A 56,064-nucleotide genomic window follows, 5' to 3' on the forward strand; every position below is an offset into this window, starting at 1 on the left:
ACGCCGGCGCCAAGTTCGACTTGGTGGTGGACTTGGACGCGGCGCAGATTCGCCCGCAAGTCACCTGGGGCACCTCGCCCGAGATGGTCTTGGGTGTGGACGAGCGCGTGCCCGACCCCGACAAGGAGAAGGATGCCGTCAAGCGCGGCGCGATCGAGCGGGCGCTGCAATACATGAGCCTGGAGCCCAACAAGGCGATAAGCGACATCCACATCGACAAGGTCTTCATCGGCTCCTGCACCAATAGCCGCATCGAAGACATGCGCGATGCGGCTGCCGTCGTGCGCCGCATCGGGGGCAGGTTGGCCGCCAATGTGCGCTTGGCGCTGGTGGTGCCGGGCTCGGGCCTGGTCAAGGCGCAGGCCGAAGCCGAAGGGCTGGATGTGATCTTCAAGGCGGCCGGTTTCGAGTGGCGCGAGCCGGGTTGCTCAATGTGCCTGGCGATGAATGCCGACCGGCTGGAGCCGGGCGAGCGCTGCGCTTCGACCAGCAATCGCAATTTCGAAGGGCGCCAGGGCGCCGGAGGCCGTACCCATCTGGTCAGCCCGGCGATGGCCGCAGCGGCGGCGATGCAAGGCCATTTTGTTGATGTGCGGCGTTTGATTTCATAAGCAGGAGTCTTGATATGAAAAAGCTCGCAGTTCTTCTCCTCGGCTTTGCATTTTTAGCCGGCTGCAACACCATTGGTGGCATCGGCCGCGACCTGCAAAAGGCCGGCGAGAAGATCGAAGACACCGCCAAGAAGAAGTAGTAGTCATTTAGACCTTAAGAGGTTCACTATGCAGAAATTCACCCTCCTCAAGGGGCTGGTCGCGCCGATGGATCGCGACAACGTCGACACCGACGCGATCATCCCCAAGCAATTCCTGAAGTCGATCAAGCGCAGCGGCTTCGGCCCTAACTTGTTTGACGAATGGCGCTATCTGGACGCCGGCGAGCCGGGTCAAGACCCGAGCGCGCGCCGGCCTAACCCGGACTTCGTGCTGAATCAGCCGCGCTATGCCGGGGCCTCGGTCTTGCTGGCGCGCAGCAATTTCGGCTGCGGCTCCAGCCGCGAGCATGCGCCTTGGGCCTTGGAGCAATATGGCTTCAGGGCCTTGATTGCGCCGAGCTTTGCCGACATTTTCTTCAACAACTGTTTCAAGAACGGCATCCTGCCGATTCAGTTGCCGGAAGCTCAGGTGGCTCAGTTGTTTGACGAGGTCCATGCCTTCCCTGGCTATCAATTGACCATTGATCTTGAGCGTCAGGTGGTGATCAAGGCCGACGGAACTGAGCTGCCTTTCGAGATTCAGTCCTTCCGCAAGTATTGCTTGTTAGGTGGTTTTGACGATATTGGCCTGACGCTGCGTCACGCCGACAAGATCAAGGCCTTTGAAGCCGAGCGCATGGCCAGCAAGCCCTGGCTGAACAACCGTTTGATTGCCTGAGGAATCACAGCAAATGAAAATCGCAATTCTTCCCGGTGATGGCATCGGCTCTGAGATCGTCGCCGAGGCGGTCAAGGTATTGAATGTCCTGGATCTGCCTTTCGAGATGGAGCACGCCCCGGTTGGCGGCGCCGCCTACGAGCTGCATGGCCACCCGCTGCCCGACTCGACGCTGCAACTGGCCAAGGACGCCGACGCGATTCTGTTCGGCGCCGTCGGAGACTGGAAGTACGACAAGCTGGATCGCCCCCTGCGCCCCGAGCAGGCCATTCTGGGTCTGCGCAAGCATCTGGGACTGTTCGCCAACTTCCGCCCGGCGATTTGCTATGAGCAGCTGACGCATGCGTCAAGCCTGAAGCCGGAGTTGGTGGCGGGCCTGGATATTCTGATCATCCGTGAGTTGACCGGCGACATCTATTTCGGCCAGCCGCGCGGGCGCCGCACCGCCGTGGACGGGCATTTCCCCGGCAGTGAAGAGGCGTTTGACACCATGCGCTATTCGCGCCCTGAGATCGAGCGGATTGCCCATGTGGCGTTCCAGGCGGCCCGCAAGCGCGGAAAACGCGTGACCTCGGTCGACAAGGCCAATGTCTTGGAGACCTTCCAGTTCTGGAAGGACGTGATGATCGAGGTGCATGCCGACTATCCGGATGTGGAACTCGACCATATGTATGTCGACAACGCCGCCATGCAGTTGGTCAAGGCGCCGAAGCGTTTCGACGTGATGGTGACCGGCAATATGTTCGGCGATATCTTGTCCGACGCAGCGGCGATGCTGACTGGTTCGATCGGCATGTTGCCCTCGGCCTCGTTGGACAAGAACAACAAGGGGCTTTACGAGCCCAGCCACGGCAGCGCGCCCGACATTGCAGGCAAGGGCATAGCCAATCCTTTGGCTACAATCCTCTCCGCTGCCATGATGCTCAAGTTCTCCCTCAACCAACCAGAAGCCGCCTCGAAAATAGAAGCGGCCGTTGGATCGGTGTTGTCTCAAGGTCTGCGTACGGCAGACATTTGGAGCGAGGGCACCCAAAAAGTGGGCACGCGGGAGATGGGTGATGCGGTTGTCAAGGCCTTGACGGACAACATCGCCATGACGAAAACCATTAAGGGCTAGTTCAGCTCCGGTTTGTCTCGCCCCTATCCCCCCGGCGACACAAGCCGGGGGAGAAGAAGCTCAAAACAGTTGAGATAGATAGAGGACGCAAGAAAATGACATCACTAGTTGGATTGGTAGGCTGGCGCGGCATGGTCGGCTCGGTGCTGATGGACCGCATGGCGGCAGAGCGTGACTTCGACCTGATCGAGCCGCTGTTCTTCAGCACCTCGAATGCCGGCGGCGCGGCCCCATCGTTTGCCAAAAACGAAACCAAGCTGCAGAACGCTTTTGATATCGAGCAGCTCAAGCGCTGCGACATCATCATCACCGCGCAAGGCGGCGACTACACCTCGGAAGTCTTCCCCAAGCTGCGCGCAGCCGGTTGGAGTGGCCACTGGATCGACGCGGCCTCGACGCTGCGCATGGAATCCGATGCCGTCATCATCTTGGACCCGGTGAACCTGCCCGTTATTGAAAGCGCGCTGGCCAAGGGCGGCAAGAACTGGATTGGCGGCAATTGCACGGTTTCATGCATGTTGATGGGCGTGGGTGCGCTGTACAAGGCCGACTTGGTCGAGTGGATGAGCACGCAGACCTATCAGGCCGCATCCGGCGGCGGCGCCCAGCATATGCGCGAGCTACTGACGCAGTACGGCACGCTGAACGCCGAGGTCCGGGATTTGCTCGATGACCCCAAGAGCGCCATTCTGGAGATCGACCGCAAGTTGATCGCCAAGCAGCGCGCCTTGACCGCTGCCGAGACCGCCAACTTTGGCGTGCCGCTGGGCGGCTCGCTGATCCCTTGGATCGACAAGGATCTGGGCAATGGCATGTCCAAGGAAGAATGGAAGGGCATGGCCGAGACCAACAAGATCATGGGTCTGGGCGAGGGCTTTGGCTCGGCCGCTATTCCTGTCGATGGTTTCTGCGTGCGTGTCGGTGCCATGCGCTGCCACAGCCAGGCGCTGACCTTCAAGCTCAAGAAGGATGTTCCGGTGGCCGACATCGAGGCGATGATTGCCGCGGACAACGAGTGGGTCAAGTTGGTGCCGAACACGCGCGAAGCGACGGTGCAAGACCTGACCCCGGTGGCGGTGTCGGGCACGATGACGATTCCGGTTGGCCGCGTGCGCAAGCTGGCCATGGGCCCCGAGTATGTGGGTGCCTTCACCATTGGCGATCAGCTGCTCTGGGGCGCGGCCGAACCTCTGCGCCGCATGTTGAGGATCTTGCTGGCACGTTGATGGCCAGCGCACCCCGTTGCCGGCACGCGACAAGCTTGTAACGGGGTGAATCAGTGCGGTGTCTACAGAGCTATTCAGCCTTTGTCTGAGCTTCTAAGCGTATATGCTTGCCTCTATTAGGATTTCCAAACGGAAGTGCGCATGTGGATGGCATCGTGAGCGCAGTGAAGTTGAAAGTTAGCATCGTCAAAAGAGGCGGACACCGGGTGGTGCCCGCCTTGTCGCTTGGGGGAACGCTTTGAAAACAAACTATTGCGCTATGGACAGCACGGACAGTGCCCCAGCCAATCGCTCTGGCATCCCCTCGGGCGGTGCCCATGTGCCGGGCTCGCGGCGCAGCGCTTTCTCCCGTTTTGCTTTGTCGCATATCGCTGCGGCTGTGCTGCTTGCTTCCAGCGGTGGTGCCTGGGCCTTGGGCTTAGGGCGCTTGTCGGTGCAGTCGGCCTTGGGCGAAACGCTGAAGGCGGAAATCGATATCACCAGCCTGAGTGCCGAAGAGGCGGGTTCCTTGAAGGTGCGTATCGCGCCGCCCGAGTCCTACCGCGCCACAGGGGTTGAGTACAACGCAGTATTGGCCAGCACGCAGGTGCAAGTCGTCAAAAAAGACGGCCGTAGTTTCCTGCGCGTCAGCAGCGACCGCGCGGTTCAAGAGCCCTTTGTTGACGTGATTCTTGAGCTGACTTGGGCGAACGGACGCCTGGTGCGTGAGTACACCTTGCTGTTTGATCCACCCGCAGCGACGCGACCCAATAGTGCCCCTGCGCCTGCCGCCGCTCCGGCGGTGACAAGCGCCCCGGTCATCTCGCCTGCGCCCCTCGCACAGACCGAAGCAGTGCCCGCGCCGGCGCCGGCCGCGCCCGTCCTCATTCCTGCTGTACCGACGTCCAGCCCTGCGCAGACTCCTTCCTTGAGTCCAGCCGCTCGGCCATCCCGAGAGACTGCTACGTCCCAGCCCACAGCAGCGCCAGCGCCGCGTCCTGCGGCCCTGGCGCCTGCGGCTTCGGCAGCTTCAGCGCCAGCTTCGGCGGCATCAGCGGCATCCGAATACAAGGTCAAGCCGGGTGACAGCCTCTCGCGCATTGCCGGCAAGACGCAGCCCGAGGGCATCTCGCTCGACCAGATGCTGGTCGGCCTGTTTCGCAACAATCCGGATGCCTTCCTCGACAGCAATATGAACCGCCTGCGCACCGGCGTGGTCTTGCAGGTGCCGTCCAGTGAAACCTTGGGTGCCACTTCGCCCACCGAAGCGCGGCAAATCATTCGCGCCCAAAGTGCAGACTTCAGCGCCTACCGCTTGCGCCTGAGCAGCGCAGCGCCGACGCTGCAAACTGACCAAAGCGAGCGCCAGGCCAAGGGCAAGGTAGAAGCGGCGGTGGAAGATCGCAAGCCCGCGCCCGCGCCGACACCGGACAAGCTCACTCTTAGCAAGGCCGCCAGCGCCGCAGCTGACGCCAAGGTGGCTAAGGCGTCCAAAGAAGCCGAAAAGAAAGACGCGGCTGCTCGCATGGCCGAGTTGACGCGCAATGTCGAAGAACTGAAGAAAATCTCGAGTGCCGCCAAGCCGGCCGTCGTGGCTTCGGCTGCCCCTTCAGCCGCACCAGCGCCCGCACCTTCGCCCGCACCTGCTGTGGTGGCCGCGCCGGCCCCTGTTGCTGCAGCCCCTTCTGCGCCTGCAGCGGTTCCCGCCGCCATTCCTGCCGTCGTGCCTGCGCTTGCCGCAGCTTCCGCCGTGCCTGCGCTGCCGAGCACGGTCGCTTCTGCGGCGGCCCCCAAGCCGCCTGTGCCTGCATCAGGGGCATCGGCTGCCAGCGCCGCCATCCCCGTGGAAGAGGCCGAACCCGGCTTGCTTGAGAACCCCTTGGCTTTGCCCTTGGGCGCCGCATTATTGGCCGCCGTGGGTGGCTTGACCTGGTACCGTTTGCGGGGCCGCAAGGCCGCTGCGAAGGCCGATACCGGCTTCCATGAAAGCCGTCTGCAGCCCGACTCCTTCTTCGGAGCTACCGGCGGCCAGCGCGTCGACACGCGTGACGCCACCGGTGCGGCCTCGTCGATGAACTATTCGCTCAGCCAGTTGGATGCGATCGGCGATGTTGATCCGGTGGCCGAGGCCGATGTCTACCTGGCCTATGGCCGCGATTTGCAGGCCGAGGAAATTCTTAAAGAAGCCTTGCGTGCGACGCCAGAGCGCATGGCGATCCGGCTCAAGCTGCTGGAGGTCTATGCCAAACGCCGCGACACCAAGGGTTTCGAGCAACTGGCTTTGCAGCTCTTTGCAGATACCAAGGGGAGCGGCGACGATTGGGCGCGTGCCCAGGAACTGGGCCGCCAGATCGATCCAGAAAATCCGCTCTATCAGCCCGGCGGTATGCCAAGCCAGCAAAGCGAGGGCCGCGAAGCGCATCCCGAGCCGACGGACGCCAGCAATATGCCGAACACGGTGGGTCTCCTGGCGACCGAGCCAGCCGGTCGCAGCGCGGCGGTCGATGCCGGGCCCATGAGCGGTTTTGACCTTGATCTGGATTTGGATCTGCCTGAGCCGGCTTCGCCGACCGCAATGGAAGCCACCCAGGCAATGACGACAACGGTGGAGCAAGCGCCGTTTTCCATGGACTTTGACTTGTCGGAGCCGCCTGCGCCAGCGCCCCCTGAGCCTGCTGCAGCAAGTGCAGCGCCCGCCGGCAATGAGCTCGAGTTTGATTTGGACGACTTCGGCAGCTTGGATGACGAAGCCTCGAATCGCCCCGCGCCGGCCGATGCGGGCAATGCGCTCGACTTCGACCTCGGCTCGATTGATCTGTCCTTGCCCGAATTGCCCCAGGCTCCCGAGGCGCCGATTCCGGTGGCCGAATCGGTCGCCATGGACGGTGATTTTGGCGCGGAGTTTGAAGAGCTGATGAAGGCCGGGGAGCCCGAACAAACCGCAGCAGACCCCTTGGCCGACGCATTTGATGTGATGGAAGACGGCGGTGACCCTTTGATGCGCCAGCTGGAATTGGCCGACGAGTTCCGCCAGATCGGCGACACCGAGGGTGCACGCGAGGTGCTGCAAGAGCTGATCTCCAAATCCAGCGGACCCTTGCGCGACAAGGCTCAGGCGATGTTGAACGATCTGCGCTAGGGCGGGATTTCACACCGTTGATGCACGACAATGCAAAGCGCCCGCCGAGCCGGGCGCTTTTTTCATAGTGGAGCCATCAATTGAGTGAGGCGAGATGCGCGTAGTTTTGGGAGTCAGTTACCGTGGTGGCGGCTATCACGGCTGGCAGGCCCAAGCCGACCGGCAAACCGTGCAAGATGTCTTGGAGGCCGCGCTGAAGAAGTTTAGCGCGAGCGATATTCGCACCGTCTGCGCCGGACGCACCGACACCGGCGTCCACGGTTTGAATCAGGTCGTGCACTTTGACACCGGCGTGATCCGCGACGCTGCTTCTTGGGTGCGCGGCACGAACTGTTTTCTGCCCACCAATGTGGCAATCCAATGGTGCGTGTTCGCGGAGGAACCCTTCCATGCGCGCTTTGCCGCTCAAGGTCGCCGTTACAGCTATGTCTTGCTGGAATCCCCGGTGCGACCGGCGATCGAGGCCGGCTCGGTTGGCTGGGTGCATTACCCGCTCAACGGGGCGGCGATGCGTCAGGCCGCTGACCTGCTCCTCGGTGAGCATGACTTCAGCGCTTTTCGCTCATCCGAATGCCAGGCCGCTTCGCCGGTCAAGACCATGCGCAGCATCACCATCACCCAGCAAGGTGACTACTGGCGTTTTGACTTTGACGGTTCGGCCTTTTTGCACCATATGGTGCGCAATTTGATGGGCAGCTTGCTGGCGGTGGGGCGCGGCACACGCGACCAGGCCTGGTTTGCTGCAGTCTTGGCTGGCAAAGACCGCAAGTTCGCCGCACCAACCTTTCCCGCCGATGGCCTTTATTTCGTCGGCCCCTATTACGCCAGCGAGTACCAAATCCCTAGCCAAACCTCAGCAATGGCTTGGCTGCCCGGCCCGCCTCAAACAGCATGAAAAGAACCCGCATCAAAATTTGTGGCTTGACCCGTGAGGCAGATGTGCTCGCCGCCGTCGACGCCGGCGCCGACGCTATTGGCTTTGTTTTTTACGCCAAGAGTAAGCGTTATGTCACGCCCGCGCGGGCGGCCGAATTGGCGCGCTTGTTGCCGCCTTTTGTCACGCCGGTGGGCCTGTTCGTCAACGCCACCGAGGCCGAGCTACAAGCCGCATTGGAAGCTTTGCCGACTATGCTTTTGCAGTTTCATGGGGACGAGTCGCCGCAAGATTGCGAACGGCCGGGCCGACCCTATATGCGTGCCGCGCGCATGGAGCCCGGCTTTGATTTGTTAGACTACGCTCAACAATATTCAGCCGCCCAGGCGATTCTGCTCGACGCTCATGTCGAGGGCTACGGCGGTGGTGGAAAGGTCTTCGATTGGTCACTCATTCCAAAAAACCTGGGCTCTCCAGTCGTTTTGTCTGGTGGGTTGCATGCCGGAAATGTGCTGGCTGGGATCACGCAGGCGCGGCCCTGGGCCGTTGACGTCAGCTCGGGCGTAGAGGCGCAGGGACGCGGCCTCAAATGCGCCGAGCTGATGCGTGAGTTCTGTGAGGCTGTGGCCCGCGCCGATGCGCAGGTGGCTGTAGATCTCGCGGTGAGCAATCCCGAAATCTGAGAGATTCCCATGAGTAACTATTCCCAACCCGATGCCCAAGGGCATTTCGGTCCGGTCAAGGGCCAGACCTATGGAGGCAGCTTTGTCGCCGAGACCCTGGTCCATGCGCTTGATGAGCTGAACAGCGCCTACGCGCATTACAGCCAAGATCCGGACTTCATTGCCGAGTACAAAAAAGAGCTGGCTCATTTTGTCGGCCGCCCAAGCCCGATCTATCACGCCGACCGGCTCAGCCGCGAGCTCGGCGGCGCGCAGATCTTTCTTAAGCGCGAAGACCTCAACCACACCGGCGCGCACAAGATCAACAACACCATTGGCCAAGCGCTATTGGCCAAGCGCATGGGCAAAAAGCGCGTGATCGCCGAAACCGGCGCCGGCCAGCACGGTGTCGCCACGGCCACGATCTGCGCACGCTACGGCATTGAGTGCGTGGTCTATATGGGCAGTGAGGACATCAAGCGCCAGTCGCCCAATGTCTATCGCATGAATTTGCTCGGCGCGCGGGTGGTGGCGGTCGAGTCGGGGTCCAAGACCTTGAAGGACGCGCTCAACGAGGCGATGCGTGACTGGGTGACCAATGTCGAGTCGACCTTTTACATCATCGGCACCGTGGCCGGCCCGCATCCCTATCCGATGATGGTGCGCGACTTCCAGCGCGTCATCGGCGACGAGTGCCTGGTTCAGATGCCCGAGATGATTGGCCGCCAACCCGATGCGGTGATTGCCTGTGTCGGCGGCGGCAGCAATGCGATGGGTATTTTCTATCCCTATATCGACCATGCCGGCACGAGGCTGATCGGCGTCGAGGCGGCGGGTGAGGGGATCGCGAGCGGCAAGCATGCCGCGACGCTGTCAGCCGGCAGCCCGGGCGTCTTGCATGGCAACCGCACTTATTTGCTGCAAGACGCCAACGGGCAGATCATCGAAACGCATTCGATCTCGGCAGGCCTGGACTATCCCGGCGTCGGCCCCGAGCATGCCTATCTGAAGGACATCGGTCGGGCCGAATATGTCGGCGTCACCGATACCGAGGCCTTGGCGGCTTTCCATCACTTGTGCCGCACCGAGGGCATCATCCCGGCGCTGGAGTCCAGCCACGCGGTGGCCTATGCGATGAAGCTGGCGCCAAGTCTGCCGGCTGATCAGCATCTCTTGGTCAATTTGTCTGGTCGCGGCGACAAGGACATCGGCACGGTCGCCGATCTGTCGCAGGCCGAGTTTTTCTGTCGGCCTTCTTGTAAGGGTCAATCGGTCAAGGGTCAATCGGCGAGCGCTGAGGTTCTTGTGGCTTTGCCTAAGAATGGAGTCCAGCCATGAGCCGCATTCAAGCGACATTTGCACGCCTTGCCGCTGAGGGCCGCAAGGCCTTGATCCCCTTCGTCACCGCCGGTGATCCATTCCCCGATGTGACGGTCGAGTTGATGCTAGCGATGGCCGACGCCGGCGCCGATGTGATCGAGTTGGGCGTGCCGTTTTCCGACCCGATGGCCGATGGCCCGGTGATTCAACGCGCGGCCGAGCGGGCGGTCAAGGCAGGCATTGGCCTGACCCAGGTCCTGGCCGATGTGCAGGCCTTTCGCCAGCGCAACCAAACCACGCCCGTGGTCTTGATGGGTTATGCCAACCCGATTGAGCGCTTTGGCTTGGATCGTTTTGTGCTGGAAGCCAAGGCAGCCGGCGTGGACGGCGTGCTGGTGGTTGATTACCCGCCCGAAGAATGCGTGCGTTTTGCCGCCTTGCTGAAGGCGCAGCAGATGGACGCGATCTTTTTGCTCGCGCCGACTTCGACCGACGCACGCATGCAGCGCGTCGGCGAGGTTGCCAGCGGCTATGTCTACTATGTGTCGCTGAAGGGCGTGACTGGCGCCGGGCACCTGAACACGGCGGCGGTGGCCGAGATGATTCCGCGCATCCGGCGGCACATTTCGGTGCCGGTCGGTGTGGGTTTTGGCATTCGGGATGCGGCCACGGCGCGCGCGGTGGCCGACGTTTCGGATGCGGTCGTCATCGGTTCGCGCCTGGTTGAACTGCTGGAGGTCCAGCCGCGCGATAATGTCGCGGTGACGGGTGCTCAGTTCATCCGCGAAATTCGGAGCGCTTTGGACGCCTAAGGCGCTCGAAACTCCACCGATCATCAAGTTAAAAGGAGTCTGCTTGTGAGTTGGCTTGAAAAACTTCTGCCGCCGAAGATGCAGCAAACCGACCCGACCGAGCGCCGCATGGTGCCGGAAGGTTTGTGGATCAAGTGCCCGTCTTGCGAAACGGTCTTGTACAAGACCGACCTGGAGCAGAACGTCAATGTTTGCCCCAAGTGCAGCCACCATCATCGTATCGGCGCGCGCGCTCGGTTGAATGCTTTCCTCGACGGCGAAGGCCGTTACGAGATCGGTCAAGAGGTTTTGCCGGTCGACGCCTTGAAGTTCAAGGACAGCAAGAAGTACCCCGACCGGCTCAAGGATGCGCTGGAGCAAACCGGCGAAACCGACGCGCTGGTGGTGGTGGGCGGTGCCTTGATGACCATCCCCGTGGTGGCGGCCTGCTTCGAGTTCAACTTCATGGGGGGCTCGATGGGCTCGGTGGTCGGCGAGCGCTTTGTGCGCGGCGTCGAGACGGCGATTGAGCAAAAGACGGCCTTTATTTGCTTCACCGCGACCGGCGGTGCGCGTATGCAAGAGGGCTTGCTGAGCCTGATGCAGATGGCAAAAACGAATGCGTCTTTGACCCGTCTGGCCAAAGCCAAGCTGCCCTTCATCAGCATCTTGACCGATCCAACCATGGGCGGCGTATCCGCCAGCTTCGCCTTCGTTGGCGATGTGGTGCTGGCCGAGCCCAAGGCCTTGATCGGCTTTGCCGGGCCGCGCGTGATCGAAAACACGGTGCGAGAGAAGCTGCCGCCTGGTTTCCAGCGTGCCGAGTTTTTGATGGAAAAGGGCGCGATCGACATGATTGTCGACCGGCGCGAGTTGCGCGAAACCGTGGCGCGCCAGTTGGCCATGCTGCAGCGCATGAGTTCGGACGCGGTCGCTTGATCGGTTCCCTGTTCTCGCTTTGATGATCCCCAGCGGCCAGGCCCACAAGGTCTGGCCGTCTTGTTTTGCGCCAAAACATATGTTGCCTACCAGCTTAGAAGAATGGCTCGCGCACTGCGAGCGTTTGCATCCCAAAACCATAGACATGACACTGGATCGGGTGATCACGCTGCGTGATCGCCTGGGTCTGAAGTTCGAACCCCCGGTGGTGATGGTGGCCGGCACCAATGGCAAGGGTTCGACCTGTGCGATGCTGGAGTCGATTGCCTTGCAAGCCGGCTACCGGGTCGGCCTCTACATCAAACCGCATCTGGTGCATTTCCAGGAGCGCTGCCGGGTGGGCGGCGAATCAGTCTCGGCCGAGTCTTTGTTGCCCTACTTTGCAGCCGTGGAAGGCGCGCGCGGCGACTTGACGCTGTCTTACTTTGAGTTCACGACGCTGGCCATCATGCTGCGCTTGGCGGCCGAGCCGCTGGATCTGGTGATTTTGGAGGTCGGTCTGGGCGGGCGCCTGGACGCCGTCAATGTGGTCGATGCCGATTGCGCCGTCATCACCAGCATCGATCTGGATCACACCGAATATTTGGGCCCTGACCGCGAGTCGGTGGGGCGAGAGAAGGCCGGCATCATGCGGGCTGGTCGCACCGTGGTCGTCAGTGACCCTGTGCCGCCGGCCTCGCTGGCCGCACGCGCTGCCGAGATCGGCGCCGATTTGCGTCAGCTCGGCCGGGACTTCACGTACAGCGGCGACCGCCAGCAATGGCAATGGTCGGGCCGCGAGCGCCGCTTCAGTGGCATGGCTTACCCGGCGCTGCGGGGTGTCAACCAGTTGCTCAATGCGGCGGGCGTGCTGGCGGTGTTTGAAGTCTTGTACGAGCGCTTGCCCATCAGTGCGCAGGCGGTGCGCAATGGCTTGGCGATGGTGGAGTTGCCGGGGCGTTTCCAAGTGCTGGCAGGTCAGCCCAATCTGGTGCTGGACGTGGCGCACAACCCGCATGCGGTGGCGGCCTTGGCGCAAAACCTGGATCAAATGGGTTTCTTTCCGCGCACGCATGCGGTTTTTGGCGCCATGGCGGACAAAGACTTGGCCGGCATTTTTCAAAAAATGGCGCCGCTGGTCGATGTATGGCACTTTTGTGACCTTGAAATTCCGCGTGCGGCCAAGGCCGAAGCCTTGTTGGCACAGTTCGAGGAGCTTCGTTCGGCCGGCAGCTTGAAAGCACCGAAAGAATTGAGCCTGCAGGTGCACGCGAGCCCCGCCGATGCGCTGGCCGCAGCGGCTGTTGGCGCCGACCCCGCTGATAGAATTCTGGTCTTCGGTTCCTTCTACACCGTAGGCGGTGTGCTCAAGAATGGTGTGCCGCGTTTGCAGGCCGGCAAGCCGCCTCAAACGAGCATTGCTTTGTCTTGATTCCAAGGCTTCCGCAAGAAGCCTATTTGTCTAGCGTCATCTCGCTTCATCTCGTCTAGCCGGCTCACGCTGCCATTCTTGCCATGGGTCTGTTGTCCTTTTTAAAACGCGGTGAAGCCAGTTCGGCCGCAACATCCGGCGCTAAATCATCTGCCAAGTCGGGTGCAAAACCCGTTGCCGACGCGGCCGATGCCGTGCAGCATTTGCGGCTGCGCGCGCGTCACCGGCTGATTGGAGCTGCCTTGTTGGTCGGCGTGGGCGTGATTGGGTTTCCGTTGTTGTTCGAGACCCAGCCGCGTCCGATTCCGGTTGATTTGCCGATCGACATTCCCGGCAAAGAGGCGGTGCCGCCGCTGCGGGTGCCAGCGCCCGCGCAGTTGCAACTGCCTGCCTTGCCGCCGCTGCCCGCCACGACCGAGCAGGCCGACCGAGCCTCAGCTGAAAACTCAGTCCCGCCAGCCAGTTCGCACAAACAAGACGCCGCCGCGCCTCCGGTCAAAGAGCTTGTAGCTACCCTGCCAGTGGCCGGCGCTGCGAGGACTGAAACAACGAAGACCGAAACAACGAAGGTCGAAGCAACTAAAGCCGAAGTCAAAACCGAAGCGAAAGCAGATGCAAAGCCGGAGCCGAAGGCTGAGCCCAAGCCCTCGGCAAAGTCCAGCGACAAAGCGCCGGACAAGAAAGTCGCTGAGCACCATCCCGACAAGGCAGCTTCGCAGCAAGAGGCCGCACGGGTGCAACTCTTGCTGGAGGGCAAGACCGCACAAACCAAGGCCACCGAAGCGGGGCAACGTGCGATCGTTCAGGTGGGGGCTTATGCCGATACGAATGCAGCGCAAGAGGTTCGTGCGAAGGTCGAAAAGCTGGGCTTGAAAACCTACACGCAGGTGCTTGAAACGCCCGCAGGCAAGCGCGTGCGGGTGCGCGTTGGACCTTTCGCCAGCAAGGAAGAAGCCGACAAGGCCGCCGCAAAACTGCGTGCCAGCGGCCTGTCACCCGCCGTGCTGACGCTTTGAAGAACGGCTTGAGTCGCGCGGTGGCCTTGATTGAGTAATGTGACGAGTTGGGTCGACTGGGCCTTGGTGGGCCTGCTGGCCGTGTCGGCCCTGCTGGGTCTGTGGCGCGGTCTGGTGTTCGAGCTCTTGTCGATCGCGGGTTGGCTGATGGCTTATTTTGGTGCGCCGATCTTGGCTCCTTTGGTGGAGTCATGGCTGCCGCAGCAACGTTTCGAGGCCAGCTTGTTGCATGTGCTGGGCTTGTGCCTGAGTTTTATATTGATTTTGCTGGTCTGGACCCTGGGTGCAAAGTTGGTGCGGGCATTGCTTCACGCCACGCCTTTGAGTCTGGTGGACCGTTTGTTGGGTTGTATTTTTGGATTTTTGCGCGGTTTGCTGGTGTGCTTGATCTTGGCAGTCTTGGTGGGCATGACGCCGGCCAAGGATTGGTCAAGCTGGCACGATTCACAGTTGGCCGCTGGCTTGCAAAAAGTGCTGAATGAAGTTCGTCCAGCCTTGCCGGATGAGCTGTTGAAATTGATCCCGGCCTGAGTTTTTACTCAGGCCCTGAATATTGTTGTGTCCCCTCAAGACAAGGAAATACCATGTGCGGCATCGTCGGCGTGATCTCTCGCTCACCGGTTAACCAGCTGATCTATGACGGCCTGCTGCTCTTGCAGCATCGCGGTCAAGATGCCGCTGGCATCGTCACCATGCAAGGCAATAAATGCTTTATGCACAAGGCCCGCGGCATGGTGCGCGACGTGTTTCGTACCCGCAATATGCGCGCCTTGCCCGGCAATATTGGCCTGGGGCAGACACGCTACCCCACCGCCGGCAACGCCTATAACGAAGAAGAGGCGCAGCCTTTCTACGTCAACGCGCCTTTTGGTCTGGTGCTGGTGCACAACGGTAACTTGACCAATGCGCAAAGCTTGAAGACCGAGCTGTACGACATTGATCGTCGCCATATCAACACCGAGAGCGACTCGGAAGTTCTGCTTAATGTGTTGGCGCATGAAATCGAGCAGGTGGTGCGTGACGCGCCGCTGACCCCCGAAGGCATGTTCAAGGCCGTTAGCGCGGTGCATAAGCGCATCAAGGGCTCTTATGCGGTGATCGCGCTGATCGCCGGTCACGGCATGTTGGCGTTTCGCGACCCCTTTGGTATCCGCCCGCTGTGTTTCGGTCAGGCCGAAGATGGCGAGCATATGGTCGCCAGTGAAAGCGTGGCACTCGAAGGCACCGGCTTCAAATTGACGCGCGATGTTGCACCCGGCGAGGCCTTGTTCATCGATATGCAAGGCAAATTGCACACCCAGCAATGCGCTGAGAATCCCACGCTGAACCCCTGCATGTTCGAGTTCGTTTACCTGGCGCGCCCGGACTCCGTGATGGACGGCATCTCGGTCTACCAAGCGCGCCTGAATATGGGTGAGACCCTGGCTCAGCGTTTGATCTCCACCATGCCGCCAAGCGATATCGACGTGGTGATCCCGATCCCGGAGTCCAGCCGGCCGTCCGCGATGCAACTGGCGCACCGCATCGGCAAGCCTTACCGGGAAGGCTTCGTCAAAAACCGCTATGTCGGCCGCACCTTCATCATGCCGGGCCAGGGCGAGCGTAAAAAATCAGTGCGCCAAAAGCTCAATGCGATCGGCTTGGAGTTCAAAAACCGCAATGTCTTGCTGGTTGACGACTCGATCGTGCGCGGCACCACCTCGAAAGAAATCGTGCAGATGGCGCGTGAGGCCGGGGCACGCAAGGTCTATTTGGCCTCGGCAGCGCCGCCGGTGCGCTTTCGCAATGTCTACGGCATCGACATGCCGACCAGCGAAGAGTTGGTGGCACACAATCGCAGCAACGAGGAAATTCGTCAGTTCATCGGCGCCGACGCCCTGATCTATCAAGATGTTGATGCGATGAAGCGTGTTGTCGCTGCCTTGCAGCCGGCCTTGCAGGGGTTTGAGGCCTCTTGCTTTGACGGTGTCTATGTCACCGGTGATGTGACTGCTGAAGACTTCGCCAAGCTCGAAGCGCAGCGGCGCAGCCAGGGTGAAGAAGAAGACGGCCCAGCGCGCACAAGGCTGGCCTTGCAAAGTGGGGGTGAGGGCCGATGAGCAACGCGGTTAGCAAAGACGCGGCCCGCCGTTTGGCCCGCGCGCAGTTGCCGGACGGTTTGCGCCCCGAGACCTTGGCCGTGCGCACGGCCTTGGCGCCCAGCCAGCATGGCGAAAACTCCGAAGCGCTGTTCTTGACCAGCGCCTATGTGCAGCCCGACGCCGAAACTTCCGCACAGCGCTTCGCCGCGTCGGAGGATTTCACCTACTCGCGCACCAGCAATCCGACCGTGCGTAGCTTGGAGATGCGTCTGGCCGCGATGGAGGGAACGGAAGCCGCCATCGCCACCTCGACCGGCATGAGCGCCATCCTATTGCTTTGCATGGGCTTGCTCAAAGCGGGCGACCATGTGATTTGCTCGCGTTCGGTGTTCGGCTCGACCATCAATTTGTTTGCCAAAGAGTTCGGCAAATTCGGCGTCGAGACCAGTTTTGTTTCGCAGACCGATTTGCAGGATTGGCAATCTGCAGTTCGTCCGAATACATGCATTTTCTTTGCCGAGACACCGACCAACCCGCTCACCGAGATTTGCGATATCCGGGCGTTGGCCGATATAGCGCATGCGTGCGGTGCCTTGCTGGTGGTGGACAACACCTATTCGACGCCAGCCTTGCAGCAACCGGCCAAGCTCGGTGCGGATCTGATCATGCATTCGGCGACCAAGTATATGGATGGTCAGGGCCGAGTCATGGCGGGGGCTTTGTGTGGGCCCAACCATCTGATCAAGGATATCTTTGCGCCGGTCTTGCGCACCGTTGGCATGACGCTCGCACCGTTCAATGCCTGGGTTGTTCTCAAAGGTCTGGAGACGCTCAGCCTGCGCATGCGTGCGCAAAGCGAGCAGGCCCTGGCCGTGGCGCGTTGGCTGGAGGCCCGGCCCGAAGTGGCTCGCGTCTATTGCCCCTCGCTGCCTTCGCATCCCCAGCATGAGCTGGCGATGCGTCAGCAATCGGGGCAGGGCGGGGCGGTGTTGTCGTTTGAGCTGCGGGCGGCGACGCCCGAGGCCGCACGAGCAGCCGCTTTCCACCTCATCGACAGCACGCGCGTGCTGAGCATCGCCACCAATCTGGGCGACACCAAGTCCATCATCACGCACCCGGCCACCACTTCGCATGGGCGCCTCAGCGAAGCTCAGCGCCAAGCCGCCGGTATCAGCCAAGGGCTGATCCGCCTGGCCGTGGGGCTTGAGCATGTGGACGACATTACCGACGATTTGCTGCGTGGACTTTCTACCTTGACCGCCCTATGAGCCTGAATCCAAACACTCCCATCCGAACGCGTATTGCGCCATCGCCCACCGGCTTCCTGCACCTGGGCACGGCCCGCACGGCCCTGTATTCCTGGGCTTTTGCGCGCCACTTTGGCGGCAAGTTTGTGCTCCGTATCGAAGACACCGACGTGGCACGCTCGACCCAGGATTCGGTCGAGCAGATCCTTGCTTCTATGCAATGGCTGGGTCTGGACTATGACGAAGGCCCGATCTATCAAATGCAGCGCCTGGAGCGCTATAGCGCCGTGGTGGAACAGTTGATTGCTGAGGGCAAGGCCTACCGCTGCTACTGCTCGCCGGCCGAGCTGGATGAAATGCGTGAGGCCCAACGCGCACGCGGTGAAAAAACGCATTACGACCGTCGCTGGCGGCCGGAGCCGGGCAAGGTCTTGCCTGCAGCACCCGAAGGCGTGCAAGCGGTTGTGCGTTTCAAGAATCCGCTTGAGGGCGATGTGACTTGGGATGATGTGGTCAAAGGTCCGATCACTATCAATAACCGCGAGATCGATGACCTGATCATCGTGCGCCCGGATGGCGTGCCGACCTATAACTTCTGCGTCGTGGTCGACGATTGGGACATGGCCATCAGCCATGTCTTCCGCGGCGATGAGCATGTCAACAATACGCCCTGGCAGATCAATATCTTCAACGCACTCGGTGCACCATTGCCGCGTTTCGGTCATGTGCCGGTGATTCTGGGTGACGACGGCCAGAAGCTGTCCAAGCGTCGTGGCGCTGTCAGCGTGACTGCTTACGAAGATGCAGGCTATTTGCCCGAGGCGATGTTGAATTACCTGTCGCGCCTGGGTTGGAGTCACGGTGATGACGAGTTGTTCTCGCGCGAGCAACTGGTGTCGTGGTTTGACGGCACGCACCTGAGCAAGAGCCCGGCGCAATGGGATCCGGCCAAGCTGGAATGGGTGAACAGCCAGTACATCAAGCAAGCCGATGACGAGCGATTGGCTGTTCTGGTAGCTGCTCAATTACTTAAGCGGGGCCTGAATGTCGACGCTGAGGCCTTGGTTCCCATGTGTGCGCTCTTCAAAGACCGCTGCGCGACCACGGTAGCATTGGCGGACTGGCTGAGCATGTACTTCGCGCCGGTTGAGCCCAGCGCTGAAGATCTGGCGGCGCATGTCACCGAAACGGTTAAACCGGCGCTGCAAGCCTTGGCTGCTAAGTTTGCGGAGATTGACTGGAACAAGGTCGGCATTGCCGCTGCGATCAAGGAAACCGTCGCCGCGCACGGTCTGAAGATGCCGCTTTTGGCGATGCCGGTGCGGGCATTGGTGTGCGGACGGGTGCAAACCCCGAGCGTTGATGCCGTGTTGGCACTGTTTCCAAAAGAAATTGTGATCGAACGCTTGCGCAACTCATAAAATTCGTACTACAATCTACGTCTTGCTTGAACAGCGCGAAACGACAAGGCCTTGAAATTCAAGGTTTTGGAAGTTTTAAGGGGGTATAGCTCAGCTGGGAGAGCGCTTGCATGGCATGCAAGAGGTCAACGGTTCGATCCCGTTTATCTCCACCAAATATTATCGGTATAATGTTGATACTATTTGGATGGCGCGCAGTTCAGGAAGTTAGAAGGTTTAGTCCCCTTCGTCTAGAGGCCTAGGACACCACCCTTTCACGGTGACTACAGGGGTTCGAATCCCCTAGGGGACGCCAAGTTTTACAAAGCTTGGTAGTTGTTTGAAAATTTCGAAACAACTACAAATTTGTTAAGTATATATGTGATACACTTATATGCATGGAGTGGTAGTTCAGTTGGTTAGAATACCGGCCTGTCACGCCGGGGGTCGCGGGTTCGAGTCCCGTCCACTCCGCCAAAATTGTGACGTTCAGCAAGATGCTGAATTGGTTTGAAGCAGCGAAGTATTTGCTGTTAGGTATCGCTAAAAGCGGCCAAGAAATTGGCCGCTTGTTTTTGAGTAGTGCAGTATTGAATAATCAAGCTTGAACAGCGCGATGCCCGGAATTTGGGGGTATAGCTCAGCTGGGAGAGCGCTTGCATGGCATGCAAGAGGTCAACGGTTCGATCCCGTTTATCTCCACCATTTGCTTTCGGGTGAATGGCAGGCGCGCAGTTCAAGGTGATTGAAATTTGAAGGTTTAGTCCCCTTCGTCTAGAGGCCTAGGACACCACCCTTTCACGGTGACTACAGGGGTTCGAATCCCCTAGGGGACGCCAAGTTTTACAAAGCTTGGTAGTTGTTTGAAAATTTCGAAACAACTACAAATTTGTTAAGTATATATGTGATACACTTATATGCATGGAGTGGTAGTTCAGTTGGTTAGAATACCGGCCTGTCACGCCGGGGGTCGCGGGTTCGAGTCCCGTCCACTCCGCCAAAATTGTGACGTTCAGCAAGATGCTGAATTGGTTTGAAGCAGCGAAGTATTTGCTGTTAGGTATCGCTAAAAGCGGCCAAGAAATTGGCCGCTTGTTTTTGAGTAGTGCAGTATTGAATAATCAAGCTTGAACAGCGCGATGCCCGGAATTTGGGGGTATAGCTCAGCTGGGAGAGCGCTTGCATGGCATGCAAGAGGTCAACGGTTCGATCCCGTTTATCTCCACCATTTGCTTTCGGGTGAATGGCAGGCGCGCAGTTCAAGGTGATTGAAATTTGAAGGTTTAGTCCCCTTCGTCTAGAGGCCTAGGACACCACCCTTTCACGGTGACTACAGGGGTTCGAATCCCCTAGGGGACGCCAAGTTTGACAATGCTTGGTATTCGTCGCAGAGATGAATACAAATTTTGTTCGATGCGCTGAAGCAATTCAATGCATTTGGAGTGGTAGTTCAGTTGGTTAGAATACCGGCCTGTCACGCCGGGGGTCGCGGGTTCGAGTCCCGTCCACTCCGCCAATATTGAAAGCCCCGGAAACAGTTGTTTCCGGGGCTTTTTCTTTTACTGGTACAGCTTAGGCATCTTCTAGCCAGTGCTGCAACATTTTGGATGTACAGCAAGATATCTCAGTCAATAAGATATCTCAGGCAATAGAAGCCGATTTTGTCTGCAAGTCAAACTCAGCTTCACAATAGTTCAGAGAAATATCTGATTTCTTATCAATCCCACCGCCAAGCCTTCAAGCGAGAAACTTTCGTCGCCGGACTTGATGAGAATGGGTGAGAACTCAGGGTTCTCTGGCAAGAGCTCAATACCGCTGCGGCTGCGTTTAAAGCGTTTCACCGTGACTTCGTCGCCAATACGGGCTACCACGATTTGGCCATTGCTGGCTTCACTGATCTTCTGGACGGCCAGCAAGTCGCCGTCCATGATGCCAATGTCTTTCATGCTCATGCCCCGCACCTTGAGCAAGAAATCCGGTTGACGGGCGAACATATTTGCTTCAACGGTATAACTTTGTTCAATATGTTCTTGTGCCAGGATGGGCTGGCCTGCCGCTACCCTTCCTACCAGCGGCAAGGTGAGCTGCGCCAAGCTCGCCAAAGGCAGGCTGAATTGAGTGCCAAACGATCGCTGTTTTGACTCTGATTCGGGGGCTTTGCGGCCGTCTCTCGCATCCCGGGCCTCGTTCAAGGCGCGCAATGTGTCAGACTTCAGCCTGATGCCTCTCGATGTGCCGCCGACCAATTCGATCACGCCTTTGCGGGCAAGGGCTTGCAGATGTTCTTCGGCGGCATTGGCGGAACGAAATCCTAACTCTCGTGCAATTTCGGCTCGGGTTGGCGGCGCACCGGTGCTTTCAATGGCGCTGCGTACCAAGTCGAGGATTTGCTGCTGGCGGGCGGTGAGTTTGGGGCTGACATCCATGGAAGTCCTCTTTTATTGCTGGCCTGAATATATATCCAGTAACTGTATTTTCATCCAGGTTGACGAAAATTGCAAAACACAAATGAACTGATCAGTGGTTTGTCCCAAACAAACCGAGCGGATTTAGTGGTGATATTGGGCACCGGCGGCACGATTGCCGGTACAGCGCAAGATGCAGCCGACAACGTCGGCTATCAGGCGGCGCAGTTGGGCGTTGCTGAATTGGTGCAGGCTATTCCGCCTTTGGGGCGACGGCAGTTAGAAACCGAGCAAGTTGCCCAACTTGACAGCAAGGACATGGATTTTGCGACATGGCAAAAGCTTGCTGTACGCGTGGCAGCGCATCTGGCCAGGCCCGAAGTTGCAGGCATCGTCATTACCCACGGTACCGACACCTTGGAGGAAACCGCTTACTTTTTGCATCGCGTATTGGCACCTAGCAAGCCCTTGGTGCTGACCGCTGCGATGCGGCCTGCGACAGCGCTGCAAACCGACGGTCCGCAGAATTTGCTGGATGCCGTCAATGTCGCACTTGACCCTCAAGCGCATGGCGTGCTGGTCGTTTTTGCGGGTGCAGTGCATTCGGCCGCTCAAGTGCGCAAGATTCACAGCTACCGGGTGGATGCTTTCGCTTCGGTTGATGGTGCGAGGTTGGCCGTTGTGGAAGAGGGTGCGGTTCGATGGCTGGGCGCGCTTGAAGGCGGGCAGCCGCCGTTTGGGCTGAGCATTGTCAGCGCCGCCGCAGCAAATTGGCCGCGCGTGGAAATCTTGCTGAACTACGCAGGCGCTGACGGTGCGGTGGTCGATGCGCTGGTTAATTCCGGCGTGAATGGGTTGGTGGTAGCAGGCACCGGCAATGGGAGCTTGTCGCTGAAATTGGACGCCTCCTTGCGCTCAGCCCAAGCACGGGGGGTGGCTGTGCTGCGCAGCACGCGCTGTGATGCCGGCCCGGTGACCGAGTCCGCAGACGCCTTGCCCAGCGCCGGTGCGCTCAGCCCGGTCAAGGCCCGGGTCGAGTTGCTGCTCAGGCTGATGGCGGCCGGCTGACTGGCCGCCATCGAGTCTTAGACCACGGTCAAGGTCACGTCGATATTGCCGCGCGTGGCGTTGGAGTAGGGGCAGACTTGGTGGGCAGCTTGGACCAACTGTTCGGCTGCTTCACGCTCCATGCCGGGCAGGCTGATATGCAAGGCCACCTGGATGCTGAAGCCGGTTGGAATTGGGCCAATGCCCACATCGGCGGTGATGGAAAGATCCGCCGGCAGAGCTGTCTTCGTCTTGCCCGCTACGGCCTTCATCGCGCCAATGAAACAGGCCGAATAGCCTGCCGCAAACAACTGCTCCGGATTGGTGCCAGGGCCACCTGCGCCGCCCAGTTCTTTGGGGGTCGACAAGGTGACGCTGAGCGCGCCGTCCGGGGTTGCCGAAGTGCCTTCGCGGCCACCGGTGGAAGTAGCGTGGGCGGTGTAGAGAACTTTTTCGAGTGCCATTTTGCTGAAGTCTTTCTTCAAGGGTTGATGGAAGGAACGGGGGAGTTATTGAGCTGCTGGCGCAGCTGATGCAGACGCTGCGTCAGTGCCTGGAGTTCTTCAAGCGTGCAGGCGGTCGCGCAGGCCATTTGTGGCGGAATCTGGCGGGCTCGCACGCGTAGCGCGTACCCCGCTTCGCTGAGGAAAATATCGACCCGGCGCTCATCGTCAAGAGCGCGCCGTCGATTGATCAAGCCATTGTTTTCGAGGCGTTTGAGCAAGGGCGTCAAGGTGCCGGAATCGAGCGACAGGCGTTGCCCAAGGTTTGAAACGCTGACGCCGTCCGTCTCCCAGAGCCGCAGCATCACCAGGTACTGCGGATAGGTCAGCCCAAGCGCCGCAAGCAAGGGTTTGTATTGCTTGGTCATGGCCAAAGAACTGGCATAAAGCGCAAAGCAGAGTTGCCGGTCCAGGTGCAGCCATTCGTCGGCACTGGACCTCGCTACTGCTGAAATGGCTTTTCGACTAGGCATGGGATGTAATGTAGGGTGCAATTCAATTGCACACAATCTAAGTGGTTATTTGCAAACGGAGAGAGTTTCGATGATGACGCTGATCGCAAACGCTTTGCTGGCCCTGGTGGCTGCCCTGCACATCTATTTCTTGGTGCTGGAGATGTTTCTGTGGACCAAGCCGCTGGGGCTGAAGACCTTCAGGCTGACACCCGAATTTGCCCAGGCCAGCAAGGCGCTGGCCGCCAATCAGGGGCTGTACAACGGCTTCCTCGCCGCAGGCCTGCTCTGGGGTTTGAGCTTGGGTGCTGCCGGCCATGCGGTGCAGTTGTTCTTCTTGGGTTGTGTGGTGGTGGCGGGCCTGTTTGGCGCCGCCACCGTTAGCCGCAAGATTGCTTTCATCCAGGCGCTGCCGGCCGCTTTGGGAGTGGCGGCCGTGCTGCTGAGCACCTGACTCAGTTCGCGGCGTGCAGAGCGTCGACCTCGGCGCTGAGCTCTAGCCAGCGCAGCTCGGCAGCCGCGAGTTCGTCGTGAATCGCCTTGAGGCGCCGGCCGGACTCGGCAATTTGCGACGGTGAAGCGGTGCCCGCGCCGAGTTGCGCTTCGACCGCCGTGCGTTCGTCCGCCAGCTTGTTCAACGCGGCGTCGATAGCGTCCATTTCGCGGCGCAGCGGTTTGGTCTGTTCGGCCAGTTTTTGGCGGGCCTGCCCGCTGATCTTGCGGTCTGTGGGCGCGGCTGCGGCTACTGGCGTAGCGGCAACAGCCGCGACGGGCTTGGCGGTTTGTTTGCCAAAGTTCTTGGCCGCAGCCTTGGCGGCTTCCTTGGCGGCCTTGGCGGCTTCCTTGGATTGATCCAGCAGCCACTTTTGGTAGTCGTCCAGATCGCCGTCAAACGGCGCCACCACGCCCTTGGCCACCAGCCAGAACTCGTCGCAGACCTCTCGCAGCAAGGCGCGGTCATGGCTGACCAGCATCACCGTGCCCTCGAACTCGTTCAGCGCCATCGACAGCGCCTCGCGGGTGTTCAAGTCCAGATGGTTGGTAGGTTCGTCCAGCAGCAGTAAGTTGGGGCGCTGCCAAACCAGCATGGCCAGCACCAGGCGGGCTTTTTCACCGCCCGAGAGGCTGCCGACCTCTTGATTCACCATCGCGCCGACAAAGCGGAACTGGCCCAAGAAGTCGCGCAACTCCTGCTCCCGCGCGCCGGTCCCGCCGTTGGCCGCCATGTCCTTGGCCAAGCGCACCATGTGTGAGAGCGGGCCTTCATCGGGGCGCAAGACGTCCATTTCCTGCTGGGCAAAGTAGCCGATCGTCAGGCCTTTTCCCTCGGTGATCATGCCGCCCATCGCGCGCTGCGCGCGGGCGACGGTCTTCACCAAGGTCGACTTGCCCTGACCGTTGGCGCCCAAGATGCCGATGCGCTGGCCCGCGAGGACCGAGCGGTTGATACCGCGCACGATCACGTTCTCGCCTTCGTCGGTGTCGTAGCCGCAGGCGACTTCGTCGAACATCAACATGGGATTTGGCAGGTTCAAAGGCTCGCGGAACTCGAACGAAAAATCGGCCGACGCCAACACCGGTGCCAGGCGCTCCATCCGCTCCAGCGCCTTGACCCGGCTTTGCGCCTGCTTGGCCTTGCTGGCCTTGGCCTTGAAGCGGTCAATAAATTTCTGCAGATGCTCAATGCGGTCTTGCTGCTTGCCAAACGCCGCTGCCTGCAAGACCATGCGCTCGGCGCGCATCGACTCAAAGGCGGTGTAGTTGCCGCCGTAACGCATCAGCTTGGCTTCGTCCAGATGCAGGGTTACTTTGGTGATGGCATCCAAAAATTCGCGGTCATGGCTGATCACGATCAGCGTGCCTTCGTAGCGCATCAGCCAGGCTTCCAGCCATACCAAGGCGTCCAAGTCCAAGTGGTTGGTGGGCTCGTCCAGCAGCATCAGTTCGGCCGGGCACATCAGTGCGCGGGCGAGCTGCAAGCGCATACGCCAGCCGCCCGAGAAGCTGTTCACCGGCGCGTCAACTTGCGCGCCCTTGAAGCCCAGGCCCATCAGCAGCGCTTGCGCACGTGGACGGGCGTCAAACGCGCCTGCGTCGCTGAGCATCGCGTGGGCATCGGCCATCGCGTGGCCGTCTTCGGCGGCTTCGGCCGCGTCCAGTGCCATGCGGGCTTCCATCAGGCGGCGGTCACCTTCCAGTACATAGTCGGTGGCCGGCATTTCGGTCTCGGGCATGTCCTGCGCAACTTCGCCGACGGCCCATTGACGCGGGATATCGACCTCGCCCTTGTCGTTTTGCAGGCGGTTAGTCAGCATCGCAAAGAGGCTGGATTTTCCGGCGCCGTTGCGCCCGACCAGGCCGATTTTTTCACCCGGTTGCAGGGTGACGGAGGCGTCGTCGAGGACGACCTTGGTGCCGCGCCGCAGCGTGATATTGCGTAGCGTGATCATGATGCGAGTAGGGCCTTTTCTTTTCTCAATGCTGCAGGGGTAACGATTAACACTTGATAGTCTCCGGCCGATGTTGCCATCCAGGCCACTTCAAGCTGCGGGAAGGCAGCGTAAAAATATTCGCACTCATTGCCGATTTCCAGCACCAGCAGGCCGTTCTCGGTCAAATGCTCGGCGGCTTGACTGAGCAAGCGGCGCACAAAATCCATACCGTCCGCGCCACCCGCCAGGGCCAGTTCGGGCTCGGCGCGGTACTCGGCCGGCAGGGCTGCCATCGCGTCCGCGTTGACATAGGGCGGGTTGCACAAAATCAGGTCGTAACGCGCAGCTTCGGCGGCCACCGGCGCGAAGCCGTCTCCTTGCAGCAAGCGGATGCGTTCGCCCAGCCCATGTTTGTCCACATTGATGCGGGCCACGGCCAACGCGTCGGCGCTCAAGTCGATTGCGTCGACCTGCACTTCGGGCCAAGCCATCGCGGCCAGCACCGCCAGCGAGCCGTTGCCGGTGCACAGATCGAGCACCCGCCGGGTTTTATCCGACAGCCAGGAGTCGATCGCCTCATCGGCGATCAACTCGGCGATCAGGCTGCGCGGCACGATGCTGCGCTCGTCGATGTAGAAGGGCACCCCCTGCAGCCAGGCTTCCTGTGTCAGATAAGCGGCGGGCTTGCGGGTGGCAATGCGCTGCTCGAGCAAGGCCTCAATTTTGGCCAAGCTTTCAGGGCTCAACTCGATTTGCTCATGCTCGTCCAGGCTGTCGAGCGGGAAGCCGCAGCTCCACAGCACCAGCCAGGCGGCTTCATCAAAAGCATTCGTTGTGCCATGCCCAAAAGAAACGCCCGCTTCGGTCAAGCGGGCGGCGCTTTGTTCAATACAGTCAATCAGCTTCACAGCAGTAAGTTCTCCAGCGTCAAGCGGTAAATATTCTTCAAAGGATCCAGGCTGTCGGCGGGCAAGTACTCGTCGATCTTGTGGATGCTGGCGTTGATGGGGCCAAACTCGATCACCTGGGGGCAGATCTTGGCGATGAATCGCCCGTCCGAGGTGCCGCCGGTGGTGGAGAGTTGGGCCGTGAGGCCAGTCTCTTGGCGAATCGCGGCGCAGACGGCCTCGCTCAAGCTGCCGACCGGCGTCAAAAACGGCTCGCCGCCCAGCGTCCAGTCCAGTGCGTATTCGAGGCCGTGGCGCTCCAGCAGCGCCAAGACGCGGGCCTTCAAGCCTTCGGGTGTCGACTCGGTCGAGAAGCGGAAATTGAAGTCCAGCACCATCTCGCCCGGGATCACATTCGTCGCTCCGGTGCCGGCGCTGATATTGGAGATTTGGAAGGTGGTAGCTGGGAAATATTCGTTACCCGCGTCCCAGACCATGCTTGCCAATTCGGCCAAGGCCGGTGCTGCTTGATGGACCGGGTTGCGCGCCAATTGCGGATAGGCCACATGACCTTGAATGCCCTTGACCCTGAGCTTGCCGCTGAGCGTGCCGCGGCGGCCGTTCTTCAACATGTCGCCGACCTTGTCGACGGAGGTCGGCTCGCCAACGATGCAGTAATCCAAGCGTTGGCCACGCGCTTGTAAAACCTGGCAGCAAACCTTGGTGCCGTCGATCGACGGGCCTTCCTCGTCGCTGGTCAGCAAGAAGGCTAGGCTGCCCGCATGATCGGGGTAAGCGGCGACAAATTCTTCCGTCGCGACCACCATCGCCGCGACCGAACCCTTCATATCGGCGGCGCCGCGCCCGTAGATGCGGCCGTCTCGGTAGCTGGGCACAAAAGGGTCGCTGGCCCAGGCGTCCAGCCGGCCCGGCGGCACCACATCGGTGTGGCCGGCGAACATCAGCACCGGCTCCTCGGCCCGACCTCGCTTGATCGCCCACAGATTGCTAACGCGGAAATTCTCCGGGCCGCTGTCCATGCGTTCGATCTCGAAACCGATAGCCGCCAAGCGCACGGCAATCAGCTCTTGGCAGCCGGCATCCAGCGGCGTGACGGACGGGCGCGCGATCAGCGCCTCAAGCAGGGCAAGGGTGTCGGACATGTCTTTTTCTTGTTATTGAAGCGGCTTCAGTCCTGGCGCACGTCCAGGGTGATCTCGGTAAAACTGGCCTCGTCACTTGGCGTTGCTTCGGGCTGCTTGGCCGAGGGCTTGCTGGCACCGGGTGCGTCGTTTTGCAAGCGCCAGAGCAGATTGGTCGGCGAGTCGGCAAAGGCCAAGCCTTCTTCGCGGGTAATGGTGCCGTCGACAATCAGCCGCGCGAAATGCTCTTCATAAGTCTGCGAGCCTTCGGCCATGGATTTTTCCATCGCCTCTTTGACGCCGGCAAAGTCGCCATGCTCGATCAACTCGGAGATCAGCTTGGTGTTGAGCAAGATCTCGATCACCGGGATGCGCCCGCCTGCCGAGGCGCGCACCAAGCGCTGCGACACGATGGACTTCAGGCCCGCCGCCAAGTCGTTCAACAAGGCCGGGCGCGATTCCGGCGTGTAGAAAGACAAAATCCGGTTCAGTGCGTGATAGCTGTTATTGCCGTGCAAGGTGGCCAGCACCAGGTGGCCCGACAGCGCGTACGAGATCGCCGCCGTCATGGTCTCGCGGTCGCGGATTTCGCCGATCAAGATGCAGTCGGGCGCTTGGCGCAAGGCATTCTTCAGGGCAATCTGCAGCGAGGCGGTGTCGCGCCCGACTTCGCGTTGGTTGACCACAGAGCGCTTGTTGCTAAATAGATATTCAAGCGGATCCTCGATGGTGAGGATGTGGCCGCTCATATTCTGATTGCGCTGCTCCAGCATCGAGGCCAGGGTCGTGCTTTTGCCCGTGCCGGTGGCGCCGACCATCAAGATCAGCCCGCGTTTTTCTTGCACCAGCTTGCCCAAGACCGGCGGCAGATTGAGCTGCTCCAGGGACGGGATATTGTGTGGAATATGGCGGAACACGCCGGCAATGCTGCCGCGCTGGCGAAAGCCAGAAAGTCGAAAACTCCCGACCTTGCTGACCGAAACGGCCATATTCAGCTCGCCGGTTGCGTCCAGCTCGGCCAGCTGCGCGGGCTCCACTACCTCGGCGATCAACTGGCGCGGCTGGGTGTGCGTCAAGACCTGGTCGGACAACTGCACGATCTGCCCGTTCAGGCGAATCAAGACAGGCATATTGGCCGACAGGTAAACGTCAGACGCGCCTTTATCCGCCATCAAGCGCAAGATGCGCTCCATGTTCCCTGACATTTCTAGCCCTCGCTCAAGCTGGCGTGCATTTGAAAATCAGTCGCGCAAGAGGTCGTTGATGCTGGTCTTGGCGCGTGTGCCGGCATCAACCTTCTTCACGATGATGGCGGCATACAGGCTGTACTTGCCGTTGTTCTTGGGCAGGCTGCCGCTGATCACGACCGAGCCGGCCGGCACGCGACCGTAAGTGACGGTGTCGAGTTCGCGGTCATAAATCGGCGTGCTTTGGCCGATGTAGACGCCCATGGAGATGACCGAGTTTTCTTCGACGATCACGCCCTCGACCACTTCCGAGCGGGCGCCGATGAAGCAGTTGTCTTCGATGATGGTCGGGTTGCCTTGCAGCGGTTCCAGCACGCCGCCGATGCCCACACCGCCGCTCAGGTGCACGTTCTTGCCGATCTGCGCGCAGCTCCCCACCGTGGCCCAGGTGTCGACCATGGTGCCTTCGTCGACATAGGCGCCGATGTTCACATAGGACGGCATCAGGATCACGTTCTTGGCCAGGAAGCTGCCGCGTCGGGCGACGGCCGGCGGCACCACGCGCACGCCCGTGGCGCGAATCGCCTCTTCGGACAGGCCGCCGAACTTGGTCGGCACCTTGTCGAAGAAGGTCATGTCACCGGCGCCCATCAAGCGGTTGTCGTTCAGACGGAAGGACAGGAGCACCGCCTTCTTGACCCATTGATGCACGACCCATTGGCCCACCGACTGGCGCTCGGCGACGCGCAGGCGGCCGGCGTCCAGCTCGGCCATCACCTGTTCAACCGCTTCGCGCACTTCGGGTGCATTGGCAGCATTGATGGAGGCGCGACCTTCCCAGGCCAGGTCGATGGTGGATTGCAATGGATGGGTCATGAGTCGGCTCAAAAAAGTCAAAAGAAAGTAGCGAAGAAGGGCAGGGTCAAACTTTGGGCGAGAAGGAATGGATATAGGCCGCGATGCGCTCGGCTGCTTCCAAGCATTCGCTCTGCTCGGCCACCAGGGCCAAGCGGATTCGACCCGCGCCAGGGTTGATGCCATGCGCATGACGCGCCAGCAAGCTGCCCGGCAACACCGCGACATTGTATTGAGCCAATAGGCCCTGGGCGAAAGCGACGTCGTCGCCGGCGTGAATATGGCCGGGAACTTCGGCCCAAAGATAAAAACCCGCGTCCGGCAGCGCGACCTTCATATGCGCTGCCAGCAGCGGCGTGATTTGCGCGAACTTGGCACGGTACTCGGCCCGATTCGCGACCACATGGGCCTCATCGTTCCAGGCCGCCACGCTGGCCGCTTGCACGATGGGGCTCATCGCGCTGCCGTGATAGGTGCGGTAGAGCAAAAAGCGCTTGATGATGCTCGCGTCGCCCGCCACAAAGCCCGAGCGCAGGCCCGGCACATTGGATCGCTTGGACAAGCTGGTGAAGGCGATCAGATTGCGGAAGTCGGCTCGGCCCAGCTGGGCCGCCGCCTCCAAGCCGCCCAGCGGCGCGGACTGCGGCCCCTCTTCACCAAAATAGATTTCCGAATAGCACTCGTCCGAAGCGATCACAAAGCCATGGCGGTCGGACAGCTCGAACAGCGTTTGCCATTCGCTCAGCGGCATCACAGCGCCGGTCGGGTTGCCAGGCGAGCAGACGTAAAGCAGTTGGGTGCGGCCCCAAGTGGTTTCGTCGATTTCGCTCCAGTTTGCGGCGAAGTTTCGCGCAGGGTCGCTGTTGGCAAAAGCCGTCTGCGCGCCCGCCAAAAGCGCCGCGCCTTCATAAATTTGATAGAAGGGATTCGGGCAAACGACGGTGGCGCCGGGGCGGCTGGGGTCGATCACCGTCTGAGCCAAGGCGAACAAGGCCTCGCGCGAGCCGTTGACTGGCAGCACCTGGCTGGCCGGGTCCAACTGCAAACCATAGCGGCGCTGCAGCCAGGCACAGATGGCCTCGCGCAAGACCGGCTCGCCGGCCGTGGCCGGGTAGCCGGAGAGTCCCTTCATCGCCCCCATCAAGGCGTCTTCAATCAACTTCGGCGCAGGATGCTTGGGCTCACCAATGCCGAGGCTGATCGGGCGATAGGCGGGATTCGGCTTGATGCCTGCATTCAAGGCGCGCAGGCGCTCGAAGGGGTAGGGGTGGAGCTTGTCCAGCAGCGGGTTATACGGTGCGGTTTTCATCTATTTTCAGTACAAACTACAGAACAAACGACCCACGCGGGCCTTTTCGTCAAAGCCAATTCTTGCAGTCCGGCTGCCCGCAACGGCAGGCCAGGCGCCCTTCGTGGTGGGTCAGGCCATAGTCCACGGTGATTTCGTCTCCCACAGCCAGGTTGCGCAGCGCGAAGAATTCGACCGCGCCGTCCTCTACCTGGATGCGCGCATTCGGAGCGCAAGAGTGGTTGGTGAAGCGCATTGCGTCGGCCGAGCAGGTGGCGTCGATCGCGCGGCTGGCCGACAACTCCACCAACATGATGCGTTGACGCCCCTGCGCGCGGCGCCTGGCTTCGGCCACGCTGATCGCCTCGCCGGTCAGGGTGCCTAGTTTGGCGCCAAGCAGCACTGCTTCATCTGCAAACACGCCGTAGCCGTCGATGCGGCTGCGACGCACGCGAACTGCGGCGTCTTGATGGGCATCGCTGGTGGCGAAGGACAAGGGATCAGCCGATCAAGCCGATGGGCCGTGCAATAGGCCTGACTGAAAGCCATGTGCGGGCAAGTCCACGCGCGGCAGCGGCTGCCAGCCTTTTTGGCGATGCTCGACCACCACATTGGTGTAGATGCCGCCGCGCACATACCACTTGGCCGTGATGCGGATAAAGCGCGGGTCGGTCACCTTGACGATGTCGTTTAGGATCGTGTTGGTGACCTTCTCGTGGAAGGCGCCTTCGTGGCGATAGCTCCAGAAGTACATCTTCAAGCTCTTCAGTTCGACGCAACGCTGGTCGGCAATCATGTCGATGGTGAAGTGTGCAAAGTCAGGCTGGCCGGTGAGCGGGCAGTGGCAGGTGAACTCGGGCACCTGGAACTGGATCACATAGTCGCGCTCAGGTGCAGGGTTGGGGAACACATGCAGCTCTTTGCTCGGCTTCGAGGGCGGGTTGGGCGGCATTTCGCGCTGCTTGGGTGCCATGGCCATGCTGACGGCGGGGGGCTTTCCAGCTGCATTTCCAGCTGCCTTCCCTGCTGTCTTGCTTGCAGCCTTGCCGGCCTTGGGTTCTTCGAGCTTCAGCACTTTGCGGGTCTTGGCTTCAAGCTCCAAAGTCTGGCGACCCTTGCTGCCGGTCTTGGCTGCAGTTTTGGCAGCAGTCTTGACGGCGCCTTTGTCTTCGACTTTGGCTGCGCTTTTGCTGACGGACTTGGAAGGAAGGTTGCTCTTGGCCATGGAATCAATGCAACACAGCTCGGCCGCTGGCGCGGCTGTGTCGGTGAGTAGAAAGGGGAGGCCGCGATGGTATCATCCAGGCCCGATAAAGCGCCCGTTTGCGGCGCTTTTGTGTAAATAAATCAACGGCTTAGCAGCGGTTTTCGAAGTTCGCCCTGGCTTGAGAGGCGTACTTTTGAGGCTTGCTGTGGTGTTTTCGCGTCCATGCGTCTGAATTCGATCAAGCTTGCGGGCTTCAAGTCCTTTGCCGATCCGACGGTGTTCCAGCTGCCTGGGCAGTTGGTGGGCGTGGTCGGGCCCAACGGCTGCGGTAAGTCCAACATCATGGATGCCGTGCGCTGGGTGCTGGGCGAAAGCAAGGCGTCCGAGCTGCGCGGCGAGTCGATGCAAGACGTGATCTTCAACGGCTCAGGCAACCGCAAGCCGGCCAGCCGCGCTAGTGTGGAACTGGTGTTTGCCAATGAAGACGCGCGGGCCGGCGGCCAGTGGAACCAGTTCGCCGAGATTGCCGTCAAGCGTGTGCTGACGCGCGACGGCAGCTCCAGCTATTTCATCAACAACCAGCCGGTACGCCGCCGCGATGTGCAGGATGTGTTCCTGGGTACGGGCTTGGGGCCGCGCGCCTACGCCATCATCGGCCAGGGCACGATCAGCCGCCTGATCGAGAGCAAGCCCGAAGAGATGCGCATGTTTTTGGAGGAAGCCGCCGGCGTCTCCAAGTACAAGGAGCGCCGCCGCGAGACCGAGAACCGGCTGCGCGACACGCGCGAAAACCTGACCCGTGTCGACGACATCCTGCGCGAGCTCAACGCCAATCTTGAGAAGTTGGAGAAGCAGGCCGAAGTGGCGGCCAGCTACCGTGGCCTGCAAGACGCCGGCACGCTCAAACTGCATCAGCTGTGGTTTTTGAAGCAGCGCGACGCCGCCGCGGAGCAGGGCCGCGTCAAAGCCGAACATCTGGAGGCCACCAATGCGCTGGAGGCTCGGCTGGCCGAGCTGCGCCATGTCGAGGCCGAGCTGGAAGCGGTGCGCCAGGCGCACTACGCGGCCGGCGACGAGTTGCATGCATCGCAGGGCCGTTATGCCGAGGCGCAGTTGGAGGTCAGCCGGCTGGAGGAGCGCATCCGCTATGTCGTCGAAGGCCGCCAACGTGTAGAGGCGCGCTTGATCGAGCTGCAGGCACAAAACCAGCAATGGCAAGAGCGCTCGCTCCAGTCCAAGGACGAACTGGAGACGATTGCCGAGCAAATCGCCGCCGCCGAGGAGCAAAGCGAAATCCTGGCCGCGCAGGCCGAGGAGCAAGCGCTCAATCTACCCAATGCCGAGGACGCCGTGCGGGCGGCGCAAGCGCGGGCCAATGAGCAGCGCGCATTGGTGGTGCAAGTGCAGCAACAAATCCAGGTGCTGGCGGCCGAAAGCCGCAGTGTTGAAGAGCAGACCCGCCAGTTGCGCACCCGGCGTGAGCGTCTCGCCGCTGAGCGGCAGGGTCTGGCCGCGCCCGATCAAGACAAGTTGGCCGAACTCAAGCGCACGAGTGAATCGGCCGACGAGGCCCGCGATATGGCCGACGCCCGCCTGCATGAGCTGGGCGAACAATTGCCCCAGTTGGAAGAGGCCAGGCGTGCCGCGCAGACCGACACCAATCAACAATTGGCCAAGCAGGGGGCTTTGTCGGCACGCTTGGACGCCTTGCGTGCGCTGCAAGAAAAGGTGCAGACCGAGGGCAAGTTGAAGCCTTGGCTGGCCAAACATGGCTTGGATGGACTGGCCGGTTTGTGGACGCGCCTGCACATCAAGCCCGGCTGGGAGAACGCGCTCGAGGCCTCGCTGCGTGAACGCATGACCGCACTTGAGGTGGGGCGGCTGGTGACGGTGCGCGCTTTTGAGCAAGACGCGCCGCCGGCTCGATTGGCGTTCTATTCGCCGCCGGCCATCACGATTGCCAACAGCCATCACACCTTGCCCCGTTTGAGCGACTTGCTGCGCCTGGACAGCCCAGGCTTGAGCGCCTTGCTGAATGACTGGTTGGAGGGCGTCTATACCGCCGAGTCGCTGGATGAGGCGATGGCAAATCGGGCCAGGCTGAGCCATGGTGAGCTGATCATGACGGCCGCCGGTCACGCGGTCAGCCAGTTTGCGGTGAGCTTTTATGCCCCCGACTCCGAGCAGGCCGGCATGCTGGCGCGGGCGCAGGAGATAGAGCATCTGGTGCTTGAGTTGCGTGCTCAAGCCTTGATTGCCGAAGAATCAAAGTCGGCCCTGGTGCGCGCCGAAGCTGGTTATACCGATGCTTCGCAGCGCTTGCTGGGCCTGCGCCGCGAGGCTGTCGAGAATCAGAATCGCGCCCACCAGCTGCATGTCGAGTTACTTCGACTGACCGGCCAGGCCGAAGCAGCCAGCAGCCGCCGCTCCCAATTGGAAGACGAGCTGTTCGAGATCGACGCGCAGGCCGAAGAGCTGCAAGAGCGCCGCATGACAGGCGAGGCGCGCTTCGAGGAACTCGATATGCAGCTCGCCACGACGCAGGAGCGCCACGCGGAGCTGGAGGATGCCACGCTGCTGGCCGAGCGCCGCCTGTCCGAGGCGCGCGAGCAACTGCGCGGCCTGGAGCGGCGCGCGCAAGAAGCGCAGTACAGCGCGCGCGCGCTGGCTTCACGCCGGTCTGAGCTGCAGCGCTCGATTGAAACGGCTGCGCAGCAGCTGCAGACCAATCAGCAGTCGATGGAAAGCCTTCAGCGTGAGATGGATACGCTCAACGACGCGGCGGCGCAAGCTGGTCTGCAAGATGCCTTGGCGCTGAAGATGGAGCGCGAGCAGGCGCTGGCTGGCGTGCGCAGTGGCTACGACGATCTGAGCCTGCGCCTGCGCCAGATGGACGAGCAGCGCCTGGCTTTTGAGCGCAGCCTCGATCCACTGCGCGAGCGCCTGACCAAGCTGCAGTTGGAGGAGCAAGCCGCGCAATTGGGCGGCGCGCAATATTTGGAGCAACTGCTTGCGGCCGGTGTGGACATGGAGGCCTTGGCGCTGAATATTGAGGCGGGTCAAGTCAAGCTTTACGGCCTGCAAGGCGAGATCGACCGCATCAACCGCGAGATTGCCGCTTTGGGAGCGGTCAATCTGGCTGCACTCGACGAGCTGACATCCGCGCGCGAGCGCAAGACCTTTCTCGATTCTCAATGCGCAGACCTGCAATCGGCCATGAGCACGCTGGAAGATGCGATCCACAAGATCGACCTGGAAACGCGTGACCTGCTGGCGGCCACCTTCGAGCAAGTCAATATGCATTTCGGCCGTATGTTCCCGATTTTGTTCGGTGGCGGCCAAGCCAAGCTGATGATGACCGGCGACGAAATTCTCGACGCCGGCGTGCAGGTGATGGCACAGCCGCCGGGCAAGAAGAACAGCACGATTCACCTGCTTTCGGGTGGCGAAAAAGCGCTGACGGCGATTGCCCTGGTGTTCGCCATCTTTCAACTCAACCCCGCCCCGTTCTGTTTGCTGGACGAGGTGGATGCACCACTGGATGACGCCAACACCGAGCGTTATGCCAAACTGGTGGCCGAGATGAGCAGCGGAACCCAGTTCCTCTTCATCTCACACAACAAGATCGCAATGGAAATGGCAGAACAATTGATTGGTGTGACCATGCAAGAGCAGGGCGTTTCGCGCATCGTGGCTGTCGATATGGACAAGGCTTTGGCCTTGGCAGAACTCACATGACTCTGACTGAAATGCTCGCCGTCGCCGGCGGCGTGGTGCTGGCCGGCGTTGTTGCCCACGGCGCTTGGAGCGCGCGCAAAGCCGGTCCGCGCCGTGCCGATGTGCAGGTAGAACCGGTGTTGGACGGGGCTAGGCAGGAGCCAGGCCTGGATGCATCCCCTCTGGGCGAGGCGGCGGTGTCGCAGGATGCCGGCATGCCGGCGGCCCCCTTTGTGCCCCGTCCGCCGCGCAAGCCCTCCGCCCGCATCGACGCCCTGATCGATGCGATTGCCACCGCCACGCTGGATGCGCCGATCAGCGGTGAGATGGCTATCTCGCATCTGCCTGGCAGCCGGCGCGCCGGCACCAAGCCCTTTCATATCGAGGGCATGAATGCCGAAAGTGGCGAATGGGAGCTGCCCGCTCCTGGCCAGCGTTATGGCGAGTTCCAGGCTGGCGTGCAGATGGCCAATCGCAATGGCGCGATGAACGAAATCGAGTACTCGGAGTTCGTGCAAAAAGTGCAGAGCTTCGCCGACGGCGTGGGTGCTTTTGTGCAGTTCCCCGATATGTTGGATGTGGTCAGTCGGGCGCGTGAGCTGGATCACTTCGCGGGTGACCATGACGCCCAGTTGACAGTGATTCTGCGTGCGAAATCGGCCACCTGGACGCTGGGCTTTGTGCAGCAAGTCGCCGCGCGCCATGGTTTTGTGCCGGGTGCGATGCCGGGGCGCTTGGTGCTGGCTTCCGAGGAAGAGGGCGCGCCACCGATCCTGACCCTGAATTTCGAGTCGCAGGCGGCGCTGGCCGAGAACCCGCAGCTGTCCGCGCTGCGCGAGTTGTCTTTGTCGCTTGATGTGGCGCAGACGCCGGAGGCGCTGGAGCCTTTTGCCTCCTGGCAAGAGGCGGCCCGCGGTTTGGCGCGCGACATCGAGGCCGATGTCTGCGACGATAGGGGTCAGGTCTTGAATCTGCACGCCTTTGCCTCGATTGGCCAAGACCTGACGACGCTGTATCGCGCCCTGGCTTCGCGTGATTTGGCCGCCGGCAGCTTGGTCTCGCGGCGTCTATTCAGCTAAATTTGTTCAGCTAAAGAGGAGTCTCCTTGAGCACCAGCTTGTTGCTGATTGCGGCGCTGATCGCCGCCAGTGCCTTCTTCTCGATCGCAGAGTTGGCGCTGGCCGCGTCGCGCCGCCTCAAGTTGCAACAGCTGGCCGACGAAGGCGATGCGCGCGCCAAGCGGGTCTTGGCGGTGCAAGAGCAGCCGGGCCACTACTTCACCGTTGTGCAAATCGGCGTCAACACGGTCGCCATCCTGGGCGGCTTTGTCGGTGAGGGCGCTTTGACGCCGCATTTCGAGGCCGCTTTGGGTTTGCTGATGTCGCCCGAGCGGGCTCATTCGGTCGGCTTTGGCTTGTCCTTTGTGTTCATCATCAGCTTGTTCATCGTGCTGGCCGATTTGGTGCCCAAGCGCTTGTCGATGAACGAGCCCGAGCGCATGGCGCTTGCGGTCATTGGCCCTATGCAGGCCTTGGTCACGCTGCTCAAGCCGCTGGCCTGGGCCTTCAGCAGCATGACCGAGGGCTTTATCCGATTGATGGGTCGGCCGGCTCAGCGTGACAACTCGATCACCCACCTGGATATTCTGGCGCTGGCCGAAGCCGGCAATCTGGCCGGTGTGGTGGCCGACGCCGAACAGCAAATGATTGAAAACGTGTTTGAGCTGGACACGCGCCGGGTCGAAAGTGCGATGACCAGCCGTGAGCGGGTGGTGTTCTTCGCGCTCGATGACGATGATCAGCTGATCCGCAATCGCATTGCCGAGGCGCCGCATTCCACCTATCTGGTCTGCGACGGCGAGATCGACAGCATCGTCGGCTATGTCGATGCGACCGATCTGTTCCAGCGCGTCTTGCGCGGCGAGACCATCAATCTGCGTGCTACGCAAGCAGCGGGGCTGCTGAAGAAAGTGCTGATCGTGCCGGACCGCTTGACGCTGTCCGAGGTCTTGATGCAGTTCCGCGAGAAGTTGGAAGACTTTGCCGTCATCGTCAATGAGTACAGCCTGGTGGTGGGCGTGATCACGCTCAATGATGTGATGAGCACGGTGATGGGCAATCTGGTCGCGTCCTATGACGAGGAGCAGCAGATTGTGCGCCGCGAGGACGGCTCCTTCCTTGCCGACGGCATTACGCCGATTCCCGATGTACAGCGAGCCTTGGAGTTAGAGACCTGGCCGCACGCCGGCCAATACGACACCCTGGCAGGCTTTTTGATGGTGATGCTGCGGCGCATCCCCAAGCGCACCGACCAAGTGGTGTGGGAAGGCTGGCGCTTTGAGGTGGTCGACGTGGATAGCCACCGGGTCGATCAGGTGATGATTGCGCGCGTCGCCCAGCCCAGCGCCGAGACGGCCCCAAGTTGAACGAACGCATGAGCCAGACCGATATTTTTGCCAGTTCTGAGCGGCCCGATAGTCAACAAGCCTTCAAGCGGGCGGCCGAATTGCGCGCCGGCCTCAATCACCATGCCCATCAGTACTATGTGCTGGATGCGCCGACGCTGCCGGACGCCGAGTACGACCGGATGTTCCAAGATCTGCAAGCCTTGGAGTCCGCCCATCCCGAGCTGCTAACGCCCGACTCCCCGACCCAGCGCGTGCTGGGCAAGGTGCTGGAAGGTTTCACGCCGGTGCGTCATGCGGTGCCGATGCTGAGCATTCGCACCGAGACGGACACCGAGCCGACCGGTGCGCTCAGCTTTGATCAGCGTGTGCGCAGGCAGTTGGAGCTGCCGGATGATGCGCCGCCGGTTGAATACGCGGCCGAGCTGAAGTTCGACGGCTTGGCCATCAATTTGCGCTATGTGCAGGGTGTGCTGAAGCAGGCCACCACGCGTGGCGACGGCGAAACCGGCGAAGACGTCACGCAGAACATCAAAACCATAGGGCAGATTCCGCTTCGCTTGATCGGCATCAGCGCAGCGGTGATCGAGGTACGCGGCGAGGTTTATATGCGCCGCGATGATTTCGAGGCCTTGAATGAGCGGCAGCGCCAAGCGGGCGAAAAGACCTTCGTCAACCCGCGTAATACGGCTGCTGGCGCGGTGCGCCAGCTTGACCCGGCCTTGGCCGCGCAGCGCCCCTTGAGCTTTTATGCCTATGGTCTGGGTGAGGTGCAGGGCTGGGACTTGCCCGCTACGCATAGCGCGCTCTTGGACGCGCTGGCCAAGATGGGCTTGCCCGTCTGCGCCGACCGTACGGTCGCTCTGGGTGCGGCCGGCCTGGTGGCTTTCCATCAAGCGATGGGCGCCAAGCGCGACAGCCTGCCTTTTGATATCGACGGCATCGTCTACAAGGTCAACAGCCTGGCGCTTCAGCAGCGCCTGGGTTTTGTCAGCCGCGAGCCGCGTTGGGCCGTGGCGCATAAATACCCGGCGCAGGAGATGCTGACAAGGCTCAATGCGATCGAAATCCAAGTGGGGCGCACCGGCAAGCTGACCCCGGTGGCCAAGCTGGAGCCGGTCTTTGTGGGCGGCACGACGGTCTCCAATGCGACGCTGCATAACGTCTTCGAGCTGCGGCGCAAGGGCGTGCGGGTGGGGGACCAGGTGATTGTGCGGCGCGCCGGTGATGTGATCCCCGAGGTGGTCGGGCGGGTGGCCGAGCCGCGACCAAGCTATGTGCCCAATTTCCATATGCCACACGAATGCCCGGCCTGCGGCAGCGCGGTCGTGCGTGAGAAGGGTGGCCTCAACCACAGCTGCAGCGGTGGCCTGTTTTGCCCGGCCCAGTGCAAGCAGGCCTTGCTGCATTTTGCCGGCCGGCGGGCGCTGGATATCGAGGGCCTGGGCGACAAGCTGGTCGATCAACTGGTCGACTCGGGTCTGGTCACCAGCTTGCCGGGCTTGTACAAATTGGGCGTGGCCAAGTTGTCGGCCCTGGAGCGTATGGCCGATCGCAGCGCCTTGAATCTGTTGGATTCGCTGGAGAAATCCAAGCAGACCACGCTGGCGCGCTTCCTGTTTGGCCTGGGTATCCGGCAGGTCGGCGAAGCCACCGCCAAGGATCTGGCCCGTTACTTTGGCGGTATCGATGCCTTGATGGATGCGAGCGTCGAGCAGTTGCTGCAGGTGCGCGACGTTGGGCCTATCGTCGCGCAGAGTATTCATACTTTTTTTGCGCAAGCGCATAACCGCGAGGTGATCGAGCAACTGCGCGCGGCGGGCTTGAGCTGGCCCGAGGGCGGCGGCGCGGCGGCGGAACTCGGGCCTCAATCCTTGCTGGGCAAGACCTTGGTGCTGACCGGCACGCTGCCGACCTTGTCGCGCGACGCTGCCAAGGATTTGATCGAGGCGGCCGGCGGCAAGGTCAGCGGCTCGGTGTCCAAAAAGACCCATTACGTGGTCGCCGGCGAAGAGGCCGGCTCCAAGCTGGACAAGGCGCGGGAGCTGGGGCTGACGGTGCTGGACGAAGCGGGACTGCAGGCCTTGTTGGCCGGAACGGCTTAATCTTTAAGGAATTAAGCTGAAGGCAGCAAGGCCAAAATGTCGCTGGCCATTCGCGCGGCGGCGCCGCGATGCTCGGCGGCAAACTGCCTGGCTTGTTCTGCGCGTTGACCGCCGGGCTCTTTGCAGATGCTCAGCGCCTGAGCCAGACCTTGGCTGATATCGGCCACACGCAAGGCCGCACCGGCCGCCTCGGCCAGCTCGGCCGCCTCGGCAAAGTTGAAGGTATGCGGGCCCATCACGATGGGGCAGCCACAAGCAGCCGCTTCGATCAGGTTCTGGCCGCCGAGTGGCGCGAAGCTGCCGCCCAGCAGGGCGTCATCGGCGACGGCGTAATACAGCGCCATCTCGCGCATCGAGTCACCGAGCCAGACCTGAGCCATCAATGCCTGCTCGGGCAAGCTGTCTTGCCAAGTGCTGCGGCGGGCCAGCGTCAGGCCGGCGTTCTCGACCAAGGCCGCCACTTCGTCGAAACGCTGCGGGTGACGTGGCACGATCAAGAGAAGCGGCAGGTCTTGCTGCGGCAGCTGTCTCCAGGCCTGCAAGAGCATTGTCTCTTCGCCCTCGCGCGTCACGGCGGCTAGCAGCACCGGCCGGCCCAGCTGCTCGTGCCAACGGCGCCCTTGCGTCAGCAGGCCGGCGTCCACCTGCATATCAAACTTCAAATTCCCCTGCACCAGCACCTTGGGCACGGCGCTGGCGCGAAGGCGCTCGGCGTCGGCTTCGGTCTGCGCCAAGGCGAGCGTCAAGCGCCGCCCTGCCGGGTGCAGCAAGGCCTTGAAACGCTCACCCCGACGTTGGCTGCGCGCGGACAGGCGCGCATTGGCCAAGACCATGGGAATCTGCTGCCGGGCCGCTTCGAATTGCAATTGCGGCCAGATCTCGGTTTCCATCAAGATGCCAATGGCCGGCCGCCACTGCCGCAGAAAGCGCCGCACGGCGCCCGGCGTGTCGTAAGGCAGCCATGCTTGCGCATCGCCATCGCGCAGCAGGCCCAAGCCGGCGGCGCGGCCCGTCGCCGTGCTGTGGGTCAGCAGCAGGCGCATGGCGGGGCGCTGCAAGCGCAGTTGATCGATCAGGGCTGCGGCCGCACGGGTCTCGCCCAGCGACACCGCGTGCACCCACACCCAAGCGCTTGTTGGGGGCGTTGGACCATAAAAGCCCAGGCGCTGCAATAGCCATTGGCGATACAGCGGCTCGGCCGCGCCGCGCCGCCACAAGCGCAGCAGATAGAAGGGCGTCAGCAGCCGCAACAGGCTTGTGTAAGCCCAGCGGCTGAGGCGCTCAGACCATGCTTCTGTGGGGGGCAATCAATGCCCTGCCGCAAAGGTGGCGTCGGGCTTGACGCGCTTGAGTTGCTCCAGCACATCATGCTGGATGCGGGCCAAGGCCTCGGGCGTGTGACCCTCGAAGCGCAGCACCAGGACCGGCGTGGTGTTGCTTGCCCGCACCAGGCCGAAACCGTCTTCATATTCGACGCGCAGGCCGTCGATGGTGATGATCTCTTTCGAGCCTGGGAACACGGCCACTTCCAGCAGCTTCTTGACCACCTCGTGGTGCTCACCCTCGGCGCAGGGCACATTGATCTCGGGCGTGTTGTAGCTGGTCGGCAGTGCGTTCAGCACGGCGCTGGGGTCCGCGAAGCGCGAGAGGATTTCCAGCAGACGGGCGGCGGTGTACATCGCATCGTCAAAACCGTACCAACGCTCGGCAAAGAAGATGTGGCCCGACAACTCACCCGCCAGCGGCGCGCCGGTTTCCTTCAGCTTGGCCTTGGCCAGCGAGTGGCCAGTCATCCACATCAGCGGCCGGCCGCCATGCTCGCGGATCCAAGGTGCCAGGCGCTGTGTGCACTTGACGTCGAAGATGATCTCGGCGCCGGGCTTGCGCTTCAGAATGTCGGCGGCGAACAGCATGATCTGACGGTCCGGCATGATCATGGTGCCGTCCTTGGTGACCACGCCCAAGCGGTCGCCGTCACCGTCGAAAGCCAGACCTAACTCGGCATCGCATGCATGGACGATGCGCTTGAGGTCTTCCAGGTTTTCTGGGCGCGATGGATCGGGGTGGTGGTTGGGGAAGTCTCCGTCGACCTTGGAATAGATGTCGATCACCTCGCAGCCCAGGGCGCGCAGGATCGCAGGTGCCGTTGCGCCTGGGATGCCGTTGCCGGAGTCGACGACGATCTTCATCGGGCGCTTGAGCTTGCAGTCTTTAACGATGCGTTGGCTGTACTCAGCCACGACGTCCATGGCCGCAGTGCGACCTGCACCTGTCTTGTAGTCCTCTGCTTCGATGCGGCGGCGCAGGCCTTGGATCTGCTCGCCGTAGACGGCCGCGCCCTTCAAGACCATCTTGAAGCCGTTGTAGTCCTTGGGGTTGTGGCTACCGGTCACCATGATGCCGCTGCGGCAGCCGTGTTTGGCGCGGGTCGCTGCAACGTAGTACAGCATAGGCGTGGTGACGGCGCCGAGGTCAACGACGTCCAGGCCGGTGGACTGCAGGCCTCGAATCAAGGCAGCCACCAGGCCGGGGCCGGAGACGCGGCCGTCGCGGCCGACGGCGACAGCTTTTTCGCCAAGGGCGCGAGCCTCGGTGCCGAAGGCACGACCGAGGTGTTCGGCCAGTTCTTCGTTCAATGTCGTGCCGACGACGCCGCGAATGTCATAGGCCTTGAAGATGGACGCGTGAACTTGCATGTAGAAATTCCCTGGCTTGAATAAATCAACAAAATGAATTGGCGCGATTGTAGGCAAGGGATTTGACGCTTCGTCGCGGTGGCTGTCGATTCGTCGCGGCTCGGCCTCGGATTCAGCTTTGGCCTGCCTACACTGCCACGCATGGAACACATCATCACCTCATTCAGGAGCGGCCTGCTGCAGGCATGGCGCACGTTCACCGTGTTGACCAAACACAGGACCGAGCCGACCTGGGCGCGGGTATTCATCAGCACTTGCATCGGTCTGAGTTTCACCTTGCTGTTTACTCTGGTGCCGGGATTGATTCTGGGGCGTCTGTTCGATGGGGCTTGGCTGCGCCAGACCTTGGGTGCCAATTTGATCCTGTGCCTGTGTATCTCCTACACCATCCATGCTTTGTTTCGAGCCTCTGAGTTGCTCTTGCCGGCGGCGCTGATTGATCGCTTGCATGGCTTGCGAGGCGCCTGGCAGGCCGGGGTTTTTTCGGCCGGCATAGGCATAGCTGGCACCGCACTGGGTGGCTTCTTGGGTTTGATTTTTTTGGGGCAGGTCTTTGACATCGATGCCTTGGGCAGCTACTTGAGTCACCCCGCGAACTTGCGCATGTCCGGCTTTTTGACGCTGGTGATCACAGGCGGGAATCTGTTTTGGTGGAAGATGCGCAGCAAGCAGCAGGCGCTGCAACTGGCCGCCACCGAGGCGCGCTTGAGCTTGCTGCAGGCGCAAATTGAGCCTCATTTTTTGTTCAATACCTTGGCCAATGTGCAAAGCCTGATCGACACCGATGCGCCGCGCGCCAAGCAAATGTTGGAGTCTTTTACCGACTATCTGCGTGCCAGCCTGGGTCAGCTGCGAAGGGCCGACAGCACCGTTGGGGCCGAGCTGGACATGGCACAAAGCTATTTGCAGCTCTTGCAAATCCGCATGGGCGAGCGGCTGAGTTTCGCGATTGAGGCCAGCGCCGAGGCGCGTGCTGCCGTGTTGCCGCCCTTGCTTTTGCAGCCCTTGATCGAGAACGCCGTGCACCACGGCCTGGAGCCCAAGCTGGACGGTGGCCATATTCAGGTCAGTGCAAGCGTCGAGTTGGGACGTTTGCTCCTGCGCGTGCAAGACAATGGCTTGGGGCTTCAAGCGCCGCGCCGCCCAGGGCGCAAAGGAGCAGGCATGGCGCTGGAGAATGTACGGGCGCGCTTGCTCGGCCGCTACGCTCAAGATGGCGAGCTGAGCCTGACCGAACTCAATGTGGGAACCTCGGCCCGCATCAGTCTGCCTTACACCGCTTGAAGAAAACGTTCGACATCATGACTCTTGCACTTATTGCTGACGATGAGCCCCATTTGGCTCAATACCTGAAACAGCAACTGGCCGCGTGCTGGCCTGAGCTGGAAATTGTGGCAATCGCCAAGAACGGCCTTGAAGCGGCCGAGCAGATCAATGCTCTGCAGCCGGATATTGCCTTTTTGGACATTCAGATGCCGGGCCTGACCGGGCTGGAGGTGGCGCAAGGCATCGAGGGCCGCACGCGGGTGGTGTTCGTCACGGCTTATGACGAATATGCACTGGAAGCTTTTGACGCGGCGGCGGTTGACTATCTGCTCAAACCTCTGAAGACGGAGCGCTTGCTCGCCTGCGTGGCGCGAGTTAAAGCGGCGCTGGCTCAACCGCAAGCCGCTGAAGCCACGCGTTTGGCCGAGGCCTTGCAGCGCTTGATGCCGAGCACGGCAGCAAATCAGCCCAGACTGCGCTTTATCCGCGCCGGCAGTGCGGACCTGGTGCATCAGGTCGCGGTGCAGGATGTGCTGTTCTTTCAGGCCGATGATAAATACACGGTGGTCAAAACGGCCCAAGCCGAGCATTTGATCCGCACCACGATTACCGATCTGGCCGCGCAGTTGGACCCCGAACAGTTTTGGCAGGTGCACCGCTCGACGCTGATCAATCTGGCCCATCTGGCTGGTACGAGGCGAGACGAGATGAGCCGCCTGTTTGTGCGCATCAAAGGCCACGCGCAAGAGCTGCCCGTCAGCCGGGCCTATGTGCACTTGTTCAAGGCGATGTAGAGTCGACGCCAATTCAGGGGGCTTACAAGAATTCAGACAGGCCCGATCATGAGTTTCGTTTTCCACAAGAGCCGACGGCAGCCCATGACAGCTGTGCTGAAGGCCATGTTTTCGGCGCTGCTGATCGCCAACTCGGCAAGCGCCGCCGAAATGGAATGGTTGGCCGGCGAGCTGCCGCCTTTCGTGTGGCAGACGCAGGGCGGACCGCAAGGCTTGGCCTATGAGTTGGCGACGCAGATGTCGACCAAGATCGGTCGTCCTCTGTCGATGACGTTTTACCCCTGGGCCCGTGCGGTGCGCATGGCCGAAGGTGGCCCGAACTACGGCGTCTTCCCTTTGGCACGCACGCCCGACCGTGAGGCTCAGTTCAAATGGCTGATACCGCTGGCGCATGTGAACTACACCTTTTTTGGTCGCAGTGGCAGCAAGGTAGATCTGGATGCCTTGGCGGCTCTGCGAGGTCAAAGGGTGGGGGTTTTGCGGGGCTCACCCATCATCAAGAATTTGCAGGCTGAGAAATTTCGTCACATCGTGCAGGCTAAGGACTACAAAGAGCTTTTGCGCCTCTTGGCAGAAGACATGATTGCTGCCGCCTATGCCGGTGAGCCCATGTTGCGTGCCGCGATTGATGAATTCAAGTTCAGGCCGCAGGACTTTCGCTCAGGCCTGAACTTGAAGTCGGCTGAGCTATACATGGCGAGTTCACTGGCATTGGATGGCGCAGAAGAAGAGCGTTGGCTGCAGGCCTACAGAGACTTGCAAGCCGACGGCACGGTCGCACGACTACAAAAAAAGTATTTGCAGCGGGAGCGCTGAGCCTTAGGTGCTCAGTGTTTGGTGTTGGGCGTGCGCTGGATGAACAAGGCGTGAAGTGGGCCTGAGGCCAACACAGTATGCTCTCCCGTCCTGCCGTGATTGCGCTTGATGAAAACCTTTGACATTGCTGAATTGACCTTGTTGGCCGCCATTTGGGGTGCCTCGTTTTTATTCATGCGGCTGGGTGCCCACGAGTTTGGGCCTGTGGCCATGGCGGCCATGCGAGTTGCGGGGGCCAGTTTGATGTTGTTGCCGCTCTTGGCCGCGCGCCAGGGGCTTGCGCAGTTAGGCCGCGAATGGCGGCCCTTGGCTGTGATTGGCTTGTTGAATAGTGCCTTGCCTTTCGCGCTGTTCAGCTTTGCGGCCTTGTCGATCTCGGCCGGCTTGTCCAGTATCGTCAATGCGACCACACCTTTGTGGGGGGCCTTGCTGGCCTGGGTGTGGCTTGGCCAGCGTTTGAGCGGCTTGCGCATATTGGGCCTGGGTTTGGGTTTCGCTGGCGTGCTGTATCTGGCCTGGGACAAGGCTTCGTTCAAGCCCGGCTCCGACCATAGCGCGGTCTGGGCCTTGCTGGCCTGCCTGAGTGCGACCTTCTGCTACGGTTTGGCGGCAAATTTCAGCAAGCGCTACACCGCCCATATTTCACCGTTGCTTGTGGCCACCGGCAGCCAAGTCTATGCGGCGATGATGCTGGCCCTGCCTGCGCTGCTGTTTTGGCCCAGTTCGGCACCCAGTGCGCAGGCATGGGCTGCGGTGGCGGCTTTGGCGCTGCTGTGCTCGGCCGTTGCTTACATCCTGTACTTTCGCCTGATGAGCCGTATCGGGCCCACCAACACCATCGCCGTGACCTTCCTGATCCCAGTTTTCGCAGTGCTATGGGGCTATTTGTTCCTGGGCGAGGTCTTCACCCTCAAGATGGCTGCTGGCTGCGCCGTGGTCTTGTTGGGAACGGCTCTGGCTTTAGGCTTGCTGCAACGCAAATAAGCGGTTTTCGGGCAAGGTGACGCCGCCGGACCAATAAGCATGAGCGCCGGGTGAAGCGCTGAAGTGTCGTGCTGATTGCTCAAACAGCAACGCTGCGCTGTGCAGTCGATTGGGGTCTAATGGGCTTTGTCAAAACACCATAGTTCGATCGAACTGTGATACGAGAACAGGCGAGGCGTCATGCTGGAGCAGGTTCTTGTTTTTGGATTGATGGCAATTCTTATAGAGCTTTCAAATTTGTGGGATTGAGTCGCCACCTTGCCCACGAAGCTTAAAATTGAGTGTAAAAATATCAATATGAACTTCCACATTGACTCGCGCTGAATGCATCGAAATTGATTTTCAAAAAGATGCGGGCGGCTAAGTTTCATTGAGAGGCGATAAATAAATGAGTGAAGTTAAAAAAATAACCTTTGGTGGATTATTTAGGAAATACATTCGTATTTTATTCAAAAAACTTCCTGTTGATTTTAGATATCCCTTGTATCGCAGGCTGGCTCATGTTGATCCAAGTTCGGATATGCGCTTGGAGCTAAAAATTGCAGAGACCAAGGAGGAGCTCTCCGATTGTTTTAAAATTCTGCACGATTCATATACCGCCGGTGGCTATATGCGTCCTCATTCTTCGGGGATGCGGATAACAAAGTATCACGCGCTTCCTACAACTACAACTGTATGTGCAAAATACGATGGGAGAGTGGTTGGTACAATTTCAATAATCAGAGAAGGTATTTTTGGGTTTCCGTTGCAGTCGGCTTTTGATTTGACAAAAGTTAGGGCCAAGGGGGGGCGTATCGCTGAAATATCTTCGCTGGCCATTCATCCGGATTTTCGAAACGTCGGCGGATCTGTATTTTTTTCGCTCATGAAATTTGTACGAGAGTATTGCGTAAATTTTTCGGAGGTACGCCATCTCGTGATAGCTGTCAACCCAAACAAGATTGATTTTTTTGAGGCAATACTGTACTTTTCCCGGCTGCAAGAGTCTGTGGTCGCAAATTATGATTTTGCAAATGGCGCGCCAGCTGTGGGTGCGACTTTGGATTTAAAAGAGTCGTCTGGGCTTCTTTTGCAAGGTTTTAAGGGGCGGCCCAAGAAAAATAATATATATAGTTATTTTTATGAGATGGTTTCTAAAAATATAAGGTGGCCTGAGCGAAAATATCATATTACCAATGATCCAGTCATGACTCCTGGTATGTTGGATTATTTTTTCAATGTCAAATCATCTGTTTTCAATGATTTGGATGACACGCACAAATCGCTGTTGTGGTCAATCTATGATTTGGCGGAGTATCGTGGAATTTTGCCGATGCTTCAGGGCGCGGGTGATCATGGAAGGCCATTGCGGAGGCATCAAAGGTATTCAATTCGCTGCCCAGGAGATTTTTCTATCTGCATAGAGGGCAAGGAGAGAAAGTTTGTTATTGAAATCATTGAAATTTCAATATCAGGATTTCAGGCTGAATGCAAATTGCCTTTGCCATTGAATGTTGAGGGTGCTGGCGAAATTGACCTTGGTCTGGCGGAGCGCTCAACGGTCAAGGCTAAAGCGGTTCGAATTCGGGACTCGGGGACGGGTGTTTTCTATGGATTCAAAATAAGCGAGTCTGACAATTCATGGCGACAGTGCGTCGCCTCCTTGGAGGTCGGTATTACGACCGAGGATTTGAGGTGAGAAGGCGCAGCTGCCAAGTCTCAGGGCCAACGCTGTTATGAAGATTTGGGCTTGCCGCTTTGCTGGCATGGTAGATATGCCGCTTAATGCGCAAAGCCATCTGAATAGTGTGATATCCAGAAATTCAAGGTGGCAAAACTAGCGCATTGAGCAGCGAGGTCAAGCGTTGCTGGTCGCCCTGACTTCAGCCATGGTGGTGACGCCCTGCAAAACCTTGCAAATGCCGTCTTGGCGCAGGGAGCGCATGCCCTCAGCCAGCGCGGTTTGCAGCAACTCCTCTGCGCGTGCGCCGGTTTGAATCTGGCGGCGCAGGGTTTTCGACATCATCAAGAGTTCATGCAGGCCGGCTCGTCCCTTGAAGCCGCTTTGCTCGCATGTCTCGCAACCGGGGCTGTGAAACTTCATCAGGCGGCCGTTGCTGCCGTAGTTGCCTAGCCAGTTGCTCAGCACCGACGCACGCGTCGGCCGCTGTTCGGGCGCAAAGGCATGCAGGTAATCACCCAGCCACTCATCTTGCTCTGACTCCTCCAAGGGGCTGCTGACCCGGCAGTTGGGGCACATACGGCGCACCAGGCGCTGCGCCAGCACGGCCAGCAAGGAGTCGGCGAAATTGAAGGGGTCCATGCCCATGTCGAGCAGCCGGGTGACGGTCTCGGCCGCGCTGTTGGTGTGCAGGGTGGACATCACCATATGGCCGGTCAGCGATGCCTCGACGGCGATCTCGGCCGTCTCCTCATCGCGGATTTCACCCACCATGATGACATCCGGGTCGGCGCGCAGAAAGGCCCGCAAGGCCTTGGCGAAGGTCCACTCGATGCGTGGATTCATCTGCACCTGGCGCAGACCGGCCTGGGTGATTTCGATCGGATCCTCGGCCGTCCAGATCTTGCGATCAGGGGTGTTGATTTGGCTCAGCGCGGAGTGCAGGGTGGTGGTCTTGCCCGAGCCGGTTGGGCCTACGCACAAAACCATGCCGTAAGGGCGGCTGATGGCGTACTTCAAATTCTTCAGGTTATCGGGCGACAGACCGAGCTTCTCCAGCGGGATCGGCTTTGACGAAGATAGCAAGCGCATCACCACATCTTCCAGGCCGTTATTGGTCGGGATCGTGGCCACCCGCAATTCCAATTTGTGCTGAGGCGAAAAGCGGGCGAAATTGATCTTGCCGTCCTGCGGCTTGCGGCGCTCGGAGATGTCCAGATCGCACATGATCTTGACCCGCGCAATCATCGCGTTACGGTAGGTGTTGGGCAGTTCCAGATAGGGCTTCATCATGCCGTCGCGGCGAAAGCGGATCTTCAACTTCTCGGTGCCCGGATGGGTCTCGATATGAATATCAGAGACGCCTTGCGTGCTGGCATCGATGATCATGGTGTTGATCAGTCGAACCAGAGAGTTATCGCTTTGCTCTATCGGTGGGCCTTCGTCGCGCTGGCTTTGCTCCAGGCCTTCGCGCTCCAGGGTTTCCATCAGCTGATCGGCCTTGTCGAGCGAAAAGTCGGCCTGCAAGGACGGCAGATTCAACTCGCTGCGGGACACGGCGTCGCCCCCTAGGCGCTCATAGGCTTCGGGAATCGCGAACTGCAGAGAGCCAATCTTGGTCAGAGTTGGCGTGACCTTGAGCTGGGAGATGAATTCGATTTCGTCGAGCGCGTCTCGCCGGGTTGGGTCCTCCATGGCCACGATCAAGCGGCCGTCGCGCAGCAACAAGGGCAAAACTTCAAGCCGCTTGGCGACGGCAAAAGGCAGCTTGCGAATGGCGTCGGGCTCGATCGCAAAGTTCTCCACGTCGACCAAGGGGTAACCCATCTTGCGCGCCAAGGCGGACTGCAGCGCCTGGCGTGTCACCACCCCATTTCGCACCAGCAACTCGCCAAGTGGCACCGAACGGTCGGCTCTTTGCAGCTCGAGTGCTTGCTCGAGCTGGGCCTGCGAGATCAAGTCCAGCGCCAGCAGTGCCTCGCCAATCCGGACCATGGGCATACGGGCTTGCTGCTCGATCGCCAGCATCAGCTGTTCGGCGCTGACGATTTGCTGCGAAACCAGAATGTCGCCGACGCGGCGCGAGCGCAGGCCTTGCTGTTCGTTGGCGGCTGCGGCGATCTGCTCTGCCGTGGCCAGCTTGTCCTTGACCAGGAGGTCACCGATGCGCTCGCCGATATCCACATGGGCGAGCACCTCGCGCGGGATGAAGAGGCGCAACACGGCGTCGTCGGTGTCGCTCAAAGGGGGGAACAAAAACAGCCCCAGGTCGTCCTGGCAATGTCCTATCGTCACGCCCTGCAACTCGCCGCCACCGGCGAAGTAGAGCTTGAATTCGCTGCGTGGGCGCTGATCGAGCTGCCATTCATTGGCCGCTCCTTCCCCGGCTTGCCCGCTGCTGTCTGCGATCAGTGCTGCATTCCCCGTCCGAGCCTCAGCGATCACCGGGCGCGTCAACTTCAGCACGCGGAACTGCCCGAATTTCAACGGCATTGCGTTGCGGGCCGGCGGAACCAAGATTTGCGCTAATCGCTCCTTTGGGGCCAGCGCGACCAATTGGCCCACGCTTTTGCGGTTGTTCAGTCCGAGGACTTCGCAGGGCTCGGCGGTACTCGTGGCTTGCTGGCGAGGGTAGGCGGCATAGGGCGGGACCGGCCAGCTGAATTCGCGCACAAGGCCACCATAGTCCAAGCCGGCATCCGCCGGCGACTCGGCGAGGTCTGGGTGAGGCCATTGCAGTGGGGCAGACAAGTCGATCATGCTTTCTCCGGATTCGCTTGAGCCCGCCCAGGCCAGATTGGGCAAGAAGGCGGCTCACTCCCTGCATGCTACGCGTTCGAGGGCGGGTCCAAAATGCGGAATTGAGCAAAGTGGACCCGGCAGTTGTGCCGGGCCTGTGTTAGAAACGCCGTCTATTTGGGCTGGGTCTGTGTGAGCTGTTGCCTTGGGCAGGGGTGGGGAGCGTGTATTGAAGACGATTTTATTGACTGGATTTGAGCCGTTTGGCGGCGAGAGCATCAACCCTTCCTGGGAGGTTGCGCGTGCTTTGGATGGCGAGCAGATCGGCGACGCCCGCGTCGTGGCTCGGTGTTTGCCCTGCGTGTTTGGTGCGGCCTTGAGCAGCTTGAAGCAAGCCTTGCGCGAACATCCGCCGGCACTGGTCTTGGCGCTGGGCCAAGCTGGCGGCCGCAGCGACTTGTCTCTGGAGCGGGTGGCCATCAATATCGATGATGCCCGCATCGCCGACAACGCCGGCCGGCAACCCATTGATGAGCCTGTGGTGGAAGGCGCGGCAGCGGCCTATTTTTCGACGCTGCCAATCAAGGCCATGATGGCGGGCCTGCGCGAGGCGGGCTTCCCGGCCGGGATTTCGCAAACGGCCGGCACCTTTGTCTGCAACCATGTTTTTTATGGGCTGCAGCATTTTCTGCAGGGTGGCCCGGTGCGCAGCGGCTTTATGCATATTCCCTTGCTGCCTGAGCAAGCGGCCCATTTGCCGGGGCAGGCCAGCATGGCGCTCAAGACCATGGTTGATGGCGTGCGGCTGGCCTTGGCCCTGGCCATGCGGGTCGATGTGGATGTGCGCCAGTCGGGCGGCAGCATCAGCTGAAGGGCTTGCGATGCCGAGCAGTCGCTTGCCAGCCCGAGCTTCATTTCTGGGAATCGCTGCGCCACTGCGTCGCCGTCTGGCGCATCAACATCAGCTGTTTGCCGAAGTTGTTGCAGCCCGTGCAAAACAAGCAATGGGCTCGAATGACGAGGCGCGCACCCGCGCCGAGTCGGCGGTCTTCGCCGGCCAAGGTCATCCGGGTGATGTCTTTGCAATTTGGCATCAGTTTCACGCCTGTTTTCTCCTTGATTGATCCACCAAGCTTGCGCGCAAGGGCTTGGTCGCGCCGCGCGTCCATTCCTTACAGCGCATGAAGGCTTGGCCGATTTGCAAAGTTTTTTGCGGACCGCTGTAAGGATTCAAGCTTTGCTTGCGACCCATGGGTGTCAACGGCATGATGCCTTGGCCTGAGACCCTGAAGTCGGGGTCTGCAAGCGTCTTTAGTTTTTTCGTTTCTTCCATTGGAGTCATTCATGAAATCAAGCTATCTCGTTTCTTCCGCCGTCGCCGCTGCTTTGGCCATGGGGCTGGTGGGTCAAGTCGCTGCGCAGGACAAGGGCGCCAAGGAGAAGTGCTTCGGCATCGCGAAGGCGGGCGAGAACGACTGCGCCAACCTCAGCGGCACGCATTCGTGTGCGGGTCAGTCCAAGGTCGACAAGGGCGTCGATGAATGGAAATTCGTCCCCAAGGGCAGTTGCAAAAGCATGGCCGGCATGACGGCCGAAGAAGCCAAAGCCAAGATGAAAAGCTAAGTCTTGAATTGAACTGACAAGCCAGGCCGAGCGTGGAGAGGGCACAGCGTATGAATTCGGAGCCGCAGTTCTCAATGTCGCAAGTCGGCATTGGTTGGCGCCAGCCTCATTACGAATCGTTGCTCAAGCGCGCGCCTGCGCTTGGCTTTTTGGAAGTGCATTCGGAGAATTTCTTTGCGCCGGGCGGCGCCGCATTGGCAGTGCTGATGGCGGGCCGAGTGCAATATCCGATCAGCTTGCACGGCGTTGGTTTGGCCTTGGGCTCGGCTTGCGGGCTTGATGCCTGGCATCTTGAGCGCTTGGCAGATTTGGTGGACCGAGTCGATCCGGTGCGGGTCTCGGATCACGCGAGTTTTGCGCGCGTACCGGGGCAGGGCGGGCGCGCGAGCTTGCACGCCAGTGATTTGTTGCCGATTGAATTCAATCAAAACAGCCTCGATGTGATGGTGAGCCATGTGCAGCAGGTGCAAGAGCGCCTGCGTCGGCCCATTTTGGTGGAAAACCTCAGTGCTTATCTGGGCTGGGATGACGCGGGTAGTGAAGGCCTGAGCGAAGTGGATTTTTTCAATCTGCTGACGCAGCGCAGTGGTTGCGGCTTGTTGCTCGACGTGAACAATCTGGTGGTCAATGCGCGCAACCAAGGCGCAAACAAGGCCGAGGCTGTGACACAGGCGCAGGCTTGGATTGACGCCATTCGCTTGGGCAGCGTCGGTGAGATCCATTTGGCGGGCCATGCCGAATTGCCCGGCATCGTCATTGATGACCATGGCAGCCGGGTCAGCGCCGAGGTGTGGCAGGTTTTCTCTCATGCGATAGAGCGCTTGGGGCCGCTACCGAGTTTGATCGAGTGGGATACCGATGTGCCGGCGCTGGACGTCTTGCTAGGCGAGGCCGAGTTGGCCCGGCGAGCAATGGCCGAATGCTCTGGGCCGGTGACCGTATGACGGCGGCTTTGGCCAAGCGTCAGCAGGCTTTGCTGGCAGCCCTGCTGGGTCGCTCCGGCGGCGAGGGCAGTGGCTTGGTCGGTCTGCCCGGCGTGCGGAACATGCCGAGCGGATCGGCGCTGGAGCGCGGCTTGTTGGCCTATCGCCTGAACGCCCAGGCGATGGCAGCGAAAGCGCTTGGCACGGTATTCGCACGCACCCAGACCGCCCTGGGTGATGAGGCATCCTTTGCCGCCATGGCTTGGGCTTTTTGGCGCCGCTTCCCACCAGAGCGAGGTGACTTGGGGCTGTGGGGAGGCAGCTTGGCGGAGTTTTTGGCGGAGCAAGACGGTATGCCTGTGTGGCTCTGCGATTTGGCGCGCATCGAGTGGGCGGCACATTGCTGCGAGCGCGCTGCCGACAGCGAGCTTGATGTGCCGTCGCTGGCCCTGTTGAGTGAACTGGAGCCGCAGCAGCTTCACCTGCGCTTCAGACCCGGCGTGCAATTGCTACGGGTGGAATCCAAAGCCTGGGAACAATGGTGCGATCAGATTCCGGATACAGCCGCGCAGGGCGAGGCTATTGGCCTGGTGATGGCTCGCAAGGCCTGGGTGTCGCAAGTGCATGCCGTGCAGCCCGGAGATTGGGCGCTGATGAGCAGGCTGTTGGAAGGGGCTGATCTGGATCAGGCGCTGCAGCAGGCGTTCGCGATGCAGGCAGAGTTTGATTTCTCGGCTTGGCTGCAGGCAGCCCTGCTCAAGGGCTGGCTCTGGGGCTTAGAGGCTGGCGAGAGTCAGCCTAAGTAAATCACTATTTTGTTTGACCGAAGCGGCGGCGCGTCGTTTCGCAAACCATTTGAATCATAAGGACCTATGACATGAAGGCATTCTTTAGCCTGCTTTTGCTTGCTCTTTGCCACCCGGGCCAGAGCTGCAGCTTCGAGACCGGCTTGCCTCAGCCTTTTCGCCACGTCTTGGCCCACGCGCAAGCCCTGGCCTTGTTGATGGCGCGACTCTTTGTCGCCAAGGCCTTCTTTCTCTCCGGCCTGACGAAAATTCAGGACTGGTCGACGACGCTGGCACTTTTCGAAACCGAGTACATGACGCCGCTGCTGCCGCCCGAAGTGGCTGCATGGATGGGTACCGGCGGCGAGTTGCTGTTGCCGGTCTTGTTGGTCCTGGGCTTGGGCGGGCGCTTTGCCGCTGTCGGGCTCTCGGTCGTCAACGTGATGGCAGTTTTGAGCCTGAGCGATATCGCACCGGCTGCGCTGGCCGGTCATCAGTTGTGGGGCGCGCTGCTGCTGGCGGTCGCTTTATGGGGCGCGGGTCGTTGGTCTTTGGATGCGCTGCTGCAGCGAAAATTTGGAACTTGTCCGTGAATAGGCGGGATAAGTTCTTAGTCCAGCGGCTGAAAGCTAATCACCAAGACCGGCGGAACCCGCCCGTCGACATCACGCGGTAGTTTTTCGGTTTTGTCGACGGCGCGCAGCACGGCCTTGTCCCACTCACCGTCGCCGCTGGGTTTCAGCAGCTTGCGCGAAATAATCGTTCCATCTGGCGCTACCCGCACTTCCACTTCGGCCACCGGGTTGCCGTTGGGGGAGTCGGTGAAAATGATGTTCGGCCGGATGCTGGCCTTGATGCGCCCGCCGTATGAGGCGGATGGCCCCGAACTCTTCAGTGCCGTTCCGACAGCATTCGGTGCCCCGTTGGCGCCAGCCATGCCTTGTATGCGGCGCAAGTTTTCTTGCCGCTGTGCTTCGAGCTTGGCCTCGGCTTGTTTGTCTTGTTTATCCTGCTTGAGCTGGTTCTCTTTTTTATCTTTGTCCAGCTTGGCTTGCTTGAGCTTGTCCTCTTTGCGCTTATCTTCTTTGCGTTGATCTTCCTTGCGCTGCTCCTCTTTGCGCTGCTCGTCCTTCAGCGCTTGTTCGCGCTTCTTGCGCTCGGCCTCAAGTTCGGCTGCGCGCTTTTTTTTCTGTTCGCGAGCCACCGCAATTTCCGCTTCGCGCTCGGCCTGCGCCTCCTCTTCGACCGCCTTGGTCTGGGGCTTGGGCTCATCAGGCTTTTTATAGACCTCTGGCTCCGGCTCGGGCGTGGGCGGAATGACCTCCTTGGGCGCGGCCGCTTGCGGCACTGCCGACCATAACTCCGCCTCAAAGGCAGGCGGCGCCTTGGTGCGCCAGTTCACGCCGGCACTCAGCGCTGCAAGCAGGGCTGCATGGGCGAGGGTGGCGAACAGCAAGCCACGCCCCATCATCGGCGTCTCGGGCGGGCGCAGTGGGTCTTTGGGGGACAAGAAGA

At 60.5% G+C, this 56,064-nt stretch carries 49 protein-coding genes and 9 tRNA genes (2 of these 58 running past the window's edge); 42 read left to right on the plus strand and 16 right to left on the minus strand.

Going from position 1 to position 56,064, the window contains the following annotated elements; all coding sequences use genetic code 11:
• The 26 genes from leuC to LNV08_RS19520 form a co-directional block, all read left to right on the plus strand.
• A protein-coding gene (leuC, locus tag LNV08_RS19395; RefSeq protein WP_263535392.1) for a 3-isopropylmalate dehydratase large subunit crosses the window boundary here: on the plus strand, nt 1-611 show its end. The gene continues 805 nt to the left of window position 1, outside the view; 611 of the gene's 1,416 nt are visible here — the last part of the coding sequence; the start codon falls outside the window, past its left edge; it ends in the stop codon at nt 609-611.
• 14 nt (nt 612-625) lie between these two features.
• Nucleotides 626-751, plus strand: a complete 126-nt coding sequence (locus tag LNV08_RS19400; protein ID WP_263535393.1) for an entericidin A/B family lipoprotein — start codon at nt 626-628, stop codon at nt 749-751.
• A gap of 28 nt (nt 752-779) precedes the next feature.
• Nucleotides 780-1,430, plus strand: a complete 651-nt coding sequence (leuD, locus tag LNV08_RS19405) for a 3-isopropylmalate dehydratase small subunit (protein WP_263535394.1) — start codon at nt 780-782, stop codon at nt 1,428-1,430.
• 13 nt (nt 1,431-1,443) lie between these two features.
• Nucleotides 1,444-2,547, plus strand: coding sequence for a 3-isopropylmalate dehydrogenase (gene leuB / locus LNV08_RS19410; RefSeq protein WP_263535395.1), 1,104 nt, complete (start codon nt 1,444-1,446; stop codon nt 2,545-2,547).
• 95 nt (nt 2,548-2,642) lie between these two features.
• Nucleotides 2,643-3,773 (plus strand): aspartate-semialdehyde dehydrogenase, encoded by a 1,131-nt coding sequence (asd, locus tag LNV08_RS19415; protein ID WP_263535396.1) that lies wholly within the window; start codon nt 2,643-2,645, stop codon nt 3,771-3,773.
• A 259-nt stretch (nt 3,774-4,032) separates the two neighbouring features.
• Nucleotides 4,033-6,891 carry a FimV/HubP family polar landmark protein gene (locus LNV08_RS19420; RefSeq protein ID WP_263535397.1) on the plus strand — a complete coding sequence of 953 codons (2,859 nt, stop codon included), beginning with the start codon at nt 4,033-4,035 and terminating at the stop codon, nt 6,889-6,891.
• Between the two features lie 94 nt (nt 6,892-6,985).
• Nucleotides 6,986-7,786, plus strand: a complete 801-nt coding sequence (truA, locus tag LNV08_RS19425; RefSeq protein WP_263535398.1) for a tRNA pseudouridine(38-40) synthase TruA — start codon at nt 6,986-6,988, stop codon at nt 7,784-7,786.
• On the plus strand, nt 7,783-8,448 hold the full coding sequence (locus tag LNV08_RS19430) for a phosphoribosylanthranilate isomerase (protein ID WP_263535399.1): 666 nt from the start codon (nt 7,783-7,785) through the stop codon (nt 8,446-8,448). The genes truA and LNV08_RS19430 overlap by 4 nt, the downstream gene beginning before the upstream one ends.
• A gap of 9 nt (nt 8,449-8,457) precedes the next feature.
• Nucleotides 8,458-9,765: a tryptophan synthase subunit beta gene (gene trpB / locus LNV08_RS19435; protein WP_263535400.1), complete on the plus strand. Its 1,308-nt coding sequence runs from the start codon at nt 8,458-8,460 to the stop codon at nt 9,763-9,765.
• Nucleotides 9,762-10,559, plus strand: coding sequence for a tryptophan synthase subunit alpha (gene trpA / locus LNV08_RS19440; RefSeq protein WP_263535401.1), 798 nt, complete (start codon nt 9,762-9,764; stop codon nt 10,557-10,559). The genes trpB and trpA overlap by 4 nt, the downstream gene beginning before the upstream one ends.
• A gap of 45 nt (nt 10,560-10,604) precedes the next feature.
• Complete coding sequence (accD, locus tag LNV08_RS19445; protein ID WP_263535402.1) at nt 10,605-11,477, plus strand: acetyl-CoA carboxylase, carboxyltransferase subunit beta; 873 nt, start codon at nt 10,605-10,607, stop codon at nt 11,475-11,477.
• Between the two features lie 79 nt (nt 11,478-11,556).
• The gene (gene folC, locus LNV08_RS19450; protein ID WP_263535403.1) at nt 11,557-12,888 is read left to right on the plus strand and encodes a bifunctional tetrahydrofolate synthase/dihydrofolate synthase; all 1,332 of its coding nucleotides are present in this window, start codon (nt 11,557-11,559) and stop codon (nt 12,886-12,888) included.
• A gap of 83 nt (nt 12,889-12,971) precedes the next feature.
• Nucleotides 12,972-13,904 (plus strand): SPOR domain-containing protein, encoded by a 933-nt coding sequence (locus LNV08_RS19455; RefSeq protein ID WP_263535404.1) that lies wholly within the window; start codon nt 12,972-12,974, stop codon nt 13,902-13,904.
• A 39-nt stretch (nt 13,905-13,943) separates the two neighbouring features.
• Nucleotides 13,944-14,435 carry a CvpA family protein gene (locus LNV08_RS19460; RefSeq protein WP_263535405.1) on the plus strand — a complete coding sequence of 164 codons (492 nt, stop codon included), beginning with the start codon at nt 13,944-13,946 and terminating at the stop codon, nt 14,433-14,435.
• Between the two features lie 53 nt (nt 14,436-14,488).
• Nucleotides 14,489-16,003, plus strand: a complete 1,515-nt coding sequence (gene purF / locus LNV08_RS19465; protein ID WP_263535406.1) for an amidophosphoribosyltransferase — start codon at nt 14,489-14,491, stop codon at nt 16,001-16,003.
• Nucleotides 16,000-17,253, plus strand: coding sequence for an O-succinylhomoserine sulfhydrylase (locus tag LNV08_RS19470; RefSeq protein ID WP_263535407.1), 1,254 nt, complete (start codon nt 16,000-16,002; stop codon nt 17,251-17,253). The genes purF and LNV08_RS19470 overlap by 4 nt, the downstream gene beginning before the upstream one ends.
• Complete coding sequence (gene gltX, locus LNV08_RS19475) at nt 17,250-18,653, plus strand: glutamate--tRNA ligase (protein WP_263535408.1); 1,404 nt, start codon at nt 17,250-17,252, stop codon at nt 18,651-18,653. Before LNV08_RS19470 ends, gltX begins: the two co-directional genes overlap by 4 nt.
• A 79-nt stretch (nt 18,654-18,732) precedes the next feature.
• Nucleotides 18,733-18,808, plus strand: a tRNA-Ala gene (locus LNV08_RS19480).
• Nucleotides 18,809-18,872: 64 nt separating this feature from the next.
• A tRNA-Glu gene (locus LNV08_RS19485) sits at nt 18,873-18,948 on the plus strand.
• Nucleotides 18,949-19,032: 84 nt separating this feature from the next.
• Nucleotides 19,033-19,109 (plus strand) — tRNA-Asp (locus tag LNV08_RS19490).
• Between the two features lie 152 nt (nt 19,110-19,261).
• Nucleotides 19,262-19,337, plus strand: a tRNA-Ala gene (locus LNV08_RS19495).
• Nucleotides 19,338-19,395: 58 nt separating this feature from the next.
• Nucleotides 19,396-19,471: transfer RNA gene (locus LNV08_RS19500), tRNA-Glu, on the plus strand.
• A gap of 84 nt (nt 19,472-19,555) precedes the next feature.
• A tRNA-Asp gene (locus tag LNV08_RS19505) sits at nt 19,556-19,632 on the plus strand.
• A gap of 152 nt (nt 19,633-19,784) precedes the next feature.
• A tRNA-Ala gene (locus tag LNV08_RS19510) sits at nt 19,785-19,860 on the plus strand.
• Nucleotides 19,861-19,918: 58 nt separating this feature from the next.
• Nucleotides 19,919-19,994: transfer RNA gene (locus LNV08_RS19515), tRNA-Glu, on the plus strand.
• 77 nt (nt 19,995-20,071) lie between these two features.
• Nucleotides 20,072-20,148 (plus strand) — tRNA-Asp (locus tag LNV08_RS19520).
• 178 nt (nt 20,149-20,326) lie between these two features.
• Here LNV08_RS19520 and lexA read toward each other — a convergent pair.
• A complete protein-coding gene (gene lexA, locus LNV08_RS19525; RefSeq protein ID WP_263535409.1) occupies nt 20,327-21,058 on the minus strand; it encodes a transcriptional repressor LexA in 732 nt (243 codons plus the stop codon).
• A gap of 126 nt (nt 21,059-21,184) precedes the next feature.
• On the opposite strand from lexA, the gene LNV08_RS19530 reads away from it, so the two are divergent.
• Entirely contained in the window at nt 21,185-22,105 is a 921-nt protein-coding gene (locus tag LNV08_RS19530) for an asparaginase (RefSeq protein ID WP_263535410.1), read from the plus strand.
• Nucleotides 22,106-22,122: 17 nt separating this feature from the next.
• Here LNV08_RS19530 and LNV08_RS19535 read toward each other — a convergent pair whose 3' ends face one another.
• Together LNV08_RS19535 and LNV08_RS19540 are read right to left on the minus strand one after the other, a co-directional pair.
• Nucleotides 22,123-22,548, minus strand: a complete 426-nt coding sequence (locus tag LNV08_RS19535; RefSeq protein ID WP_263535411.1) for an organic hydroperoxide resistance protein — start codon at nt 22,546-22,548, stop codon at nt 22,123-22,125.
• A 17-nt stretch (nt 22,549-22,565) separates the two neighbouring features.
• Nucleotides 22,566-23,060, minus strand: coding sequence for a MarR family winged helix-turn-helix transcriptional regulator (locus tag LNV08_RS19540; protein WP_263535412.1), 495 nt, complete (start codon nt 23,058-23,060; stop codon nt 22,566-22,568).
• A 73-nt stretch (nt 23,061-23,133) separates the two neighbouring features.
• Here LNV08_RS19540 and LNV08_RS19545 point away from each other — a divergent pair, with 73 nt between their 5' ends.
• Entirely contained in the window at nt 23,134-23,493 is a 360-nt protein-coding gene (locus LNV08_RS19545; RefSeq protein ID WP_263535577.1) for a DUF1304 domain-containing protein, read from the plus strand.
• Between the two features lies 1 nt (nt 23,494).
• Here the strand turns inward: LNV08_RS19545 and LNV08_RS19550 are convergent, their stop codons facing one another.
• The 8 genes from LNV08_RS19550 to queF are packed head-to-tail and all read right to left on the minus strand — an operon-like array spanning nt 23,495 to nt 31,782.
• On the minus strand, nt 23,495-25,489 hold the full coding sequence (locus LNV08_RS19550; RefSeq protein ID WP_263535413.1) for an ABC-F family ATP-binding cassette domain-containing protein: 1,995 nt from the start codon (nt 25,487-25,489) through the stop codon (nt 23,495-23,497).
• Nucleotides 25,486-26,379 carry a 50S ribosomal protein L3 N(5)-glutamine methyltransferase gene (gene prmB, locus LNV08_RS19555; protein WP_263535414.1) on the minus strand — a complete coding sequence of 298 codons (894 nt, stop codon included), beginning with the start codon at nt 26,377-26,379 and terminating at the stop codon, nt 25,486-25,488. The genes LNV08_RS19550 and prmB overlap by 4 nt, the downstream gene beginning before the upstream one ends.
• Entirely contained in the window at nt 26,376-27,521 is a 1,146-nt protein-coding gene (dapE, locus tag LNV08_RS19560; protein ID WP_263535415.1) for a succinyl-diaminopimelate desuccinylase, read from the minus strand. The genes prmB and dapE overlap by 4 nt, the downstream gene beginning before the upstream one ends.
• Before the next feature lie 26 nt (nt 27,522-27,547).
• Nucleotides 27,548-28,705, minus strand: coding sequence for a PilT/PilU family type 4a pilus ATPase (locus tag LNV08_RS19565; RefSeq protein ID WP_263535416.1), 1,158 nt, complete (start codon nt 28,703-28,705; stop codon nt 27,548-27,550).
• Nucleotides 28,706-28,741: 36 nt separating this feature from the next.
• On the minus strand, nt 28,742-29,563 hold the full coding sequence (dapD, locus tag LNV08_RS19570) for a 2,3,4,5-tetrahydropyridine-2,6-dicarboxylate N-succinyltransferase (protein ID WP_263535417.1): 822 nt from the start codon (nt 29,561-29,563) through the stop codon (nt 28,742-28,744).
• Nucleotides 29,564-29,609: 46 nt separating this feature from the next.
• Entirely contained in the window at nt 29,610-30,851 is a 1,242-nt protein-coding gene (gene dapC / locus LNV08_RS19575; protein WP_263535418.1) for a succinyldiaminopimelate transaminase, read from the minus strand.
• Between the two features lie 49 nt (nt 30,852-30,900).
• Nucleotides 30,901-31,326, minus strand: a complete 426-nt coding sequence (locus LNV08_RS19580; RefSeq protein WP_263535419.1) for an SET domain-containing protein — start codon at nt 31,324-31,326, stop codon at nt 30,901-30,903.
• A gap of 12 nt (nt 31,327-31,338) precedes the next feature.
• Nucleotides 31,339-31,782, minus strand: coding sequence for a preQ(1) synthase (gene queF / locus LNV08_RS19585; protein ID WP_263535578.1), 444 nt, complete (start codon nt 31,780-31,782; stop codon nt 31,339-31,341).
• Between the two features lie 477 nt (nt 31,783-32,259).
• Here queF and smc point away from each other — a divergent pair, with 477 nt between their 5' ends.
• From smc to ligA, 4 genes are read left to right on the plus strand one after another with little or no spacing between them, the layout of a single operon-like run.
• Nucleotides 32,260-35,775, plus strand: coding sequence for a chromosome segregation protein SMC (gene smc, locus LNV08_RS19590; protein WP_263535420.1), 3,516 nt, complete (start codon nt 32,260-32,262; stop codon nt 35,773-35,775).
• Nucleotides 35,772-36,833 (plus strand): cell division protein FtsZ, encoded by a 1,062-nt coding sequence (locus LNV08_RS19595; RefSeq protein ID WP_263535421.1) that lies wholly within the window; start codon nt 35,772-35,774, stop codon nt 36,831-36,833. The genes smc and LNV08_RS19595 overlap by 4 nt, the downstream gene beginning before the upstream one ends.
• Before the next feature lie 26 nt (nt 36,834-36,859).
• On the plus strand, nt 36,860-38,179 hold the full coding sequence (locus LNV08_RS19600; protein ID WP_263535422.1) for a hemolysin family protein: 1,320 nt from the start codon (nt 36,860-36,862) through the stop codon (nt 38,177-38,179).
• 8 nt (nt 38,180-38,187) lie between these two features.
• Entirely contained in the window at nt 38,188-40,263 is a 2,076-nt protein-coding gene (gene ligA / locus LNV08_RS19605; protein WP_263535423.1) for an NAD-dependent DNA ligase LigA, read from the plus strand.
• Nucleotides 40,264-40,274: 11 nt separating this feature from the next.
• Here ligA and LNV08_RS19610 read toward each other — a convergent pair whose 3' ends face one another.
• Both LNV08_RS19610 and LNV08_RS19615 read right to left on the minus strand, forming a co-directional pair.
• On the minus strand, nt 40,275-41,570 hold the full coding sequence (locus LNV08_RS19610; protein WP_263535424.1) for a 3-deoxy-D-manno-octulosonic acid transferase: 1,296 nt from the start codon (nt 41,568-41,570) through the stop codon (nt 40,275-40,277).
• Entirely contained in the window at nt 41,571-42,959 is a 1,389-nt protein-coding gene (locus tag LNV08_RS19615; RefSeq protein ID WP_263535425.1) for a phosphomannomutase/phosphoglucomutase, read from the minus strand. It abuts the gene before it with no gap.
• A 141-nt stretch (nt 42,960-43,100) separates the two neighbouring features.
• Between LNV08_RS19615 and LNV08_RS19620 the strand changes: the two genes are divergently transcribed.
• The 5 genes from LNV08_RS19620 to LNV08_RS19640 all read left to right on the plus strand — a co-directional run bounded on the left by LNV08_RS19620 (nt 43,101) and on the right by LNV08_RS19640 (nt 48,497).
• The gene (locus tag LNV08_RS19620) at nt 43,101-44,243 is read left to right on the plus strand and encodes a sensor histidine kinase (protein WP_263535426.1); all 1,143 of its coding nucleotides are present in this window, start codon (nt 43,101-43,103) and stop codon (nt 44,241-44,243) included.
• A 17-nt stretch (nt 44,244-44,260) separates the two neighbouring features.
• On the plus strand, nt 44,261-45,019 hold the full coding sequence (locus tag LNV08_RS19625; RefSeq protein ID WP_263535427.1) for a LytR/AlgR family response regulator transcription factor: 759 nt from the start codon (nt 44,261-44,263) through the stop codon (nt 45,017-45,019).
• Between the two features lie 84 nt (nt 45,020-45,103).
• Nucleotides 45,104-45,835 (plus strand): substrate-binding periplasmic protein, encoded by a 732-nt coding sequence (locus LNV08_RS19630; protein ID WP_263535428.1) that lies wholly within the window; start codon nt 45,104-45,106, stop codon nt 45,833-45,835.
• A gap of 108 nt (nt 45,836-45,943) precedes the next feature.
• Nucleotides 45,944-46,819, plus strand: coding sequence for a DMT family transporter (locus tag LNV08_RS19635; RefSeq protein WP_263535429.1), 876 nt, complete (start codon nt 45,944-45,946; stop codon nt 46,817-46,819).
• Nucleotides 46,820-47,207: 388 nt separating this feature from the next.
• On the plus strand, nt 47,208-48,497 hold the full coding sequence (locus LNV08_RS19640) for a GNAT family N-acetyltransferase (RefSeq protein WP_263535430.1): 1,290 nt from the start codon (nt 47,208-47,210) through the stop codon (nt 48,495-48,497).
• A 159-nt stretch (nt 48,498-48,656) separates the two neighbouring features.
• Here the strand turns inward: LNV08_RS19640 and LNV08_RS19645 are convergent, their stop codons facing one another.
• Nucleotides 48,657-51,239, minus strand: a complete 2,583-nt coding sequence (locus tag LNV08_RS19645) for an ATPase, T2SS/T4P/T4SS family (protein ID WP_414858771.1) — start codon at nt 51,237-51,239, stop codon at nt 48,657-48,659.
• Nucleotides 51,240-51,447: 208 nt separating this feature from the next.
• On the opposite strand from LNV08_RS19645, the gene pcp reads away from it, so the two are divergent.
• Entirely contained in the window at nt 51,448-52,089 is a 642-nt protein-coding gene (pcp, locus tag LNV08_RS19650) for a pyroglutamyl-peptidase I (RefSeq protein WP_263535431.1), read from the plus strand.
• A 40-nt stretch (nt 52,090-52,129) separates the two neighbouring features.
• On the opposite strand, the gene LNV08_RS19655 is transcribed toward pcp, so the two are convergent.
• Nucleotides 52,130-52,387, minus strand: a complete 258-nt coding sequence (locus tag LNV08_RS19655; protein WP_263535432.1) for a hypothetical protein — start codon at nt 52,385-52,387, stop codon at nt 52,130-52,132.
• A 175-nt stretch (nt 52,388-52,562) separates the two neighbouring features.
• On the opposite strand from LNV08_RS19655, the gene LNV08_RS19660 reads away from it, so the two are divergent.
• From LNV08_RS19660 to LNV08_RS19675, 4 genes are all read left to right on the plus strand, one after another.
• Nucleotides 52,563-52,841 carry a DUF2282 domain-containing protein gene (locus LNV08_RS19660; RefSeq protein ID WP_263535433.1) on the plus strand — a complete coding sequence of 93 codons (279 nt, stop codon included), beginning with the start codon at nt 52,563-52,565 and terminating at the stop codon, nt 52,839-52,841.
• A gap of 50 nt (nt 52,842-52,891) precedes the next feature.
• Entirely contained in the window at nt 52,892-53,785 is an 894-nt protein-coding gene (locus tag LNV08_RS19665; RefSeq protein WP_263535434.1) for a DUF692 domain-containing protein, read from the plus strand.
• Nucleotides 53,761-54,570 carry a DNA-binding domain-containing protein gene (locus LNV08_RS19670; RefSeq protein WP_263535435.1) on the plus strand — a complete coding sequence of 270 codons (810 nt, stop codon included), beginning with the start codon at nt 53,761-53,763 and terminating at the stop codon, nt 54,568-54,570. Before LNV08_RS19665 ends, LNV08_RS19670 begins: the two co-directional genes overlap by 25 nt.
• 71 nt (nt 54,571-54,641) lie before the next feature.
• Nucleotides 54,642-55,142, plus strand: a complete 501-nt coding sequence (locus LNV08_RS19675; protein WP_263535436.1) for a DoxX family protein — start codon at nt 54,642-54,644, stop codon at nt 55,140-55,142.
• A gap of 17 nt (nt 55,143-55,159) precedes the next feature.
• Here the strand turns inward: LNV08_RS19675 and tolA are convergent, their stop codons facing one another.
• Nucleotides 55,160-56,064: the 3' portion of a cell envelope integrity protein TolA gene (gene tolA / locus LNV08_RS19680; RefSeq protein ID WP_263535437.1), read on the minus strand. Its footprint extends 10 nt past the window's final position; the window shows 905 of its 915 coding nt (coding positions 11-915); its start codon lies beyond the right edge, outside the window; the stop codon is at nt 55,160-55,162.

The sequence above is a fragment of the Paucibacter sp. TC2R-5 genome, from assembly GCF_025717605.1.
GTDB classification, from domain to species: Bacteria; Pseudomonadota; Gammaproteobacteria; order Burkholderiales; family Burkholderiaceae_C; genus Paucibacter_A; species Paucibacter_A albus.

What these genes read in the sequence shown, in the direction of transcription:
- leuD (WP_263535394.1), top strand. Translation starts at nt 780, where the DNA reads ATGCAGAAATTCACCCTCCTCAAGGGGCTGGTCGCGCCGATGGATCGC.
- ligA (WP_263535423.1), top strand. Translation starts at nt 38,188, where the DNA reads ATGAGCCAGACCGATATTTTTGCCAGTTCTGAGCGGCCCGATAGTCAA.
- LNV08_RS19595 (WP_263535421.1), top strand. Translation starts at nt 35,772, where the DNA reads ATGACTCTGACTGAAATGCTCGCCGTCGCCGGCGGCGTGGTGCTGGCC.
- dapD (WP_263535417.1), bottom strand. Translation starts at nt 29,563, where the DNA reads ATGACCCATCCATTGCAATCCACCATCGACCTGGCCTGGGAAGGTCGC.
- LNV08_RS19615 (WP_263535425.1), bottom strand. Translation starts at nt 42,959, where the DNA reads ATGCAAGTTCACGCGTCCATCTTCAAGGCCTATGACATTCGCGGCGTC.
- trpB (WP_263535400.1), top strand. Translation starts at nt 8,458, where the DNA reads ATGAGTAACTATTCCCAACCCGATGCCCAAGGGCATTTCGGTCCGGTC.
- LNV08_RS19620 (WP_263535426.1), top strand. Translation starts at nt 43,101, where the DNA reads ATGGAACACATCATCACCTCATTCAGGAGCGGCCTGCTGCAGGCATGG.
- LNV08_RS19565 (WP_263535416.1), bottom strand. Translation starts at nt 28,705, where the DNA reads ATGTCAGGGAACATGGAGCGCATCTTGCGCTTGATGGCGGATAAAGGC.
- LNV08_RS19535 (WP_263535411.1), bottom strand. Translation starts at nt 22,548, where the DNA reads ATGGCACTCGAAAAAGTTCTCTACACCGCCCACGCTACTTCCACCGGT.
- LNV08_RS19640 (WP_263535430.1), top strand. Translation starts at nt 47,208, where the DNA reads ATGAGTGAAGTTAAAAAAATAACCTTTGGTGGATTATTTAGGAAATAC.
- asd (WP_263535396.1), top strand. Translation starts at nt 2,643, where the DNA reads ATGACATCACTAGTTGGATTGGTAGGCTGGCGCGGCATGGTCGGCTCG.
- folC (WP_263535403.1), top strand. Translation starts at nt 11,557, where the DNA reads ATGTTGCCTACCAGCTTAGAAGAATGGCTCGCGCACTGCGAGCGTTTG.
- queF (WP_263535578.1), bottom strand. Translation starts at nt 31,782, where the DNA reads ATGCCGCCCAACCCGCCCTCGAAGCCGAGCAAAGAGCTGCATGTGTTC.
- LNV08_RS19660 (WP_263535433.1), top strand. Translation starts at nt 52,563, where the DNA reads ATGAAATCAAGCTATCTCGTTTCTTCCGCCGTCGCCGCTGCTTTGGCC.
- LNV08_RS19545 (WP_263535577.1), top strand. Translation starts at nt 23,134, where the DNA reads ATGACGCTGATCGCAAACGCTTTGCTGGCCCTGGTGGCTGCCCTGCAC.
- gltX (WP_263535408.1), top strand. Translation starts at nt 17,250, where the DNA reads ATGAGCCTGAATCCAAACACTCCCATCCGAACGCGTATTGCGCCATCG.
- LNV08_RS19430 (WP_263535399.1), top strand. Translation starts at nt 7,783, where the DNA reads ATGAAAAGAACCCGCATCAAAATTTGTGGCTTGACCCGTGAGGCAGAT.
- trpA (WP_263535401.1), top strand. Translation starts at nt 9,762, where the DNA reads ATGAGCCGCATTCAAGCGACATTTGCACGCCTTGCCGCTGAGGGCCGC.
- LNV08_RS19670 (WP_263535435.1), top strand. Translation starts at nt 53,761, where the DNA reads ATGCTCTGGGCCGGTGACCGTATGACGGCGGCTTTGGCCAAGCGTCAG.
- LNV08_RS19455 (WP_263535404.1), top strand. Translation starts at nt 12,972, where the DNA reads ATGGGTCTGTTGTCCTTTTTAAAACGCGGTGAAGCCAGTTCGGCCGCA.
- leuB (WP_263535395.1), top strand. Translation starts at nt 1,444, where the DNA reads ATGAAAATCGCAATTCTTCCCGGTGATGGCATCGGCTCTGAGATCGTC.
- purF (WP_263535406.1), top strand. Translation starts at nt 14,489, where the DNA reads ATGTGCGGCATCGTCGGCGTGATCTCTCGCTCACCGGTTAACCAGCTG.
- LNV08_RS19470 (WP_263535407.1), top strand. Translation starts at nt 16,000, where the DNA reads ATGAGCAACGCGGTTAGCAAAGACGCGGCCCGCCGTTTGGCCCGCGCG.
- LNV08_RS19635 (WP_263535429.1), top strand. Translation starts at nt 45,944, where the DNA reads ATGAAAACCTTTGACATTGCTGAATTGACCTTGTTGGCCGCCATTTGG.
- LNV08_RS19420 (WP_263535397.1), top strand. Translation starts at nt 4,033, where the DNA reads ATGGACAGCACGGACAGTGCCCCAGCCAATCGCTCTGGCATCCCCTCG.
- truA (WP_263535398.1), top strand. Translation starts at nt 6,986, where the DNA reads ATGCGCGTAGTTTTGGGAGTCAGTTACCGTGGTGGCGGCTATCACGGC.
- LNV08_RS19400 (WP_263535393.1), top strand. Translation starts at nt 626, where the DNA reads ATGAAAAAGCTCGCAGTTCTTCTCCTCGGCTTTGCATTTTTAGCCGGC.
- LNV08_RS19550 (WP_263535413.1), bottom strand. Translation starts at nt 25,489, where the DNA reads ATGATCACGCTACGCAATATCACGCTGCGGCGCGGCACCAAGGTCGTC.
- LNV08_RS19675 (WP_263535436.1), top strand. Translation starts at nt 54,642, where the DNA reads ATGAAGGCATTCTTTAGCCTGCTTTTGCTTGCTCTTTGCCACCCGGGC.
- lexA (WP_263535409.1), bottom strand. Translation starts at nt 21,058, where the DNA reads ATGGATGTCAGCCCCAAACTCACCGCCCGCCAGCAGCAAATCCTCGAC.
- LNV08_RS19540 (WP_263535412.1), bottom strand. Translation starts at nt 23,060, where the DNA reads ATGCCTAGTCGAAAAGCCATTTCAGCAGTAGCGAGGTCCAGTGCCGAC.
- dapC (WP_263535418.1), bottom strand. Translation starts at nt 30,851, where the DNA reads ATGAAAACCGCACCGTATAACCCGCTGCTGGACAAGCTCCACCCCTAC.
- LNV08_RS19625 (WP_263535427.1), top strand. Translation starts at nt 44,261, where the DNA reads ATGACTCTTGCACTTATTGCTGACGATGAGCCCCATTTGGCTCAATAC.
- dapE (WP_263535415.1), bottom strand. Translation starts at nt 27,521, where the DNA reads ATGTCCGACACCCTTGCCCTGCTTGAGGCGCTGATCGCGCGCCCGTCC.
- LNV08_RS19645 (WP_414858771.1), bottom strand. Translation starts at nt 51,239, where the DNA reads ATGATCGACTTGTCTGCCCCACTGCAATGGCCTCACCCAGACCTCGCC.
- LNV08_RS19665 (WP_263535434.1), top strand. Translation starts at nt 52,892, where the DNA reads ATGAATTCGGAGCCGCAGTTCTCAATGTCGCAAGTCGGCATTGGTTGG.
- smc (WP_263535420.1), top strand. Translation starts at nt 32,260, where the DNA reads ATGCGTCTGAATTCGATCAAGCTTGCGGGCTTCAAGTCCTTTGCCGAT.
- LNV08_RS19655 (WP_263535432.1), bottom strand. Translation starts at nt 52,387, where the DNA reads ATGGACGCGCGGCGCGACCAAGCCCTTGCGCGCAAGCTTGGTGGATCA.
- LNV08_RS19630 (WP_263535428.1), top strand. Translation starts at nt 45,104, where the DNA reads ATGACAGCTGTGCTGAAGGCCATGTTTTCGGCGCTGCTGATCGCCAAC.